Raw genomic sequence first — 57,259 nt, 5'->3', positions numbered from 1 at the left:
CTACACCACCGTGGCGGTCGACACCCTCGCGCGCTGGCACCGCCAGGCGGGCGACGACACCTGGATGCTGACGGGCACCGACGAGCACGGCCAGAAGATGATGCGCGCCGCGTCGGCGAACAACGTGACGCCCCAGGAGTGGGTCGACAAGCTCGTCACCGAGGCGTGGTTCCCCCTGCTGAAGACGCTGGACGTCGCCAACGACGACTTCATCCGCACGACGCAGCAGCGTCACGAGGAGCGCGTGCAGCAGTTCGTGCAGGCGATCTACGACCGCGGCTACATCTACGCCGGCGAGTACGAGGCGCTGTACTGCGTGGGCTGCGAGGAGTTCAAGCCCGAGTCCGAGATCGTCGACGGCACCGGCGCGTTCGAGGGCCTCAAGGTCTGCGCCATACACTCCAAGCCCCTCGAGCTGCTGCAGGAGAAGAACTACTTCTTCAAGCTCAGCGAGTTCCAGGACAAGCTGCTCGAGCTCTACTCGACTGTCCCGGACTTCGTGCGCCCCGAATCAGCGCGCAACGAGGTCGTGTCGTTCGTGAAGAACGGGCTCAAGGACCTGTCGATCTCGCGCTCGGCCTTCGACTGGGGCATCCCGCTCCCGTGGGACGAGTCGCACGTCATCTACGTGTGGGTCGACGCGCTGCTCAACTACGCCACGGCGATCGGCTACGGCGAGGACCCCGAGGAGTTCGCCCGCCGCTGGCCGGCGTACCACATCGTCGGCAAGGACATCCTGCGCTTCCACGCCGTCATCTGGCCGGCGATGCTGATGGCTGCGGGCCTCGAGGTGCCGCGCGGCGTCTTCGCCCACGGCTGGCTGCTCGTCGGCGGCGAGAAGATGTCGAAGTCGAAGCTCACCGGCATCGCGCCGACCGAGATCACCGACGTCTTCGGCTCGGACGCCTACCGCTTCTACTTCCTGTCGGCGATCGCGTTCGGCCAGGACGGCTCGTTCTCGTGGGAGGACCTCTCCGCCCGCTACCAGGCCGAGCTCGCCAACGGCTTCGGCAACCTCGCGTCGCGCACGACCGCGATGATCGAGCGGTACTTCGAGGGTGTCGTGCCGCCGGCGGGCGCCTACACCGACGCCGACCTGCACATCCAGAAGACGGTGGCGGATGCTGCCGCCCACGCCGACGCCGCGATCGAGCGGTTCCGCATCGATGAGGCGATCCACGCGATCTGGACGATCGTCGACGCGCTCAACCTGTACATCACCGAGAACGAGCCGTGGGCGCTCGCCAAGGACGACGCCGAGCGCGAGCGCCTCGGCACGGTGCTCTACACCGCGGCCGAGGGCCTGCGCGCCCTCGCCGTCCTGCTGTCGCCGGTCATGCCCGTCTCGACGGAGAAGCTCTGGATCGCGCTCGGCGCGGCCGAGTCCATCGGGCGTCTGCAGGACCAGCCCATCCGGGATGCGGGCGCGTGGGGCGTTCTGAAGCCGGGCTCCAGCGTGAACGGCCTCGCACCGCTGTTCCCGCGCGTCGAGCAGTCGGTCTGATGGCGACACCGCCGGTCCCGTATCCCGACGCGGGGTCAGACCCGTCGCAGTACGTGCGCACCCGCGAGAAGGGATCGCGTGACGTCACGTACCCGGCGTCGCCCGAGCCCCTCGCGATTCCGGTGTACGACAACCACGCGCATCTCGAGATCGAGGACGGCGTCGGCCTGTCGCTCGACGAGCAGCTCGAGCGGGCGGGCGAGGTCGGCGTGGTCGGCGTGGTGCAGGCGGGGGGCGACATCGACTCGAGCCGCTGGTCGGCGTGGGCGGCGGCATCCCACCCCCGCGTGCTCGCGGCGGTCGCCATCCACCCGAACGAAGCACCCGCGTACCACGCCGCCGGGCGTCTGAGCGAGGCGATCGCGGTGATCGACGAGCTCGCCGCGAAGCCGCGCGTGCGGGCGATCGGCGAGACCGGGCTCGACTTCTTCCGCACCGACGAGGACGGCCGGCCCGCGCAGTTCGAGAGCTTCGAGGCGCACATCGCGCTCGCGAAGAAGCACCGGATCGCGATGCAGATCCACGATCGCGACGCGCATGACGCCGTGCTGTCCACGCTCGAGCGCGTCGGCGCCCCCGAGCGCACGGTCTTCCACTGCTTCTCGGGCGACGCCGACATGGCGCGCATCGCGGGCGAACGCGGCTACTGGCTCTCGTTCGCCGGCAACGTCACCTTCAACAATGCGCAGAACCTCCGCGACGCGCTCGCGGTGATCCCGCGCGAGCGGATCCTGGTCGAGACGGATGCCCCGTTCCTCACGCCGACCCCGCATCGCGGCCGCCCGAACGCGCCGTACCTGATCCCGGTGACGGTGCGCTTCATGGCCGCCGAGCTCGGCGTCGACCTCGACGAGCTGTGCGCGCAGATCGCGGCGAACACGCTCGAGGTCTACGGAGCGTTCGAGGACTGACCGGAACCGGGGGACATCGTGGACGACGAGCTGTGGGACCTGACGGATGCGGCCGGCGCACCGATCGGCCGGACCCACCGCCGCGGCGATCCCGCGTTCCCCGAAGGGCTGTTCCACATCGTGGCGTCGGTGTGCGTGGTGCGCGGCGACGGGCTCGTGCTGCTCACCCGGCGTGCCCAGGGCAAGGACTGGGGCCTCACGTGGGAGTTCCCGGCAGGGAGCGCGCTGACGGGGGAGACCAGCGAGCAGGCTGCCGTGCGCGAACTGCACGAGGAGACCGGCGTGCAGGTCCGGGCCGCGGACCTGCGGCTCGTCGGCCGCCTCACCGAGCGGACCGCGTTGTTCGATTTCTACGTCGCGCACGTGGCCGGCGACCCGGTCCTGGCGCTCGACCCGGACGAGGTGTGCGAGAGCTTCTGGGCCCCGCTCGCGGAGGCGATGCGCCGTGGCACGGCCGGCGAGATGGCGGGGCCGTGGACTCGCCGACTCGCCCACTTCGGAGACCGTCTGGCTGAGCTCGTGACCGCTCCGCGCGGCTAGGGCGGGCGCTGCTCAGTCGATCAGCGGCATCCCGCCGGCGCCGGGTTCGTCCTCGCCGGCGACCTCCTCTGCGTCATCCGCATCGAGCACCGGCTTCGCGGCCGCGATGTGCGAGATCGAGCGCCATACGAGCAGCAGCGTGATGAGCGAGCCGCCGAAGGCGAACCACCACGGCGCGGTGAGTCCCCACACCTGGGCCAGGATGCCACCGATGAACTGCCCGATCACGAGGCCGCCGAAGACGCCGACCATGTTCACCGAGGCGATGCGGCCCTGCAGCTGCATCGGCACGAGGCGCTGGCGGACGGTCGTCGAGATGGTGCCCCACACGAACGCATACAGGCCGAAGCCGAACATGATGGCGAAGGCCACAGCGGGCGAGGTGGTGAGGGCGAACGAGAGGTGCATGAGCACCTCGAGCGACAGGCAGATCCGCATGAGCGTCGCGAACGACACGTGCTTCTCGAGCCAGCCGAAGCTGAAGATCGCGATGATGCCGCCGAGGGCGGCCGCAGTCGTGAGGGCGCCGTACCCGACCGGTCCCATTCCCAGGTGCTCCGTGGCGTAGAGCACGAGCACACCCCAGGGGGCGGCCCAGGTGACGTTGAACACCAGGATGATGATGACGAGCGTGCGCACCGGTGCGTTGTGGCGCAGCCACTGCAGTCCCTCGCGGATGGCGTGCGCCTTGGTCCCGCGCTCCGAGTCCGGGTGTTCGGGCACCGGCGTGCGCGCGATCCGGGCGATGAGCAGCACCGCGAGCGCCACGCACAGCACCTGCAGCACGAACGGCCAGAACGAGCCCACGGCGAAGAGGAAGGCCCCGAGCGGAGGCCCGGCGAGCTGGTTCGCGACGAGGTAGCCGGCCTGCATGCGGGCATTCCCGATGCCGAGGTCGGCCGGCTTCACGAGCATCGGCAGCAGCGTGCTGCCGGCGGAATCGGCGAAGACCTCGGCGGTGCCGTAGAGGAACGCCACGGCCAGCACCAGCCACACGGTGGCCTGTCCGCTGACGAGGAACGCCACGAGCACAGCCACGATCACCGCGCGCAGCCCGTTCGCCAGCATCACGAGCCGGCGCCGGTCGTGGTGGTCGGCGACGGCGCCCGCGAGGAGGCCGAAGAGGAGCCACGGCAGGAACTGCATCATGGCGCCGGCCGCCACGAGGACCGGCGACGACGTGAGCGACGCGATCAGCAGCGGCGCGGCCGCGAGCGCGATGCCGTCGCCGAGGTTGCTGGTCCACGACGACGCGAGCAGCCACCGGAAGTCCGTTCCGAGGCGCCGCGGTGCGATCAGTTCCCCGAGCGAAGGCATCCCGCCATCCTATGAGGGGCCGCGGACGCCCGAGGTACGCGCGGCGCTCGGCATCCGACCCGCGTCTCGCGCGCGGTCAGGTCGTGCTCGCGGCGCCCTTGTGCGTGAACAACGTCTCGGTCTGCTCGATGTCCATGCCCTTGGTCTCGGGCACGCGCCACGCCACGTACACGAAGGACAGCGCTGCGAACAGTGCGTACATGCCGTACGTGAGCGGCAGCGACCACGACGACATCGCGGGGAACGAGATGGTGATGAGGAAGTTCGCGATCCACTGGGCGCCGGCCGCGACGCCCAGCGCCTTGCCGCGGATGCGACTCGGGAAGATCTCGCCGAGCAGCACCCACACCAGCGGTCCCCACGAGGCGCCGAAGCCGACGACGAAGACGTTCGCGGCGACGAGGGCGATCGGCCCCCACGGCGCGGGGAGCGTGACGGCGCCCTCGGCGTCGGTCGTCGAGAACACGAACGACAGCGCCATGAGGCCCAGCGAGACTGTCATCATCACGGAGCCCGTGAGCAGGATCGGGCGCCTGCCCACGCGGTCGACGAGGAAGATGGCGATGAGTGTGACGAGCACGTTCGTGATCGACGTGACGACGCTGATCGTGAACGAATCGCTCTCGTCGAAGCCCACGGACTGCCACAGGCTCGTCGAGTAGTAGAAGATCACGTTGATGCCCACGAACTGCTGGAACACCGAGAGGATGATGCCGACCCAGACGATCCGCTGAAGCCCGAGCACCGGGCCGCGGATCGAGACGCCGGCGTTCTTGCGGTCGGTCTCGATCGCCTTCTGGAGCTCCCGGATCGACTGGTCGAGATCGGCCGGCGGGATGAGCCGCGAGAAGATCTCGCGGGCTTCGTCGGTGCGGCCCTTGGAGATGAGGTAACGGGGCGACTCGGGAACGGTGAACGACAGGATGCCGTAGACCGCAGAGGGGATCACACCGACCAGGAACATCCACCGCCACGCCTCGAGCCCGAACCACAGCACGCTGTCTGCGCCGCCCGCCGCATTCGCCAGCAGCGCGTCCGAGAGGAGCGCCGCGAAGATGCCGATCGTGATCGCCAGCTGCTGCAGCGACGCCAGACCACCGCGGACCTGACGCGGCGCGATCTCGGCGATGTACGCGGGGGCGACGACGGACGCGATGCCGATGCCCAGACCGCCGATCACGCGCCAGAACGCGAGGTCCCATGCGGAGAACGCCAGGCCGGCGCCGATCGAGCTCGCGAAGAACATGATCGCGCCGATGAACATCACCCGGAGTCGCCCCCACCGGTCCGACAGGTTGCCGGCGATGATCGCACCGACCGCGCAGCCGAGCAGCGCGATCGCGACGACGAACCCCGTGATGACGTCGTTGAGCCCGAAATCCTTCGAGATGGAGTCGACGGCGCCGTTGATCACCGACGAGTCGAAGCCGAAGAGGAATCCGCCGACGGCGGCCGCGACCGACAGGCCGATCGCCCGCCGCCCGTAGGGACTGCGGAGTGAGAACGCGTCTGCGGGGATCGATCCGGTCGAGTTCATGCTGGTCACGCTAGCGTTCGGGTCGCCCCGGCGGCAGAGGGCACGCGGTGCACAGGATCGGAGGTCTCGCCCGACACGCCGGTCTGCAGCATCCCGAACCGGTGTGTCGCCCGGAGCCTCCGACGCTGTGCGTCCCCGCACCGGACCGGAAGGCGACGTCACCGTGGGTACAGTGAACGCATGCCCGTGACTCTCCTCGGTGCGGCCGAGATCCGCGCGCTGGCCGCCGAACTCGACGTGACGCCGACCAAGAAACTCGGGCAGAACTTCGTCGTCGACGCCAACACCGTCCGCAAGATCGTGCACGTCGCCGAGGTCCGGCCGGGCGATCGCGTCGTCGAGGTGGGGCCGGGTCTCGGCTCGCTGACCCTCGCCATCCTCGAGGCCGGGGCATCCGTCACCGCCGTCGAGATCGACCACCGGCTGGCCGAGCGGCTGCCTGCCACCGCGGCCGCCCACGGGGTCGCCGACGGTGCGCTCACCGTCGTCGACGCCGACGCGCTGCGCGTCACCGAGCTGCCGGGCGACCCGACCGTGCTCGTGGCGAATCTGCCGTACAACGTCAGCGTGCCGGTGCTGCTGCACTTCCTCGAGCACTTCCCGGCGCTCGACCGCGGCGTCGTGATGGTCCAGGCCGAGGTGGGGGAGCGACTCGCCGCCCCGCCCGGGTCGAAGGTGTACGGGGCGCCGAGCGTCAAGGCGGCCTGGTACGGGCCGTGGCGTCTTGCCGGCACTGTGTCTCGTCAGGTCTTCTGGCCCGTCCCCAACGTCGACAGCGTGCTCGTCGGCTTCCATCGCGCCGTCGAGCCGCGCGGCGACGAGGAGCTGCGCAGGCGCACCTTCGCGATCGTGGATGCCGCGTTCCAGCAGCGGCGCAAGATGCTCCGGCAGGCGACGGCCGGCGTGCTCGGGGGATCGGCGGCTGCGGCATCCGTGATCCTGGAGAGCGCGGGGGTCGCGCCCACCGCCCGCGGCGAGGACCTCTCGATCGACGACTACGTGCGCATCGCGCGAGCCTCGGGAACCATGACGGAAAGCTGAAATTCAGCAGATCTTCACCGTGCCGTCGGCCGTCGTGCGAAACATGCCGGTAACATTCCAGAGTCCGCCGTCCGGTTCCACGGCACCTCGCCTCACGGCGGACCGGAGTGACCCGACATGCGCACCGCCGAGTATCCGGACCCTGAACGCGTTCTGCTGCACCTGAGCGACACGCACCTGCGCGCGCCCTCGACGCCGCGCCTCTTCGATTCCGTCGACGGCGCGAGGCGGCTCGCGCAGACCATCGGAGCGATCGATGCCAGCGGCATCCGTCCCGACGCGATCATCGTCACCGGCGACCTCGCGGACCTCGGCGAACCGGGCGCGTATGCCGCGCTGCGCGCGCTCGTCGAGCCGTTCGCCGAGCGTATCGGCGCACGGGTGCTGTGGGTCATGGGCAACCACGACGAGCGCGGGGCGTTCCGGGCGGGCCTGTACGGCGAGGCATCCGATGCGCGCCCCGTCGATCGGGTGGACGAGCTGGACGGCCTCCGCGTGATCACGCTCGACACGAGCGTGCCCGGGCACCACCACGGCGAGCTGCGCGAGGAGCAGCTCGCCTGGCTCGCCGACGTGCTGGCCACCCCCGCGCCCCTCGGCACGATCCTCGCGATGCACCACCCGCCGGTGCCGAGCGTGCTGCCGCTCGCGGCGAGCGTCGAGCTGCACGACCAGCGCCGGCTCGCGGCCGTGTTGCGCGGCACCGACGTGCGGGCCATCATCGCCGGTCACCTGCACTACTCGACGTTCGCGACGTTCGCCGGTATCCCGGTGTCGGTGGCGTCTTCGACCTGCTATTCGCAGGACCTCACGGTGCCCGTCGGCGGCACGCGTCCTCAAGACGGCGCGCAGGCGTTGAACCTCGTGCACGTGTACGACGACACCGTGGTGCATTCGGTCGTCCCGGTGGAGGCGCCGCGCGCCCTCGAGCACATCGACGCGGACGAGGCACGCCGCCGGCTCCGGGAAGCGGGGGTCGTGCCTCTCAGCGCCGCGCGGAAGGATGCGCCGACCGAGCCGATCGCCGTGCTGCGCTGACCTCGTCCCGCTCCCATGGTGCTCGCACCGGGAACATGCGCTCCAGGGCGCTGCGGATCGCTCGCACGCGGACCTCTTCGGCGACCTCGACCTCGCCGCCGTCGTTGAGGCAGAACATGTCGACGTCGCAGCGTTCCTCGAGTCGCTCCATGCGCCGAAGTCCCGCGGCGACCGTCGTCTGCACGTACCGCACGCGGGGGAGACGAGTGGCGACCGCCCGTCCTGTGAGCAGGGCGTAGTAGTGGTACAGGCTGTTCGTCACCGAGATGTCCGTCGCCGAGCGGAAACGGGATGCCGCGGTCCGGGCGAACTCCTCGGGAAACGCCTGCTCGAGCTCGGCCATGACGCTGCGCCGCAGCGGAGCCGCACAATGCTCGAGGTCGCGGACGATCGTGCGTCCGAACCGCTCCTGCAGCAGCGCGCGGTTCACCCGGAGTCCGTTGTCGTGGCCGCTGCGGTGGAGAGCGGGCTCGCCCGCGCCGATGCGCACCCCGCACTCGACGAACTTGGTGACACCGCCCGGGGTGAAGAACATCTCGGGCTCGACGGCGCGCCCGAAGAACATGTCGTCGTTCGAGTAGAGGAAGTGCTCCGCGATGCCGGGGATGCGGTGCAGCTGCGCCTCGACGGCGTGCGAGTTGTGTGTGGGCAGCACGGACGGGTCGGCGAAGAACTCCTCGCTGCGCACGATCGTGACCTTCGGGTGATCGAGGAGCCAGGCGGGCGCGGGGGAGTCCGTCGCGATGAAGATGCGACGGATCCATGGCGCGTACATGTGGACGCTGCGCAACGCGTAGCGGAGTTCGTCGACGTGGCGGTAGCGAGCCGGTCCGTCGTCCCCCTCGCCCACCACGTATTCGGAGAGCTGGGCCGCGCGCTGACGCCGGAACTCGCTCGACGACCCGTCCACCCACGAGAAGACGATGTCGATGTCTTCCGTCACCTCGAGTGGCTGGGGGTCGAACATCCCGGAGATCGTGCGCCAGGCGCGCCCGTGACGTTCGACGAGCTCGTATGCGACGTCCTCGGTCGCGGTGCGGCGACGCAGCACGGCGTTGTCGCGGGGTGCCTCGATCACGTCGTCCTCGAAGCGCCAGAACTCCAGGTGGACGCCCGACGACGGTCCGTAGCGCAGCGAGCCGGTGCGGCTGAGCCGCGGTCGATAGACCCGCACCGCCGTGGGCGCGTCGGGCACGTCCGCGGCATCGCATGCGAGCAGGGGCGCGCGCCCCTTGGCCTTGACGTACAGCGGCTCCCGCGTGCAGACGGCGGCGAGCGCCGCCTGCACAGCCTCGCGGTCGCGGACGTCGACGACCAGCGCGGGCACGGTGTGGTCGTGACGCACCAGGAGGGTCTCGATGCCGGCGTCGGCGAGGGCGTCCGCAACGAGCAGCAGATCGGCCTCGCGGGCTCCGTGCGGGGAGACGTCGTCGTGGACGAGGTGGAGGATGCCGCGGTCGGCGACCACGTCGCCTCGCTCTGTGAGCACGCTCCACGGGTCCGTCGCGCGCGGCAATGCGGACAGCAGGGTCATGCGGTCCTCCTTTCGTGGGTCGGCAGACGCGCTCGAATGCGAGCGTTCCCCCGTGTCGCCACGATAGGGAGCGTCCGTTACGACCACGTTTCGGACGTAGACCCTTGACACGGGGCACGTCCGTGTGCCGCGTCGCGCCACCTGCGCGCGTGCGCCGACCTCGCTAGCCTGGACCGGTGACCGAAGACGCGCGCTACCTGTCCCGTGGAGGAGACCTCCACCGCCCTTACGCCGCCGACGCCGACCGCTATGCCGGCGCGGACTACCGCCGCGTCGGCACCTCCGGGCTCACGCTGCCGCCCGTGTCGCTCGGGCTCTGGTGGAACTTCGGCGACAACATCCCGTTCGACGACCAGCGGGCGCTGCTGCGTCACGCGTTCGACCGCGGCATCACCCACTTCGACCTGGCGAACAACTACGGCCCGCCCTACGGCACCGCCGAGACGAACTTCGGGCGCATGATGCGCGAGGACTTCGCCCCTTACCGCGACGAGCTCATCATCTCGTCGAAGGCCGGCTACGACATGTGGCACGGCCCGTACGGCAACGGCGGCTCGCGCAAGTACCTCCTCTCCAGCGCCGAGCAGTCTCTGAAGCGCATGAGCATCGACTACGTCGACATCTTCTACTCGCACCGCGTCGATCCCGATGTCCCGGTGGAGGAGACCGTGGGCGCGCTCGACACGCTGGTGCGCCAGGGCAAGGCTCTCTACGTGGGGATCTCGTCCTACAGCGCCGAGCGGACGGCGGTCGCGGCATCCGTCGCCCGCTCGCTCGGCACCCCGCTCGTCATCCACCAGCCGGCGTACTCGATCCTGAACCGCTGGGTCGAGGACGGCCTCACGGGGGTGCTCAAGCAGGAGGGCATGGGGGCGATCGCGTTCACGCCGCTCGCGCAGGGACTGCTCACCGACAAGTATCTCGGCGACGGCTCGGCCGAGCGCGCGCAGCAGCGCGGGTCGCTGCCGAACGGCTCGCTGAGCGAGAAGGGGCTGTCGACGCTGCGGTCGCTCGACGTCATCGCGAAGGAGCGCGGGCAGACGCTCGCGCAGATGTCGATCCAGTGGGTGCTGCGTGACCCGGTCGTCGCGTCCGCGCTCATCGGCGCCTCGCGTCCCGCGCAGCTCGACGAGAACCTCAAGGCGCTCGAGGGTCCGTCCTTCACGGTGGAGGAGCAGGAGCGCATCGACGCCCTGTCGGACGGCATCGACGTGGACCTCTGGGCGGAATCGGCGAACCGGTGAGTCAGGCTCTCGAAGCCTCCGGCGTCCGGGTGCGGGCGCCGGGAAAGATCAACCTCTTCTTCGAGGTCGGAGGCGCGCAGGACGACGGGTACCACGACGTCGCATCGGCGTACCAGGCGGTGTCGCTGTACGAGGACGTCTGGGCATCGCCCTCCGACGAGTTCACCGTGTCGATATCGGGCACCGTCGATGTGACCGGTGTTCCCGCCGACGACCGCAACCTGGCCGTCCGCGCCGCACGGCTCGTCGCGCAGCGCATCGGCCACGCGGGCGGCGTGCACCTCGACATCGTGAAGCACGTGCCGGTCGCGGGCGGCATGGGAGGAGGGTCGGCGGATGCTGCTGCCGCCCTCGTCGCGTGCGATGCGCTGTGGGAGGCCGAGCTCGGGACCGCCGAGCTGCACAAGCTCGCCGCCCGCCTCGGCGCCGACGTGCCCTTCGCCCTGATGGGCGGGACGGCGGTCGGCACCGGGCGCGGCGACCAGCTGAGCCCCGCGCTGGCGAAGGGCCGCTTCGACTGGGTCGTGGTGCCGTCCGGCGCCGGGCTCTCCACTCCCGACGTGTACCGGCACCTCGACGAGCTTCGTGCGAGGCCCGACATCAACGCGGGCGCTCGCGTGCCGGCGGTGGCGCCCGGTGTGCTCCACGCGCTGCGGGCCGCAGACCCCATCGCGCTCGCCGAGCACACGCGCAACGATCTGCAGATCGCGGCGCTGTCCTTGCGTCCCGAGCTTCGCGAGGTGCTGGAGCTCGGAGAGGAGTCCGGCGCCCTGGCGGGAATGGTGTCGGGGTCGGGCCCTACGCTGGCATTCCTGACCGTCGACCCGGAGTCGGCGCTCGAACTGCAGATCACCTTGTCGGCCGCGGGCTACGAGGCGCTCCACGTGCACGGGCCGGTCGCCGGCGCGCGCGTGGTCACCTGAGTCGGTCCGTCACCGGTCGCGTACGCACCTGAGCCCGCCCGCGGGCGTGGAGAGGAAGATCCCATGAGCACGTCCCGAGCCGCATACGGCCGCGTCGGCGAGACCGAACGCGCCGCCTTCCGCGCGGGTCCGGTCGACGAGGAGTCGGCGAGCCGGCTCGCCACGAACGGGCTGGACTACCGACGCATCGCCGTCGACAGCGACGAGTACGCCGGCTGGCTGCAGTCCGTCGCGCGCGGCTTCCAGGACGGCGAGCGCACTGCCGAGCAGATCGCCGCCGCGCGCGAGCGCAGCGGCTACCGGCGGCTCACCGGCGTCTTCGACCCGCAGTCGCCGATGGACGCACCCGTCGCGACCATCGCGTCGTGGCTCGGAGAGCTCACGGTGCCCGGCGAGGCGATGATCCCCTCGTGCGCGATCTCGGCGGTCACGGTCGCCCCGACGCACCGGCGCAAGGGCGTCGCGCGCGCGATGCTCGAGGGGGAGCTGCGAGCGGCCCAGGCGGCCGGCATCCCGATGGCGATGCTCACGGTGAGCGAGTCGCCGTTGTACGGCCGCTACGGGTTCGCGCCCGCCGGAGCCGGAGCCTCCTGGCGGATCGAGACGAAGCGCGCCGGCTGGATCGGCCCGCAGCCCGCCGGGCGGATCGACTTCATCAGCCGCGAGCGTGTGCGCGAGCTCCTGCCGGTCCTGCACGAGCGGGTGCGGCACCGCCGCCCGGGCGAGATCGAAGTGCCGGGCAGCCACTGGGACGGGTTCGCCGGCACCAACCCCGCCGCCGAGAAGACCGCCGACAAGCGTGCCGTGCAATACTCCGACGCCGCCGGCGACGTGCGCGGGGTCGCGGTGTACGCGGTCCGCGAGAACCACGACGACTTCACGAAAGCGACCGTCTCGGTCCACTACCTGCTGGCGGAGACCGACGACGCATACGCCGCGCTGTGGCGGTTCCTGCTCGAGCTCGACCTCGTGGCCGAGGTGCACGCGGCCGAGCTGTCGGTCGACGAGCCGCTGCTGTGGATGATCGCCGACCAGCGCGCGGCGAACGTCAGCGTGCGCGACCACCAGTACGTGCGGATCATCGACGTCGTCGCCGCGCTCGAGACCCGCCGCTACGGCGGCCCCGGCGTACTGGTGCTCGACGTCTCCGACTCGCTCGGGATCGCCGCCGGCCGCTACCTTCTCGAAGCCGACGAGGCCGGCGCCGCCCGCGTGCGGAGCCTGGGCGAGGGCGAGACGATCGACGCGGTCACGGTCACGCTCGGGGTGACGGAGCTTTCGGCCACGTACCTCGGCGGTGTGTCGCTCGCGACCCTGGCGGCGGCAGGACGCGTGACGGTGACGGGCGCGGGGGATGCAGCATCCGATGCGCTGGCGAAGGCTGCGCGCGTGCTCTCGTGGCACACGGCGCCGCGCCTGAGCATCTGGTACTGAGCCCTCCGGAGCACGAGGCGAACGGAACCGGACGAAACTCGCCGATCAGTTGCTTTAGGCTTGCCTTACCTGTCTGTACTCGAGGGGTTCCCCATGCCTTCACGCCTCCCGTCTTCCGCGCGCCTGCGCCGATTCCTCGTCGTGCCGGTCGTGCTCGCCGGCCTCGCCCTGGGCGGCTGCGCCGGCGGAGCGGCAGGAGATGACGCCGCCGATCCGGACGCGCTCGTCGTATACAACGCGCAGCACGAGCAGCTCACCGAGGAGTGGGCCGACGCGTTCACCGCCGAGACAGGGATCGAGGTCGTGCTCCGCAACGGCGACGACAGCGAACTGGCCAATCAGCTCGTCCAGGAGGGGAAGGCATCCAAGGCCGACGTGTTCCTCACGGAGAACTCGCCCGCGATGTCGCTGGTCGAAGATGCAGACCTCTTCGCTCCCGTGGACGAATCCACGCTGGCGCTCGTTCCCGAGCAGTTCCGCCCGGCCTCCGGCCTCTGGACCGGGATCGCGGCCCGCTCGACGGTGCTGGTGTACAACCCTGAGCTGATCTCGGAGAGCGAGCTGCCGGCATCCCTTCTCGATCTCGCCGACCCGGAATGGAAAGGCAAGTGGGGTGCCGCGCCCGCGAAGGCCGACTTCCAGGCCATCGTGTCGGCCGTGCTCGCGACCCAGGGTGAGGACGGTGCGCGCGACTGGCTGGACGGCATGGCCGAGAACGCGGTCGAGTACCGCAACAACATCGTCACCATGAAGGCGGTCAACGCCGGCGAGGTGCCGATGGGCATCATCTACCACTACTACTGGTTCCGCGATCAGGACGCTGCAGCCGAAGACAGTGCCGACACGAAGCTGCACTACTTCGGCAACCAGGATCCGGGTGCCTTCGTCAGCATCTCCGGCGGCGGCGTGCTGAAGAATGCGCCCCACGCCGACGAGGCGCAGCAGTTCCTCGCGTTCATCGCGGGGGAGCAGGGGCAGAAGATCCTCGGCGAGGGCTACAGCTTCGAGTATCCCGTCGCCTCCGACGTCGCGGCCAAGCCCGAGCTGCCCCCGCTCTCCGAGCTCGACGCACCCGTGATCGACCCGTCCACGCTCAACGGGCCCGCGGTCGTCGAACTCATGACGGAAGCCGGACTCCTCTGACCCAGCTCCAGGCGCGAACACCCGCGCGCGGCACGACCGAGAAGCGTCCGCCCGCCGGGCTGGTCGTCGTCGTCGCGGTGCTGGCCCTCGGCGCGCTGGTCCCGATCGGATACGTCGTCCAGGCGGCGTTCGCGATGGGGTGGGACCAGCTGTCGGCCCTCGTCTTCAGGCCGAAGGTCGGCGAGCTGCTCGTCAACACGGTGCTGCTGGTGGCGATCGGCGTGCCGGCGACCGTCGTCCTCGGCGTGGGCGGCGCCTGGCTCGTCGAACGCACGACGCTGCCGGGTCGCGGGGTCTTCAAGGTCGCTCTGGCCGCCCCGCTGGCGATCCCCGCGTTCGTCGCGAGCTACGGCTGGGCCAGCGCGCTCCCGTCGATGAACGGACTGTGGGCAGCGGTGCTGGTCGCGACGCTGGCTTACTTCCCGCTGGTGTACCTGCCCGCCCTGGCGGCGATCCGGGGTCTCGATCCTGCGCTCGAGGAATCGGCGCGCTCCCTCGGCATGGGGTCGTGGGCCGTGTTCTTCCGTGTCGTCGCCCCGCAGCTGCGGCTGGCGGTGCTCGGCGGGGCCCTCGTGGTCGCCCTTCACCTCCTGGCCGAGTACGGCGCGTTCGCGTTCCTGCGCTTCGACACGTTCACCACGGCCATCGTCGTCGCGTACGAGAGCATGTTCGCCGGCCCCAACGCGGCCGCCCTCGGGCTGGTGCTCGCGCTCCTGTGCCTGATCCTCCTCGGCGCCGAGTCGGCCGCCCGCGGCCGCGCCCACTACGCCCGTGTCGGCGGCGGCTCTCCGCACCCGGCCGAGACCCTGGGGCTCGGCCCACTGACGCTGCCGGCGCTCGCCGCAGTGGCCGCGGTGCTCGCGGGCGCACTCGTGGTGCCACTGACGAGCGTGGTCCGGTGGCTCCTGAGGGCGGATGCCGCGGCCTTCGGCGATGTCGGCGTCGCGGCGCTGCAGACGCTGGGCCTCGCGCTCGCCGGCGCGCTGTGCACGATCGCCGTCGCCCTGCCGTTCGCGTGGCTGGCGGTGCGCTATCCGGGACGGCTGGCGCGGCTGCTCGAGGGCGCCGCCTACCTCGCCAGCAGCCTCCCCGCGATCATCGTGGCGCTCTCGTTCGTGGCGGTCACCCTCGCCTTCGTGCCGTCGCTTTACCAGACCGCGTTCACCGTGGTCGCGGCCTATGTCGTGATCTTCCTGCCGCGGGCGCTCGTGCCGCTGCGCGCCGGACTCTCGCAGGTGCCGGAATCGCTCGAGGAGGCCGCGCGCGCCCTGGCGGTGCCTCCTGCCGCCGCCCGGCTGCGGGTCACCGTGCCGCTGCTGCTCCCGGCGATCGGTGCGGGCGCCGCCCTCGTGGCGCTCGGCGCGGCCAACGAGCTCACCGCGACGCTTCTGCTCGCCCCGACCGGCACGAGCACGGTGGCCACGAGCTTCTGGTCGGCGGCGTCCGCCCTCGACTACCCGACTGCCGCACCCTACGCGGTGCTCCTGGTGCTCCTGTCGGTGCCCGCGGTCGCCCTCATGTTCACGCACGCGACGGGGAGGACCCTCAGATGACTCTTCGGCTGGAGGGCGTGTCGAAGGCGTACGGCGGCACCGAGGTGCTGCGCGACGTCTCGCTCGACGTTCCCCGCGGTACGCGTCTCGCGCTCGTCGGCGCCTCGGGAAGCGGCAAGACCACGCTGCTGCGCCTGGTCGCGGGATTCGTCGACCCCGACGACGGCGTGATCAGCCTGGGCGGCCGCGAGCTGTCGGGGCACGGCAGGACGGTGCCCACCCACCGGCGCGGCATCGGCTATGTCGCGCAGGACGGCGCGCTGTTCCCGCACCTCTCGGTGGCGCGCAACATCGCCTTCGGGCTCCCGCGCGGACCTGGTCGCCCAGGCCGCGTGCGCGAACTGCTCGAGCTGGCGTCGCTGCACCCGGACCTCGCCGCGCGGATGCCGCACGAGCTGTCCGGCGGCCAGCAGCAGCGGGTGGCCCTGGCGCGCGCGCTCGCCCAGAATCCCGGGGTGATCCTGCTCGACGAGCCGTTCAGCGCGCTCGACACGGGCCTGCGGTCGGCGACGCGCGACGCCGTCGTCGACGTGCTGGAGCGCAGCGGCGTCACCGCCGTGCTGGTGACGCACGATCAGCACGAGGCCCTGTCGTTCGGGCACCAGGTCGGTGTTCTCGTCGGAGGTCGCCTCGTGCAGTCGGGTGACCCGATGGCGGTGTACGACGCGCCGATCGACGCGAGCGTGGCGCTGTTCCTCGGCGATGCGCTCGTGGTTCCTGCGCGCTCGGACGCGGACGGTGTCGAGTGCGGGTTCGGCCGGCTGGCCGTGCGGCACGACCTGTCGGGCGGTGCCTCGCGCGTGCGCGCGATGGTGCGCCCCGCACAGCTGCGCGTGGCCGCGGCGGCACACGGGGCGGCAGCCACGCTGGCCCCGGTGGCCAACGGCACCGTCGTCGCGGTGCGTCCCGCCGGGTCGACCGCGGACCTGCGGCTGCGCGTCGGCACCGGTGAGTTCGAGGCGGAGCTGATGTACCGCGTGCCACAGCACCGCGCGGCCGCGTTCGCGCCCGGCACAGCTGTGCGTGTGATCGTCGAAGGCGGCGTCGTGCTCTACGCCGCGGCGGGTGAGACCACCGCGACGGGAAGCGTCGTCACGCGCGGCGCATCCGCAGGCTGAGCGGCGTCGTCGCGCGGCGCAGCCGCGCCCACCCGGTTGCGGCGCCCGCGCCGGCGCTGACGTACAGGCGGTAGGCGATCACGCCGACGACGAACGACAGCAGCGTGCCGAGCCACGGTGCGCTCTGCTCGAACGGCGGATACACCTGCCAGTGCGTGAGGTAGACGAACAGGGATGCGCCGGCCACCGTGACGACGAGGGGCACCGCCAGGCGGGGGAGCGGGATGGCCCTCACCCAGACGAGGACGAGGATCCCGCCCGCCACGATCGCTTCGCGCCACGGCTCGCCGAAGAAGCCGAAGGTCGCCGCGACAGCGACGACGGAGACGAGGATCCGCCGGGCGGTCGTGTCCGCGCGCGCCACGAGCCATCCGAGCGCGACGAGCCACAGGACGACCGGGGCGGAGTACCGCTGCACGTACTCCGCGGTGGGGCCGGCGATCGCGAAGCGGGCGGCGAGCGCGACCGCGAGCGCGACGAGGGCGAACGCGAACGGCGCCCGGCGCTCGAGCCGATCGATGCGGCGCACCGCGAACAGCGCCGCGGCGCCCGCGAACGACCAGAGCATCGCCTCGAGGAACCAGAACTGCCACTGCTCGTTCCACCGGCCGTCGTCCGGGACGAAGTTGTTCACGAGCGCAACGGTCGTCGGCGCGTATCGGCCGGTGACGAGCGCCACCGCGCCGATCCACAGCACCGCGGGGACCGCGAGCTGGGCGGCGCTGCGCGCGAGGCGCCGCAGGCGCGCGGTTCCGGCAACGGGCGCCAGCTGGAATCTCGCGAGGTTGTAGCCGGCCACGGCGAGGAGAAGGTGCGCGCCGCCCTTGAGGGCGAAGAGATCGGCGTGGGTCGCGACGATGAGGAAGATCGCCGCCGCCCGCAGCACGACCGGCGTCTCGAGGCGCGTCCACGCGAGGCGGCGGCGCCAGGGGCGCACGGCGGTCGCCGTCGCAGCACCTGTGTGCGCGGCATCCGTCTCCACGTTCGCGACGGGGGTCGGCGAGGGCGATGCCGCCAGTTCGCGCGGGGAGCGCGTCGGCCAGTCGCGGGGGAGCGCGCCGAGCATGTCCTCGAGGCGCAGGGAGACTTCGACGTAGCTCAGGGAGTCGCCGCCGAGTCCGGCGAACGAGTCGTCGAGACCGGCGCCGGGCTCGCCGAGGAGCGACGCGTACAGGTCGCGCACGGCCTCGGGCGTGACGGCGGCCGGGGTCACTGGCGCCGCGGCGGCCGTGGTGCGGTCGTGCGGGCCGGCGAAGCGCACCAGCGCAGAATAGTCGCGCTTGCCGTTGGACGTCCGCGGGAACTCGGTCACCGCGTACGCGCCGATCACCCGCGCCGGGACGCCCGTGAGGGCGGCGGCGCGCTCGCGTGCCCGGCAGGCCGCGCGCTCGGAGGTCGCGAACAGCAGGAGCCGTTCGTCGGCGCTCGCCGCGCGGGCCTCGATCCCCTCGTCGGCGAGGAGGTTCTCCACGCGATCGAGGTCGAGGCGCAGGCCGAAGACCTTCACGAAGCGGTTCATGCGGCCGACGATCTCGTACAGCCCATCCGTGCGCAGCCGCGCGACGTCGCCGGTGCGGAGCTCGGTCACGGTGCGCCCGAGGGCGAAGTCCTCGGGTCCGTGGGCGTACCCCATCATGACGTTCGGGCCCTCGTACACGAGCTCGCCGGACTCGGCACCGTCGACGGCGTCGATGCGGAAGGCGCCGCCGGGGATGGGGCGTCCGATGGCGCCGGCGTGCGTCATCGCGAGGCCGGGCGGGAGGTACGCCATGCGGGCGGTGGCCTCGGTCTGCCCGTACATCACGAAGAGCTCGAACCCGCGCTCCCGGCCGAGCTGTGCGAATCGCCGCACGGCGTCGGGTGCCATCCGTCCGCCGGCCTGCGTGAGGTAGCGCAGCGACGGGAGGTCGCCACCGTCGAAGCCTCGCGCTTCGAGTAGCTCGAACGTGTACGGGACGCCCGCGAACGAGGTGACGGCGTGCGCGCGCGCCCGGACCCAGAACTCGTCGTCGGCGACGGAGCGCTCGGTGAGCAGCAGGCTCGCCCCGGTCAGCAGGTGGCTGTTGATCACCGACAGTCCGTAGCAGTACTGCAGCGGCAGCGTCGTCGCCGCCCGATCGCTCGGTGTCAGCCGAAGGTACTCGGCGATCGCCGCCGCGTTGCTGCGGACGTTCTCGGCCGACAGCCGCACGAGCTTCGGCGAGCCGGTGGAGCCCGACGTGCTCGAGAGGACGGCGAGATCGGGGTGGAACTCGTGGCGGCTGCCGGCCCGCCGCTCGTCGAGCGTCCAGCCCGAGGCCCCGTCGTGGGCGACGACGTCCGGATCGAACCGTGCGATCAGCGACGCGCGGTGTGCCCGCGCGGCCTCGTCGTCGTCGCCGGAGACCAGGAGCACCGGGTGTCCGCCTTCGAGCGCGGCGAGATAGGTGACGATCGGCTCGACGGCGTTGCCCGCGGCGATCATCACGAGCCGCCGCACGTCGCCGAGCTCGTCACGGCGTCGCGTCACCCGATCGCGCAGCTCCGCGTAGTCGAGCCGCGTGCCGTTGGCGATCAGCGCGGTGTGGTCGGGATCCCCTCCGAGGAGGGACAGGCCGAGGGCGGGCGCAGTCGCGGTCATAGAGGGAGTGGCTTTCTCCTGACGCGCCGCCGGGGGAGAGTCGCCGACGCAAGTCCAAGGTATGCCTAGCCTAATCTGTCCGGTTGACGATGCCCGAACTGTGACTCCGATGGCGCCCGCTCAGTGGCCTCGCAGCGCCGCGAAGAAGCCGCGCCGCGGCGCGGGCTCGTGTCCCTGGCACCGCTGAGTCTGCGGCACGCCGGCGAGCGCCTGCTCGACGTGCTGGCCGCAACCGGCCCAGGTGGCCTTGCCGCACGTGGTGCACGTGATCCTGCTGCACATGGATGTCGTTCCTTTCGATTCGGATGATCCCGCGACCGGCGTCAGGCCAGGGCGAGGAAGAGCTTCTCGAGCTCGTCGGCCGTGAGGCCTTCGCCCCCCGCAGCGCCTTCGGGGTCGGCGACGCAGTCGCGCATCGCCGCCGACACGATGGCGAAGCCCGCGCGATCCAGCGCGCTGGTGACGGCCGCGAGCTGCGTGACGACGTCGCGGCACGAGGCATCCGATTCCACCGCCGCGATGACGCCGGCCAGCTGGCCGTACGCGCGCTTCAGGCGATTGGCGATGCGCTTGCGGGTGGCGGCCTGCTCTTCGGGGGTGCCGGTGATCATCATGCGGGGGCTCCTTCGCGGGTGAGGATCCGATCGATGCGGGCACCGTACCAGTGCTCGAGCGTCTGGATGCCGCCCGACAGCGATGCCGAGTCGAACCCGCTGTTCGCGAGCACGCGGTGGGCGATGTTCGAGCGGACGCCCGCTGCGCACAGCACGCGCACCGGCCGGCCGTCGGCCGCGTCCCGCACCTCGTCGAGCCGTTCGCGCAGCTGGGTGTGCGGGATGTTCAGCGAATCCGGGATGTGTCCGGTTGCGAACTCCACCGCCGACCGGACATCCAGCACGAGCGACTCGGTGCGGACGTCGTCGAGTTCGGCGGCGTGCCAGAGCCGCAGGCGTCCGGCGAGCACGTTCTCGGCGACCATGCCGACGAGGTTCACGGCGTCCTTGGCCTGCCCGTAGGGGGGTGCGTAGCTGAGGTCGAGATCGATGAGATCGGATGCCGCGAACCCGGCGCGCATCGCGGTGGCGATGACGTCGATCCGCTTGTCGACACCCTCCGCGCCGACGGCCTGTGCGCCCAGGAGTCGTCCGTCCTCGGCGCCGATGTGGACGACGAGGTGCAGCGCGGTGGCTCCCGGGAAGTAGCCGGCGTGCTGGTTCGGGTGCAGGTGGAGCGTGCGGTAGGCGATGCCGGCGGCGTCGAGGGACGCGCGGTTCGCTCCCGTGAGCCCGGCGGTGAGGCCGCCCACGCGCACGATCGCGGTGCCGAACGAGGCAGGGATCCGGCGCGCATCCGCGATGCCGAAGATGTCGTCGGCGACGAGGCGGCCGGCCCGGTTCGCCGGGCCGGCGAGCGCGGCCGGCGCGACTGCGCCGGTCACGGCCCTGGGGCTCGCGGTGGCATCGCCCGCCGCCCACACCCCGGGGGCGGAGGTGCGACCGCGCTCGTCGACGAGGATGGCGCCGCGTGCCGTCTCGAGGCCGGCGTCGCGCGCGAACCCCGTGTCGGGGGCGACGCCCACCGACAGCACGACGAGGTCGGCATCGATCACCGTGCCGTCGTCGAGATGCACGGTGTCCGCGTCGGCGCTGGCCTCGATACGTGCGGCGGCCACGGCGTCGTGGACTCGGATGCCGAGCCCGGCCAGTTCGCCGCGCACCAGGGTCGCGAGCTCCTGCTCGAGCGGCGGCAGCACATGGTCGGCGCGTTCGATGAGGTCGACCTCCAGGCCGGCCGCGCGAAGCGCCTCGGCCGCCTCCAGGCCGATGAATCCCGCGCCCAGCACCACGGCGCGGCGATCGCCGCCGGTCACGCGCTCGCGCAGGGCGACGGCATCCGACACGGTGCGCAGCGTGTGCACTCGAGGCGAGTCGATGCCGGGGATCGGCGGGCGCACGGCCGCGGCGCCCGGGGCGAGCACGAGCGCGTCGTACGACAGTGTCACCAGGCCGCGCGGTGACTGCGCGGTGACGGTGCGCGCGTCCACGTCGAGTGAGAGCACCTCGTGGCGCGTGCGAACGTCGAGGTTGAGTGCCGCCCGCAGAGACGCCGGGGTGTGGAGGAGGAGCGAGGACGCCTTCTCGATCTCGCCGCTGACGTGGTACGGCAAGCCGCAGTTGGCGAACGACACCTCTTCGCCGCGTTCGAGCACGACGATCTCCGCCGATTCGTCGTGACGGCGCGCGCGTGCCGCCGCGCTCATTCCCGCGGCGACTCCACCGACGATCACAATCCGCATGACATCTCCTCCCTCGATACCCCCAGGGGTATGTTCTCGAGAGATCTACGATACCCCAGGGGGTATCAAGCGCGAAATCGTCGGGAGCGGTCCTTGCCGGTCGCCTAGCCTTGAGGGGACATGGCACATCTTCTGGGGGCCGAGGCCCTTCACCTGGAATTCCCGACCAAGGTCGTCTTCGACCGGGTGTCGCTCGGCATCGACGAGGGCGACCGCATCGGCGTCGTCGGCCGCAACGGCGACGGCAAGTCGAGCCTGCTGGCGATGCTCGCGGGGCGGCTCGAGCCCGACGGAGGCCGCGTCACGGTCCGCGGCGGCGTGCGCGTCGGCGTGCTCGATCAGGCCGACACCCTCGACGACGCCCTCACGATCCGGGAAGCAGTCGTCGGCGCGCGCCCCGATCACGAGTGGGCCGGCGACGCGCGCACGCGCGACGTCATCGCGGGCCTGCTCGGCGACCTGGCGTGGGACGGTCCGGTCACGGGCCTGTCGGGCGGTCAGCGGCGACGCGTGTCGCTCGCGGCGCTGCTCGTGGGCGACTACGACGTCATCTTCCTCGACGAGCCGACGAACCACCTCGACGTCGAGGCGATCGCGTGGCTCGCCGAGCACATCAAGCGCCGTTGGCCGGCGAACCAGGGCGGCCTCCTGGTCGTGACGCACGACCGCTGGTTCCTCGACGAGGTGTGCAACACCACATGGGAGGTGCACGACCGCATCGTCGAGCCGTTCGAAGGCGGCTACGCGGCCTACATCCTGCAGCGCGTCGAGCGCGACCGCCAGGCGGCCGTCATCGAGCAGCGCCGCCAGAACCTCGCCCGCAAGGAGCTCGCATGGCTCCGCCGCGGCGCGCCGGCGCGCACGTCGAAACCGAAGTTCCGCATCGACGCCGCCAATGTGCTCATCGCCGACGTGCCCGAGATCCGCGACGTCACCGAGCTGCGCTCGCTCGCCGTCTCACGGCTCGGCAAGGACGTCGTCGACCTGCTCGACGCCGCGGTCTCGTATGGCGACCGAGAGGTGCTGCATCCCGTCGAGTGGCGCATCGCTCCCGGGGAGCGCACCGGCATCCTCGGCGTCAACGGCGCGGGCAAGTCGACGCTGCTCGGCCTCGTCTCCGGTGACGTGGAGCCGACCGCCGGCCGCGTGAAGCGCGGCAAGACGGTGAAGGTCGCGACGCTCACGCAGCGCCTCGACGAACTCGAGGAGCACCTCGACGACCCGGTGCGCGTCGTCATCTCGCGCTTGCGCACCACATACACCTTCGGCAGCGGCTCGAAGGCGCAGGAGCTCACTCCGGGCCAGCTGCTCGAGAGCATGGGATTCCAGAGCGCCCAGCTCTCGACCCCCGTCAAAGACCTGTCCGGTGGGCAGAAGCGCCGCCTGCAGCTGCTGCTGATCCTCCTCGAGCAGCCGAACGTGCTCATCCTCGACGAGCCCACCAACGACCTCGACACAGACATGCTCGCCGCCATCGAGGACCTCCTCGACTCCTGGCCCGGCACGCTCCTGGTGGTCTCGCACGACAGGTACTTCATCGAGCGCGTCACCGACCAGCAGTACGCGATCCTCGGCGGCCACCTCCGCCACCTCCCCGGTGGCGTCGACGAATATCTTCGCCTGCGCGAGCGTGAGCGCTCGGCCGGCCCGACGACATCGAAGGCGACGGATGCTGCAGCCGCAGCATCCGCGTCATCCACCACGCCGTCGTTGTCGGGGCAGGAGCTGCGCGCCGCACAGAAGGAGGTCGCGTCGCTGGAGCGGCGCCTCGAGAAGCTCGAGACGCAGATCGCCACCGCGAAGACGGCGCTCGCCGACCACGACCAGTCGGACTACGTCGGGCTCGGCGCCGAGATGGCCCGCATCGGCGAGCTCGAGAAGGAGCGCGACGGCGTTGAGGAGCGCTGGTTCGAGCTCACCGAGCAGCTCGGCTGAGCGCGGGTCAGTCCGCGGCGTCGAATCCCAGGCTGAGCTTGCGAAGCAGGGCGGCGAGCCGGTCGCGGTCGCCCCGTGACAGGGCGTCGAGCAGGAGCGCTTCGGCGTCGACGAGACGCGTGATCGCAGCATCCACCCGGATCTTCCCCTCGTCGGTGAGCGTGACCAGGATGCTGCGGCCGTCATCGGGGTCTGATTCGCGGCGCACCAGCCGGCGCCCGACGAGTCGGTCGATGCGGTTGGTCATCGTTCCGCTGGAGACCAGCGTCTGCTGCAGCAGCTGCTTCGGGCTGAGCTGGAACGGCTCGCCCGCGCGCCGCAGCGCCGACAGCACGTCCCATTCCCAGGGCTCGAGCTCGCTGCGCTTGAACGCGTCGCGGCGCGCGCGGTCGAGGTGCCGGGACAGCCGGTCCACGCGGGACAGCACACCGAGGGGCGAGAAGTCGAGGTCGGGACGCTGCGTGGTCCACGCCTCGACGATGCGGTCCACCTCGTCGCTCTGCGCCGTCATGCCCCCATTATCCCGAGCGCGGCGCTTCGACGGGCTCAGCGGCGGGTGTGCGGTCTGGCAGACTTGACAGGCGGCGCCCGGCACCCGGGAGCGCCGCGGTCCGCCGTGGTGTAATGGCAGCACGACAGCCTTTGGAGCTGTGAGGTCTAGGTTCGAGTCCTGGCGGCGGAGCATGACCGACACGACCCGCGACAACGCACTGGCCGTCATCGTCCTGGCCGCAGGGCAAGGCACCCGCATGAAGTCCGCGGTGCCCAAGGTGCTGCACCGCATCGGCGGGCGTCCGCTCGTCGGGCACGTGCTCGACACCGCGATCGCCCTCGAGCCCGAGCGCGTCGTCGTCGTCGTGCGCCACGAGCGCGACCTCGTCGCCGAGGCGGTCGTGAAGGCCGTTCCGGGCGTGGTCGTGGTCGACCAGGACGAGATCCCCGGCACGGGCCGCGCGGTCGAGGTGGCGCTGGACGCCCTCGGCGACTTCACGGGCGACGTGCTCGTCCTGAGCGGCGATGTGCCGCTCCTCGAGGCCGACACGTTGGAGGCGCTCGTGCGCACCCATCGCGACCGCGCTGTGGCCGCAACCGTGCTCAGCGCCTCGCTCGACGACGCGACCGGCTACGGTCGGGTGATCCGCGACGCCGATGGTGCCGTGTCGCGCATCGTCGAGCAGAAGGACGCGACGGCGGACGAGGCATCGGTCACCGAGATCAACGCCGGGGTGTACGTCTTCCAGATGCAGGCGCTGCGCACCGAGCTGGCTCTCGTGGGCACCGCGAACGCGCAGGGCGAGAAGTATCTGACGGACGTCGTGGCGCTGCTGCGGGGTGACGGTCTCCTCGTCGCGGCCCAGGCCGCTCCGGATGCCGCGGCCGCACTGGGCGTCAACGACCGCGTGCAGCTGGCCGAGGCCGCTCGCGTGCTGAACGCGCGCACCGTGCGGCGCTGGCAGCTCGAGGGGGTGACGATCCTGGACCCCGCGACGACGTGGATCGACGTGGACGCGAAGCTGGCACCCGACGTGACGGTGCTGCCGAACACCCACATCCTGCGGGCGACCGTCATCGCGTCGGGTGCCCTCGTCGGCCCCGACACGAGCCTCGTCGACTGCGAGGTGGGAGAGGACGCCACCGTCACCCGCACCGACGCGACGCTCGCCGTGATCGGCGCGAAGGCCACCGTCGGCCCCTTCGCCTACCTGCGCCCCGGCACGTACCTCGGCGACAAGGGCAAGATCGGCACGTTCGTCGAGACCAAGAACTCGACGATCGGCGAGGGCAGCAAGGTGCCGCACCTGTCGTACATCGGCGACACGACGATCGGCAAGCACGTCAACCTCGGTGCCGGCGCGATCACCGCGAACTACGACGACCTGGCGAAGCACCGCACCGAGATCGGCGACGAGGTCCACTCCGGCTCGCACAACGTCTTCGTGGCGCCCGTTAGGATCGGAGACGGCGCGAAGACCGGGGCCGGGGCGGTCATCCGCAAGGATGTACCCGCCGGTGCCCTCGCTCTCAGCGTCGCCCCTCAACGCAACGTCGAGGGGTGGGTCGAGAAGAACAGACCGGGTACCGGAGCGGCGGATGTCGCCGCCAGGGCCCGCAGCGCACAGAAGGCGGACGATGGCGCGCAAGAAGAAGACCGTTGAACTCGACCGGGCGAATGACATCGCCCCGGGACTCGTAGCCAAGACGAAGAAGCGTCTCGTCATCGCGCGAGGCAGTTCACACCCCGAGCTCGCGGCCGAGGTCGCCGCGCAGCTGAGTACGGAGCTGGTGCCGACCGAGTACCGCACCTTCGCGTCCGGCGAGATCCTGACCCGCTTCGAGGTCTCGATCCGCGGGTGCGACCTGTTCCTCATCCAGAGCTTCGGCCCGCCGGTCAACGAGTGGATGATGGAGACCCTCATCATGCTCGACGCCGCCAAGCGCGCGTCGGCGAAGCGCATCACCGTTGTCGCGCCGTACTTCCCGTACTCGCGTCAGGACAAGAAGGGCCGCGGCCGCGAGCCGATCAGCGCCCGCCTCGTCGCCGACCTCTTCAAGACGGCGGGTGCCGACCGCGTCATGAGCGTCGACCTGCACGCCGCGCAGATCCAGGGCTTCTTCGACGGGCCCGTCGACCACCTGTTCGCGAAGCCCGTGCTTCTCGAGTACTTCGAGAACACGCTGAGCGCTCAGGACCGTGAGCGCCTGACGGTGGTCTCGCCCGACACCGGGCGCGTGCGCGTCGCGGACCAGTGGTCCGACAGCCTCGGTGCGCCGCTCGCGATCATCCACAAGCGCCGCGACCCGAACGTCGCCAACCAGGTGACGGTCAACGAGATCGTCGGCGCCGTCGACGGTCGGGTCTGCCTCCTCGTGGATGACATGATCGACACCGGCGGCACCATCGTGAAGGCCGCCGAGGCGCTCAAGGCGAACGGCGCGGTCAAGGTGATCGTCGCCGCCACGCACGCGATCTTCAGCGACCCGGCCGCTCAGCGCCTGCAGAGCCCCGCGGTCGATGAGGTCGTGGTGACCGACACGGTTCCGATCCCCGCGGAGAAGCGCTTCTCGACGCTTACGATTCTGCCTATCGCACCGCTGCTCGCACGTGCGATCCACGAAGTGTTCGAGGACGGCTCCGTCACCAGCATGTTCGACGGGGCCGCCTGACGCCGGCGCCGAGTCGAGACCCCGGCTCCGCGGCGGCGACGGAAGGACGATCCAGAAATGTCGCAGCCGCTCGAGTCCAGACCGCTGACGGAGGCCCGGCTGACCGTCGCGCGCCCGTGGGCCGTCCCCGCAGACGATGTGCTGGAGCATCTCGAAGCGGACGCCGGGGGTCTCAGCACCGCTGACGCCGCGGAACGGCTCGAGGTGGCGGGGCCGAATCGCCTGCCCGAGCCCGCGCGGAAGCCGGGGTGGCTGCGCTTCCTCGCGCACTTCAACGACACCCTGATCTACATCCTGCTGGGTGCCGCGGTGATCAAGGCGCTCATGGGCGACTGGCTCGACTTCTGGGTGATCATGGTGGTCGCGATCATCAACGCGGTCATCGGGTATGTCCAGGAGGGCCGCGCCGAGAAGGCGCTCGCGGGCATCCGAGGCATGCTGTCGGCCGACGCCAGCGCGCGGCGCGACGGCGGCTGGGTCACCGTTGCGGCGGCCGATCTCGTACCCGGCGACGTGGTGCGACTGATGCCGGGCGACAAGGTGCCTGCGGACCTCCGGCTGCTGCAGGCGAACCAGCTGCGCATCGACGAGGCCGCGCTCACGGGCGAGTCGGTGCCGTCGTCCAAGGCGACCGATCCGGTCGCGGGTGACGCGGGCGTGGGCGACCGCGGGTCGATGGCGTTCTCGGGCACGATCGTGAGCGCCGGGCAGGGCCGGGGCGTCGTGACCGCGACCGGCCCGACCACCGAGCTCGGCCGCATCCAGAGCCTCGCCGACGAGGCTGACGCCCTGGCCACCCCGCTGACCCGTCAGCTCGACAGCTTCGGTCGCGTGCTCACCGTGGTGATCCTCGGTATGGCGGCGGTCATGATGATGATCGGGCGGTTCCTCCACGGGATGCCGTATGACGAGCTGATCTCGGCGGCCATCGGCTTCGCCGTCGCCGCGATCCCCGAGGGCCTTCCCGCGCTCGTCACGATCACGCTCGCCATCGGCGTGCAGCAGATGGCCCGCCACAACGCCATCACGCGCAAGCTGCCCGCGGTCGAGGCCCTCGGCTCGGTCACCACGGTCTGCTCCGACAAGACGGGCACGCTCACCCGGAACGAGATGACGGTGCGCCACATCGTCACCCCCCTTGCGGACTACGACGTCACCGGCCTCGGCTACGCGCCCGAAGGCGAGATCGTGGCGGCGAACGCAGAGCCGGTTGCCGGGGGCGGGGGCGATCTCGCCGCGATCCTCGCGATCGCGACCCTGTGCAACGACGCGCACATCGTTCGAGCCGACGACGGCTCGTGGAGCCTCGTGGGCGAGCCCACCGAGGGTGCCCTCAAGGCCGTCGCGATCAAGGGCGGCGTCGGAAGCACCGGAGGGCGCAGGGTCGCCGTCATCCCGTTCGACTCCGCCAACAAGCTCATGGCGACGCTGAACGAGGGCGCGCGTTCGGGAGGCGAGGCGGGTGAGGTGTCACGTGCCATCCTCGTGAAGGGCGCGCCCGACCGCCTGCTCGAGCGCTCGCTCACGCAGCGCGGCGTGAACGGCTCCGAGCCGCTCGATCTCGCGCGCTGGGACGACGCGGTCGCCAGACTCAGCGGCCAGGGCCTGCGCGTCCTGGCGGCCGCACGCAAACCGGTGCGTCCCACGACGGACGAGTTCGCGCTCGACGACCTGGTCGACCTCGAGTTCATCGGCCTGTGGGGCATCGTCGACCCTCCCCGGCCCGAGGCCGTCGAGGCGATCGCGGACTGCCACACCGCCGGCATCCGGGTCAAGATGATCACCGGCGACCACGCCGGGACCGCCCTCGCGATCGCGCACGAGATGGGCCTGGCAGGCGCGGACGCGGAGGTGCTCACCGGCGCGGAGCTCGAAGCGCTCAGCCAGGAGCAGCTGCGCGAGGTGGTGCAGGGCGTCGACGTGTTCGCGCGCACCAGTCCGGAGCACAAGATCCGCATCGTGCGCGCGCTGCAGTCGCACGGCGAGGTCGTGGCGATGACCGGCGACGGTGTCAACGACGCCCCCGCCCTGACGCGCGCCGACGTGGGCATCGCGATGGGCATCAAGGGCACGGAGGCGACGAAGGAAGCGGCCGAGTTCGTGCTCGCCGACGACAACTTCGCGACGATCCGCAGCGCCATCGCCGAGGGCCGTCGCATCTACGACAACCTGCGCAAGTCGATCGTCTTCCTCCTGCCGACGAACGGGGCGCAGTCGCTGGTCATCCTGGTCGCTGTCGTGTTCGGCCTCGCGCTGCCGCTCACCAGCGTGCAGGTGCTCTGGGTGAACATGGTCACCGCCGTCACGCTCTCGCTGGCCCTCGCGTACGAGCCCGCCGAGCGCGGCATCATGCGCCGTCCGCCCCGCGCGAGCGGCGGTCCGATCATCAACCGCGGTGAGCTCGGATTCATCCTCATCGTGTCGCTGCTCATCGGCGGCGCGGCGATGGGCGTGTTCTACGGGGTGTCGGCGGCCGGAGCCGACCTCGAGGTGGCACGCACGGAGGCCGTCCTGATGCTCGCGTTCGGGCAGCTCGCGTTCCTGTTCAACTGCCGGTTCCTCACCCGTTCGAGCCTCACCCTCGATGTGCTGCGCGGCAACAGGGTGGTGTGGTGGTCGGCGCTGGCGCTGGTGGGGCTGCAGCTCGTCTACACGTACGTGCCGTTCATGAACGTGCTGTTCGAGTCGCGGCCCCTGCCCGCGGCATCCTGGATCCTCCCGATCGGCGTGTCGATCGGGATCTTCCTCGCGGTGGAGGTGCTGAAGGCGGTGCTGCGGGCTCGGCGAGGCTCATCGCGCACTGCCGCATCTCTCAAAGGCGGCTCATAGGCGGGCTTGAAAGGATCCAATCCGACGCGGATATCGCGTCGACGCCACGAGCCCGACCCGAGCCAGGAGGACCATCATGATCCGCACCGCACTCGCTTCCCGCCCCGTCCGCGCCGGCGCGGCCCTCACCGCCGTCGCCGGCATCGCCCTCCTGTCGGGCTGCGCGGCGACAGCTTCCGAGGCCGAGGAACGCACGACGACCGACAGCGGGGCGTCGTCGACGGACTCCGGCTCGACGGACTCCGGCACGGCCTCTGGCTCTTACGCCGACGGCACGTACTCGGCGGACGGCTCGTACGCGACGCCCGAGTCGGTCGAGACGATCAACGTCACGGTGACCCTCGAGAACGACGTCATCACCGCCGTCGAGGTGACCGGCGACCCGCAGAAGCGGGAGTCCGAGCAGTACCAGGGCCAGTTCATCGGGGGCATCGCCGACGTGGTCGTGGGGGAGGACATCGACGACATCCAGGTCAGCCGCGTCGCCGGATCGTCCCTCACCAGCAGCGGCTTCAACGAGGCGATCGAGACGATCAAGTCCGAAGCGGCGAGCTAGCCCATGAGCGCGGTGCCGGCGTCATGGCGCTTCGACGCCATCGGCACGACGTGGGAGATCGTCACCGAGCGCCCGCTGCCCGAGGAGGTGCGGCGCGAGGTGACGACGCGGATCGACGCGTTCGACCGGGCGTGGTCGCGTTTCCGCGACGACTCCGACGTCAGTGCGCTGGCCGGCGGTGCGGCATCTCTTCCCTCGCCCGAGGACGCGGCGCCCATGCTCGATGCCCTCGCTGCCGTGTCGGAGGCCACCGGGGGAGCCGTGAACCCGCTCGTCGGGGACTCGCTCGACGCGCTCGGCTATGACGCGCAGTACTCGTTCGACGACGCGGGGCCGCTCGCCGCGCCGTTCGACTGGCGCGAGCGTCTGACCTGGCAGGATGGCCGGCTCGCCCTCACCGAGCCGGCGACCGTCGACGTCGGCGCGCTCGGCAAGGGACGCCTCGTCGATCTCGTGCTCGGGATCCTCATTCTCACCGAGTCCGGAGACCTCACCGTGGACGCCGGCGGCGACCTCGTCGTACGGGGGCGTCCGCAGCGCATCGGGCTGGAGCATCCGTTCGATCCTCGTCGCGCGATCGGCGTCTGGGAGGTGACGGATGCCGCACTGTGCGCGTCGGCGATCAACCGGCGCGCGTGGCCGTCCGCGAGGGGCTCGACCCTGCACCACGTGCTCGACGCGCGCACCGGACAGCCGGTCCGGGCGATCGCGGCGACCTGGGCGGTGGCGGCCGACGCGATGACCGCCGACGCGATCGCGACGTCGCTGTTCTTCGACGGCGGCCCGCGCCTGGCACATGAGTGGGGCGTGGAGTGGGTGCGCATGACCACCGACGGCCGCGTCGAGTGGTCGCCCGGCTGCCGCGCCGAGCTGTTCGTGCGCCCGGATGTCGGACCCGTGACCGCGCCGGTTTCGCGACCGAATAGCCTGGGAAGGTGACCGAGCCTCCCTCCGGACACGTCGTCGCGGTCTCGCGCGACGACGCGCATCGCTTCAGCAAGCCGACACGCGAGAGCATCACCCTGATAGCCGGGATCGGCGTCGAGGGGGACTCCCACGCCGGCATCACCGTGCAGCATCTCTCCCGCATCAGGCGGGACCCGACGACGCCCAACCTGCGGCAGGTGCACCTCATCCACGCCGAGCTGTTCGATGACATGGCCGAACGCGGCCACGAGGTGGCTCCGGGTGCTCTCGGCGAGAACATCACGACGGCCGGCGTCGACCTGCTCGGGCTGTCGCGCGGCACGCGGCTCGAGCTGGGTGAGGGCGCGGTGATCGAGATCACCGGCCTACGCAACCCCTGCGCGCAGATCAACGGACTCTCGGAAGGGCTCATGAAAGAACTGGTCTCCATCGACGACAGCGGCGCCACCGTGCGTCTGGCGGGCGTCATGTCGGTCGTGCTCGCAGGCGGCGTCGTGCGCCCGGGCGACAGCATCCGTGTCATCCCGCCCGCGGGTCGCTTCGAGCCCCTGCAGCCGGTGTGACGCGGATGGGATCGCTGACCGCTCTCTGGAACCGCGTCTTCGCGGTGCTCGGCCGCATGTCGATGTACCGCCTCGTCTACTTCGCGCTCGCAGCCCTCGCCGCCGTCGCGCTGCTGCTGTCGTTCTTCGACCTGGTCGGTCCCGACCCGCTGCAGCTGGTCGCGACGCTCGCCGTGCTCTCGGCCGTGTGCGTGGGGGTGGATGCCGCGGCCCAGCGCGTGCTGAACCTCCCGTGGCGCCTCGAATCGTCGCTCATCACGGCGCACATCCTGCTGTTCGTGCTGCGTCCGACGTACGAGTTCGTCCCGCTGGTCGGCATCGCGATCGCCGCCGCGGTCGCGTCGCTGTCGAAGTACGTCCTCGCCTGGCGCGGCCGGCATGTCTTCAACCCCGCGGCGGTCGGCGCGACCGTGCTCACCCTGCTGAGCTTGGCGTGGCCCGACCTTGGCGCGTCTTCGTGGTGGGTGGGCACGCCCGCGCTCGCCGCACCCGTGATCCTGCTGGGCCTCGCCGTGCTCGTGCGCACGGAGAAGGTGCGCGTCATCCTCGTGTTCCTCGTGACCGCCGTGGCCGTCGGCGTCATCCGGACCTCGGTGCAGTACCAGGACGCCGGCCTCGAGATCGACGTGCTCGATCTGCTGTGGCCGGTGCTGTGGTCGTCGCCGTTCCTCTTCCTCGGCGCGTTCATGCTGTCGGAGCCGCTGACGCTCCCGCCCCGGCGGTGGCAGCAGTTCGTCGTCGCCGGTGTCGTCGGCGTGCTCGCCGGGTGGCCGATCGCGATCGGCGACATCACCCTCGGCCAGGAGCGCGCACTCCTCGTCGGCAACCTGGTGGCCTTCGCGTTCGCCGTCCGCACGGCCGTGCGGCTCACACTGGTCGCGCGCGCCGAACCCACGCCGACCGTCCAGGAGCTCACGTTCCGGGTGCACGACCGGCTCGCGTTCCTGCCGGGCCAGTACCTGGAGCTCGAGGTGCCGCACCGGCACCCCGACGCGCGCGGCACCCGCCGCGAGTTCAGCATCGCGTCGGCGCCCGCCGACCTGCCGTTCGTGAAGGTCGCCTTCAAGGAGGGCAAGACCACGAAGCCGCTGAGCTCGTACAAGAAGGCGCTCGCGCTGGTGGAGCCGGGCGACGAGCTCGCCATCACAGGCGTCTGGGGCGACTTCCTGCTCCCCAAGCGCGATGCGGCACCGATCCTGATGGTGGCGGCCGGCATCGGTGTCACGCCGTTCGTGTCGCAGCTCACCCAGGGCAAGGCGAACGGGGTCGATCGCGATGTGGTCCTTGTCTACGTCGCGTCGGATTCGTCGGAGCTCGCGTACCGCGACGAGATCGAGGCATCCGGAGCCCGCGTCGTGGTGTTCACGCGCGACCGGCCGGCCGACCTCCCCGCCCACTGGGTGTGGGCGCAGGGGGTCCGCCTCGACGCCGAAGGCCTCGTGCGCGTCGTCCCCGACATCGCCGCGCGCCACGCGTACATCTCCGGGCCGGCGGGGCTGATCGCCGAGCTCGCCCCCGCGCTCGAGAAGGCCCGCTCGATCACGACCGACGCCTTCAGCGGCTACTGACTCGCGCCCTCGCGGGTCAGTTCGCCACGGGGTCGGCGGGGCGGGCCGGCAGTCGGACCTCGAAGGTCGTGTCGCCGGGCTTGCTCGCGACACGGATGCTGCCGCCATGGGCATCCACGATGGCCCGGGCGATCGAGAGGCCGAGGCCGGTGCCGCCGGTCTGACGGGCACGAGAGCGGTCGGCGCGCGAGAAGCGTTCGAACAGCTCGTCCTCGAGGGACGGATCGATGCCGGGGCCGTCGTCGTGCACGCGGAGGATCGCGTCCTTGCCGTTGCGGGAGACGCTCACGGTGACCGTCGTGCCGGCCGGCGTATGCGTGCGGGCGTTGGCGAGCAGGTTCGCGGCGACCTGATGCAGCCGCCCGGCGTCACCGGCGATGAGCACCGGCTCGTCGCCCACCTCGAGCACCCACTCGTGGTCGGGTCCGGTCGGGGTGACGTCCCCGACGGCGTCGATCGCGAGCCGCGTCAGGTCGACGGTGCCGTACACGAGCTCCTGGCCCTCGTCGAGCCGCGCGAGCAGCAGCAGGTCCTCGACGAGCGACGTCATGCGCAGCGACTGCGCCTGGATGCGCTCCAGCGACGCCTCGGTCGTCTCGAGGGCCGTGGCCTGGCCGCGGCTGAGTGCGGTGAGCGACAGCTCGGAGTAGCCGCGGATCGACGCCAGAGGCGTGCGCAGCTCGTGGCTGGCGTCGGCGACGAAGCTGCGCATGCGCTCCTCGTTGCGCTGGCGGGCGGTCAGGGACTCGTCCACATGGTCGAGCAGGGTGTTGAGCGCGGCGCCCACGCGGCCGACCTCGGTGCGCGGATCGGCCTGCCGCACCGGCACGCGCTCGGCGATCGACACCTCGCCCTGGTCGAGCTGCAGCGCCGACACGCGTGCCGCGGTGTCGGCGACGGCGCGCAGGGGCGCGAGGCCCCGGCGGATCGTCCACGCGGTCGCGACGGCGAGAAGCAGCAGGCCGCCCGCGGTGAGCAGGCCGATCGTGATCAGCATGCGCGTGAGAGTCTCGGTGATTCCGGCGCGGGACAGGCCGACGATGATGGTGGTGCCGCCGAACGACACGCCTTCGATGCGGTAGGTGCCGAGGTCGTCGATGGTCACAACGAGCTGGCCCCGTTGCCCCTGAACGCTTCCGCTGATCTCGGCGATCTGGTCATCGGTCAGGGCGACCACCTCGCCGTTCTGGTCGACGACGGCAGCGCTGGCGTCTCCCGGCAGTGACTGCACTGCGAGGAAGTATCCCGGCTGCCGGGGCTGCTCCTCCAGGATCTGCTCCGCGGTGAGGCCATTGGCAAGGAGCGGCCTCATGTAATTGACGCTCTGCTGCTCCGCCTTCACTTCGGCGTCGAGCTGCTGTTCCAGCACCTGTCCGAGGATCGCGCTCGTCGCGACGGCCACGAGCACCATGATGAACGACGTGATTCCGACGACCGTGACGATCAGCTTGCGCTGGAGGGTCCACGGCGCTCGCCGGGGGAGCGCGTCTTCGGTGTCCTCCACGGGTGCAGCAGATGCCTCGGCCTGCGCGCGTGCGCCGGTCGAGGCATCCGTCGCCCCCATCGTCGTGGGTTCGGGAGTCCTCTCGTCCGTCACTGCGGCGCCTTGATCATGTAGCCGACGCCGCGCACGGTGTGGATCAGAGGTTCGAGTCCCGCGTCGATCTTCTTGCGGAGGTAGGAGATGTAGAGCTCCACCACGCTGGAGCGACCGCCGAAGTCGTAGTTCCAGACGCGGTCGAGGATCTGCGCCTTCGACACGACGCGGCGCTGGTTGCGCATGAGGTACCGGAGCAGCTCGAACTCGGTCGCCGTGAGCTCGATCTCGGTGCCGGCGCGCTCGACCTCGTGGCTGTCCTCGTTGAGGGTGAGGTCGCCGACGCGGAGGATCGGCTCGGCGCCTGCGGCGTGCGCGGTGCCGGCGCGGCGCATGAGCCCGCGCAGGCGTGCCACGACCTCCTCGAGGCTGAACGGCTTCGTGACGTAGTCGTCGCCGCCGGCGGTGAGCCCGGCGACGCGGTCGCTCACGGCGTCCTTCGCGGTGAGGAAGAGCACCGGAACGTCGTCGCCCGCCTGACGCAGCCGCTGCAGCACGGCCATGCCGTCGAGGTCGGGCATCATGATGTCGAGCACCATCGCGTCGGGCTCGAAGTCGCGGGCCGACTGCAGGGCTTCGAAGCCGGAGCCCGCTGTGCGCACCTCCCATCCCTCCATGCGCAGCGCCATCGACAGCAGGTCGGTGAGCATCTGCTCGTCGTCGACCACGAGCACGCGGAGGTTCGAGCCGTCGGGACGCAGCAGGGCGGGTGCGGGGTTGGTCATGCGTCCATTGTGCGGGCCTTCCTATGCGATTCCTATGGAGCCCGCTATGCGCCGGCTGTGAGTGCAGCGGTCGACGGCGACCCGCGGTGGTTCCGTGCCGGACCCTCGCGGTCGCAGGAACTGCCGGGTCCCTTCAGCCGCCGGTACCGGGCTGATACCGGCATGTGGCACAACGGCGATCGCACACCTACCAGCGCAAGCTCGAAGACAGAGGAGATGACAATGAGGTCGAAGGCTTCGAACGCGGCGTGGCTCCTCGTGCCGGTGCTCGTGACATCGTCGATCAGCGGGCTCGCCGGACCGGCCGCCGCCGACCCCGGATCCGAGGCGACCAGTTCCCCGGATTCATCCATCGCATACTGGGACGCCGTCGGCACGCAGGCGTTCACGGCCGCCGGGCTGTCGCCGGCGGAGGGGCACACGATCTTCGCGTACGTGGCCATCGCGGTCTACGACGCGGTGATGGCCGTGGAAGGCGGCTACGAGGCGTTCGCGGTCGACATGGACGCCCCCGGTGGCGCCTCGGCGGAGGCGGCCGTGGCCGCCGCCGCGCGCGGCATCTTGCTGCACTACCTGCCGGGGCAGGCCGCCTCCATCGTCGAACCGGCCTACACGGCCGCACTCGTGGCGGTTCCCGACGGGCAGGCCGAGACCGACGGGGTGGCGACCGGTGCGGAGGTGGCGAGCGAGCTCATCGCCCAGCGCGCCGACGACGGGTTCCGGGTTGCGGTGACCTACGCCCCGCCGGATCCACCCGTTCCGGGTGTGTGGCTCCCCACCGCGCCGACGCCGCCCATCGGCGCGTACCTCGGCCTGATGAAGCCCTTCGGACTCGAGTCCGCTGACCAGTTCCGCCCTGGCGGACCGCCCGACCTCGACAGTCGGAAATGGGCTCCCGACTACGAGGAGGCGAAGGCGGTCGGATCGAGCACCAGCACCACACGGACGCCCGATCAGACACTCGCCGCCCGGTTCTGGGGAGAGCCGCCGGTCCAGCAGGCCCGCGGCGCGTTCCGCGCCTTCGTCCTCGACCACCAGCTCGGCGTGGTGGACGCCGCACGATTCATGGCGATGGTCTCGGTGACGTACGCGGATGCCCTGATCGCCTGCTTCGACGCCAAGTACCACTACGCGTTCTGGCGTCCGATCACCGCGATCCGCGCAGGCGACACCGACGGGAACCAGCGGACCGTCGGCGATCCGTCGTGGTCACCGCTGCTGCCTGCGACGCCCAATCACCCGGAGTATCCGAGCGCGCATTCGTGCATCACGCCAGCGGGCGGGCAGGTGGTCGCGAAGTTCCTCCGAACGCAGCGGATCGACTTCACCGTCCCCAGCCTGACCGGACTCGGCGATCGCACGTTCGAACGCCCGCGCGATCTGACCGAAGAGGTCGGCAATGCTCGCGTCTGGGGCGGCATTCATTTCCGCTCAGCGGTGGACGACGGCGTCCAGATCAGCAAGCGCGTGTCGTCCTGGGAGCTCGCCCACCACTTCCAGCGTTCGCGCGACTAGCCGTGTGAGACCCCGTCGCGGGACGAGACCCTGGGAGAACCCGGGGTCTCGTCCCGCGACTGTCGTCTCACCGTTCATAAGGGGTGCATAGGTCGCGCTGAGGGTGCGCATCACGCCGCTTCGTAGCGTCACGTCGATGGCCGGCATTCCGCCCGCCAGGAGGAGACCCATGTACGTGACCTATCTGCGGCGGGAGCTGGCCGGCCGCAAGAAGCAGACGATCATCGTGGCCGCCGGCCTCGCGATCGCGATCGCCCTCGTGATGATCGTGAACTCCCTCGCCGCCGGGGTGAGCGCGGCCCAGGCGCAGGCCCTCGAGTCGGTGTACGGGGTCGGCACCGACCTCACCGTGACCGGCGCCCAGGCGGAGCCCGGCGAGGGTGGCGGCGCACGGTTCGACTTCGGCCAGGACGGCGGCTCGACCACCGACGACGGCACCACGGAGCTCAGCCAGTCCCGGCTCGTGACCGAGCCCATGCGTTCGACGCTCGACGCCTCGACCCTCGACACCGTGACCGGCGTCGAGGGCGTGTCCGCAGCATCCGCAGCACTCAGCCTCACCAACATGACGTTCTCGGGGGAGCTGCCGCAGCGGCCCGATGACGCGACGGACTCGGGCACGGGCACGCAGGGCCAGCCGCCGCAGCAGGGCGACGGCGGCGGCGGCTTCGGCGGCGGCTCGTTCGGCGTCGACTCGTTCACCGTGCTCGGCATCGACCCGTCGGCGGACGCGGTCGGTCCGCTCTCGGCGGTCGAGGTCTCGGACGGCCGGGGTCTCGAGTCGTCCGACGAGGGGGAGTACGTCGCCGTGCTCGATGCGGCCTACGCGTCGACGGCCGGCCTGGCCGTGGGCGAGACGATCGATGTCGGCGGCCAGGACTTCGAGATCGTGGGAATCGTCGCTTCGACCTCGGACGAGGCCGACACCGCGTCCGACGTCTACATCCCGCTGGGCGTTGCGCAGGAGCTCGCCGGCGCCGGCGACGTCGTGTCCACCGTGTACGTGCAGGCCGAGTCCTCCGACGCGATCGCGTCGGTGCAGACGGCTCTCCAGGAGGAGCTCCCGGACGCCACGGTGAGCTCGCAGGCGGACCTCGCCTCGACGGTGTCGGGATCGCTCTCGAGCGCCTCGGCCCTCATCACGAACCTGGGCACCTGGCTGTCGCTGATCGTGCTCGCCGTCGCGCTGGTGCTCGCCGTGCTCTTCACGATCTCGGGCGTTTCGCGCCGCACGCGCGAGTTCGGCACGCTCAAGGCCATCGGCTGGTCGAACGGCCGCGTCGTCGGCCAGGTCGCAGGGGAGTCCGTCGTCCAGGGTGCGATCGGCGGTGTGATCGGCCTCGTCATCGGCTTCGCCGGCATCGCCCTGATCAACCTCATCTCGCCGACGATCTCCACGGCCCCCGCGGCGCAGAGCTTCGGCCCTGACGGCGGTCAGACAGGCCCGATGGGCGGTGGCGGCGGTGCGTTCGGCAACGCCATGCAGGCCGCGGGCACCGACATCGTGCTGTCGGCGCCGATCACCCTGTGGGTCGTCGTCGCGGCGGTCGGCATCGCGGTCCTCGGCGGACTGGTCGCCGGCGCGTTCGGCGGCTGGCGCGCGGCCAGGCTCAGCCCCGCCGAAGCCCTGCGATCGGTGGGCTGAGGCATCCCATGTCGGACTCCATCCCCATCCAACCCGAACCCACCTCACCGACGGGAGAGCACGTCATGACCATGATCGACACCGAGCCGGCAGCGGCTGCGGATGCTGCGCCCCAGGCGCTATACCGCCTCGAAGGCGTCACCCGCACCTACACGCAGAAGGGCCGCGTCGTGACGGCGCTCGCGGGCGTCGACCTCACGATCGACGCGGGCGACTTCGTCACGATCCAGGGCCCGACCGGCGGCGGCAAGTCGACCCTGCTGCAGCTGCTCGGCGCGCTCGATCGCCCGACCGCCGGCTCGGTGCACCTGGGCGAGATCGACATCGCGACCGCGAACAACCGCGAGCTCGGCCGCATCCGCGCGCACGAGATCGGCTTCGTGTTCCAGGGGTTCAACCTCATCCCCACACTCACTGCTCACGAGAACGTCGACATGGCGCTGGAGCCGCTGGGGCTGTCGAAGGACGAGCGCAGCGCCCGGGTCACCGAGGCGCTCGCGCACGTCGGCCTCGCCGAGCGCGCCGACCACCGCCCCGGCGAGCTGTCCGGCGGTCAGCAGCAGCGCGTCGCGATCGCACGGGCGATCGTCAAGCGGCCGCGCGTGCTCCTTGCTGACGAGCCGACGGGCAACCTCGACGAGAGCATGCGCGACGAGATCCTCACGGTGCTCCAGGCGCTGGGCGACGAGGGGCTCACCCTCATCGTCGTGACCCACGACTCGGCCGTCGCGCGTCGAGCCCGGCGACGCCTGCGCCTCGACAAGGGCACGGTGCGCGACATCACACGCTGATCAGGACCCGATCGGCGCTCAGCCGGCCGAGCGGACGAAGGCCGCGATGCGATCGAAGAGCGCATCGCGGCCTTCGTCGATCTGCTGCGCGTCGGGGGTCGCGTCGTAGTAGGCGAGGATGCGCCGCGCACCCTCGTCGAAGGTGATCGTGGTGCGGAACTCGGGGACGAGCTGCTGCACCTTCGACACGTCGAAGACCATCGAATGCGCCTTGTCGCCGATGAGCGTGGGCCCGAGTTCGGGCTCGAACGCGGCGATCGTGTCGGAGGCGACATGCACGAGGTCGGGGGACGCCACGCCCGCCGCATCGGCCAGCCACCCGTAGATCTGGTTCCAGCTGGGCGCGTGCGTGCCGGTGATCGTGAACGCCTCGCCGATCGCGGCGGGGTTGCCGAGCAGGCCCGTGAACGCGACCGCGAAGTCGTCGCTGTGCGTGATGGTCCACAGGCTCGTGCCGTCGCCGTGCACGATGACCGGGCGCCCCTCGCGCATACGGGCGATGTCGGTCCAATGGCCGAGGGTCGGCAGCAGCCGCTCGTCGTAGGTGTGGGACGGACGGATGATCGTGACGGGCAGGCCGCGCTCGCGGTGGGCGGCGACCAGCACGTCCTCGCACGCGATCTTGTCGCGCGAGTACTGCCAGTACGGGTTGCGCAGGGGCGTCGACTCGGTCACCGGAAGCCGGCGCGGCGGCTTCTCGTACGCGGAGGCCGAGCTGATGAACACGTACTGCCCGGTGCGCCCCTCGAACAGGTCGAGGTCGGTCGCGATGTGCTCGGGCGAGAACGCCAGGAACTCGGCGACCACGTCGAATCGCCGATCGCCGATCGCGGCGCGGACGGCCGCGGCGTCGCGGATGTCGGCCCCGATGAGTTCGACCTCCGGCGGGAGGGGCCGCCGGGCTCCGCCGCGGTTCAGGACCGCGACGTCGTGCCCGAGGGTGACGGAGCGGCGGACGCACGCCGCGCTGATGGTTCCGGTGCCGCCGATGTAGAGGATGCTCGTCACCCTCGCGAGCCTACGCCGGTCCGACCACGCGCCACGGCCCCGGGGACTCAGCCGGCTGAACACTGGTCGATGTCGGCGCCGACCCCTAGCCTGGCCGTCATGAGCAACGACGACCTCAGCGCCGGCTCCGTCGGCACCGTCATCCGTCCGGGCGATTCCGAATGGGAATCCGCCCGCCGCTTCCACTCCGGCATCGGCTCACCCGCCGCCGTCATCCGCGCCGCCACCGTCGACGACGTGCGCGGCGCGCTCCGCTACGCCACAGCAGAGCGGCTCGACATCATGATCCGCGGCGGCGGTCACAGCGCCTGGGGCGGGGTGCCGGGTGGCCTCACCCTCGACATCTCCGCGCTCGACGACATCGAGGTCGAGGGCACCCGCGTCCGCGTCGGCGGGGGAGCGCAGTGGGGCTCCGTCGCACACGCGCTCGCCGAGCGCGGGCTGGGCATCAGTTCGGGCGACACCGCATCGGTCGGGGTCGGCGGCCTCACCCTCGGAGGCGGCATCGGCTGGATGGTGCGCGCCTGGGGCCTGGCGTCCGACCAGCTCGTGGGCGCGCAGCTGGTCACCGCGCGCGGCGACGTGGTCGAGGCGACGGACTCCTCCCACCCCGAGCTGCTGTGGGCACTCCGCGGCGGTGGGGGCAACTTCGGTGTCGTCACCCGGTTCGACTTCGAGGCGCACCCTCTCGACGGGGTGGTGCACGCGGTCTACGGCATCGAGGGCGATGCCCGCCCGATCATCCGCGTGCTGCGCGACCTGATGGCCGATGCCCCGCGCGGCCTCACCGTCACCTACATGGATGTGCCCGCGATGGACCCGAGCGCACCCGCGGGCGCCTCGATCACCGCGGTGTGGATCGGTACCGACGAAGAGGCGGCGCGTCGCGCGCTCGCGCCCTTGGCGGGGGCGCCCGGAGTGACCGAGCGCGAGTTCGGGGTGCAGGAGTATCCCGACGTGCTGCTCGAGGCCCCCGAGTTCGACCCCGAGCAGCCGATGCCCGGCTTCGTCGGCGGCAACACCCTGGTGCCGGTGCTCGACGACGAGGCGATCGAGAGGCTCGTGTCCTTCCGCGAGCAGCACCCGGCGTCCGTCGCGTTCCTCCGCTCGCTGGGCGGTGCGTACGGCGACGTGGCGCAGGACGACTCGGCGTTCCCCGCCCGCGACGCGACGTGGTTCGCGATGGCCGGCGCCTTCGACGTGCCGGGCATGCTCGACGACGCGACCCGCGCGCAGGTCATCGCGGAGTGGGATGCGATCGAGGCGAAAGGCTCGGGCGTGTACGGCAACTTCACCGTCTCGACCGACGCCGCGTTCGCCGAGCGGATGTACCCGCCGGCGACCATGGCCCGACTCGCCGCGGTCAAGCGCGAATGGGACCCGGGCAACGTGTTCTGCCGCAACCACAACGTCAAGCCCGGCCCGAACGGTCACGCCGGCTGACCGGTTAGTGCGCCCAGCGAACCGTCGCGGGCTGAGACGCCGAGGGCGGATCCCCTGCAGGGGATCCGCCCTCGGACGCGCGCTCGAGGCGTCAGTCAGTGGGTGTCTTCGGCTTCGATCTCGGTGCGGTCGCCCGACCACAGGGTGTGGAAGGTGCCGTCCTTGTCGATGCGCTTGTAGGTGTGGGCGCCGAAGAAGTCGCGCTGACCCTGGATGAGAGCGGCGGGCAGGCGCTCGGCGCGCAGGCCGTCGTAGTACGACAGCGACGACGAGAACGCGGGGGCCGGGATGCCGGCGCCTGCGGCGGCCGATACGATCCGCCGCCACGCGCCCTGCGCGCGGCCGAGCGCCTCGACGAAGTACGGCGCGGTGAGCAGCACGGGCAGCTCGGGCTCGGCGGCGTAGGCGTCGGCGATGCGGTTGAGGAACTGGGCGCGGATGATGCAGCCGGCGCGCCAGATCTTCGACACGGCGCCCAGGTCGATGGTCCAGTCGTATTCGGCGGCGCCGGCGCGGATCTCGTCGAAGCCCTGCGAGTAGGCCACGATCTTCGACGCGTACAGGGCGAGGCGCACGTCCTCGATGAACGCGTCGGCGTCGTCGACCTTCAGGCCCTCCTCGGGGCCGGGCAGGTCGCGGGAGACCTCGCGCTGCTCCGGGTGGGAGGAGAGCGAGCGGGCGAAGGTGGCCTCGGCGATGCCCGAGACGGGGACGCCCAGCGACAGCGCGGTCTGCACGGTCCAGGCGCCGGTGCCCTTCGCGCCGGCCTGGTCGAGGATGACGTCCACCAGCGGCTGGCCGGTGGCGGCGTCTGTCTGGCGGAGCACCTCGGCGGTGATCTCGATGAGGTAGGACTCGAGCTCGCCCTGGTTCCACTCGGCGAAGACGTCCGCGATCTCGGCGGGGCTCTTGCCGGTGCCGCGGCGGATCAGGTCGTACGCCTCGGCGATGAGCTGCATGTCGGCGTACTCGATGCCGTTGTGGACCATCTTCACGAAATGGCCGGCGCCGTCGTGGCCGACGTGCGTGACGCACGGCTCGCCCTCGGCGACCGCGGCGATGGACTTCAGGATCGGGCCGAGGGTGACCCACGACTCGTCCGAGCCGCCGGGCATGATCGACGGACCGTTGAGCGCGCCCTCCTCGCCGCCGGAGATGCCGGCGCCGACGAAGTTGATGCCGGTCTCGCGGACCGCCTTCTCGCGGCGGATGGTGTCGGTGAACAGGGCGTTGCCGCCGTCGACGATGATGTCGCCGGGCTCGAACACCTCGACCAGAGAGTCGATGACCGCGTCGGTGGGGCGGCCGGCCTTGACCATGATGATCGCGGCGCGCGGCTTCTGCAGCGACGCGGCGAACTCCTCGTACGAGAAGGCGGGGACGAACTCGGCCTCGGGGTGCGCCGCGGTCAGCTCGTCGGTCTTCGACCGGCTGCGGTTGTAGACCGCGACCGTGTTGCCCTCGCGGCTGGCGAGGTTGCGGGCGAGGTTCGACCCCATCACCGCAAGACCCACCACACCGATGTTCGCTGCATTCTCGGACACTCTCGAGCTCCTGTCTTCGTTGCTATTCAGCCTAAAGTCTGACCTGTTCGTGTTACACGACATGGCCGGCTGCTCACGCCGCGAGGCGGCCGGTTGTGAGCGTGGGGGTTCGGGGCGGGGCGGCTCGCGGCTGACGTGACGAGCCTAGCCCGGGAGCGTCGTCGGTCTCCGCCGGAGCGTCATGAACCTTCGAGCCGCAGCGCCGACGCGACGAGCGCTGCCTGGTCCTCGGGCGGCAACGCGATGTCGACGTCCATCGCCTGCTCGTCGGGCCCAGGCGCCTCGAGCGTCGCGAACTGGGAGTCCAGCAGCGCCGGCGGCATGAAGTGCCCCTGTCGCCGCATCATGCGGTCGCGCACGACCGCCACGTCTCCGGTGAAGTTCACGAACGTGACGTTGTCACGGCGCAGGATGTCGCGATAGCTGCGCTTGAGCGCCGAGCAGGTGACGATCCCGGGCTCGCCCGCCGCGCGGCGCTCGTCGATCCACGCTGCGACGAGCTCGAGCCACGGGATCCGGTCCGCGTCCGTCAGCGCGTGACCGCGCCGCATCTTCTCGACGTTCGCGGCCGGATGCAGGTCGTCGCCCTCCTGGAACGCCCACCCCAGCCTGCCGGACAGCATGGCGCCCACGGTCGACTTGCCGGTGCCCGACGGGCCCATCAGGACGAGGATCGGCGGGGTCGACAGCATCCGGGTTCTCCCTTCGGCGCTCATACGAACACGCTGACGGCGAGGACGCCGACAAGTCCGACGACCGAGATGAGGCACTCGAGAACCGTCCAGCTCTTGAGCGTCTGCGTGATGCTGAGACCGAAGTACTCCTTGATGAGCCAGAAGCCTGCGTCGTTGACGTGCGAGAGGAAGACCGATCCCGAGCCGATCGCGAGCACCAGCAGTGCCGACATCGCCGGGTCGAGGCCCACGGTGAGCGGCTGGAGGATGCCGGCCGCGGTGATCGTGGCGACTGTGGCGGATCCGGTGGCGACGCGGATGACGGCTGCCACGAGCCACGCGAGGAAGAGGATCGAGAGACCCGACTCGGCGATGAGGTTCGCGATGACGTCGCCGATGCCGGTGTCGACGAGCACCTGCTTGAAACCGCCGCCGGCGCCGACGATGAGCAGGATGCCGGCGATCGGGCCGAGCGACGAGCCCACCGACTTCGCGATCTCGGCGCGGCCGAATCCGGCTCCGCCGCCGAGCACGAAGAAGCCGACGATGACGGCGATGAGGAGCGCGACGGCGGGCGTGCCGAGGAAGTCGATGACGGCCTTGGCGGGGGCGGTCGAGCCCGGCGCGACGATGTCCGCGATCGCGCGGGCGAGCATGAGCACGACGGGAAGGAGGATGCTGGCGAGCGTGGCGGCGAACGAGGGGCGCCGCGTCTGCTGCTCGCCCTCGTCCTCCGCGGTGACGAACAGATCGGGCACGGGGACGCGTACCCACCGCGCGGCGAGGCCCGAGAACAAGGGGCCTGCCACGATCACCGCGGGGATGGCGATCAGCACGCCGAGGGCGAGGGTGAGGCCGAGGTTGGCGCCGAGGATGTCGATGGCGGCGAGCGGGCCGGGATGCGGCGGCACGAGGCCGTGCATCGCGGACAGGCCCGCGAGCGCCGGGATCGCGATCTTCATCAGCGGCAGGCCCGAACGACGCGCGACCAGGATGATGACCGGCACGAGAAGGACGAGGCCGACCTCGAAGAACATCGGCAGGCCGATGATGGCACCGATGAAGCCCATGATCCAGGGGAGGCTGCGGGGCGTGGCGCGGGCGACGAGGGTGTCGACGATGCGGTCGGCGCCGCCGGAGTCGGCCAGGAGCTTGCCGTAGATGGCGCCCAGGGCGATCAGGATGCCGACGCCGCCCATCGTCGCGCCGAAGCCCGTCGTGAAGCTGGCGATCGTCTTGCCTGGTTCGAATCCGGCGATGATTCCCGTGGCGATGGCGCCCATCATCAGGGCGAGGAAGGGGTGCACCTTCAGCCACGTGATCAGCACAACGATGATCGCGATGCCGATCACGGCGGCGGTGAGCAGCTGCCACGGCGGGCCGACGGGCGTCACTTCGGCCGCGGCGGCGGTGAGGGAGAGAAGTCCGGAGAGATCCATGAGCGTCCTTGATCGAAACGGGGTCGGTCTTTGACCCGGGCTGCTGTTTAGTCTGACGTGATCGTCCGTGGCTGTCAATATGTACGACATAAAAAGTGCACGACGCTCGAATGTCGGACGAAACGAGCGTGGTGCGGCACAATCGGACCATGGCCGACACACCTCACGGCAGTCCCGTTCACGACGCCCTCGTCGAGCGGCTCGGCGCCGCGATCGTGCACGGCGAGCATCCCGCCGGATCGCGCCTGCTGACCACTGAGCTGGCGGAGTCCTCGGGCGCCTCCCGATCGGCGGCGCGCGAGGCGGTCAGGGTCCTCGAATCCCTCGGTCTCGTCCAGGTGCGTCGCAAGGCGGGCATCGAGGTGCTGCCGGTGGAGCAGTGGAACGTCTACGCCCCCGAGATCATCTCGTGGCGTCTCGACGGGCCCGGGCGCGCGCGTCAGCTGCGCGAACTGGGCGAACTCCGCGGCGCGGTCGAACCAGTCGCGGCGCGGCTTGCGGCCGCCAACGCGACCGATGCGCAGCGCCAGGAACTCGTGGCGGCGGCGCTGGCCATGGCGCGTCATGACCAGCAGGCCGCGGAGGCCGAGTACCTCGACGCCGACGTGCAGTTCCACCGCACGCTGCTCAGCGCATCCGGAAACCCGATGCTCGGGGTGCTCGGGGGAGTGGTGCAGGCGGTTCTCGAAGGCCGAACGCGTCACGCGCTGATGCCGCACGAGGCGAACCCCGATGCGGTGCGCTGGCATCGCGACGTCGCGTTCGCGGTCGCGAGCGGCGAGGCGGATGCGGCATTCGAGGCGATGTCGCGGATCGTCAGCGAATCCGATGCCGCGATGGACGAAGCCGTCGCGGGCGAGCTCGCCGGAGTGCCCGAGGAGCGCGAGCGCTCAGGACCCGGGCGGCGAGGTCAGTCCTTGCGGTAGCCCTGGCGGCCGAGGCTCCAGAACGCGAGCACCGTGCCGAGAGCGCCCACGGCGGCCATGGCGCCGATGAGCCAGAGAAGAGCGTGGCTTGCGAAGCCGTAGTCCATGGGGTCCTCCGTGTGAGCGGGAAGCAGGTGCGTTCCTCATCGTAGCGGGGGCGCTGGTAGACTCATGTCCGAACTTCGGCGAGGGATGCCTCGCGCCTGTCGATCGCGGCGGGCTGCGGCATCCGTGATCGACGCGGTGATGCCGGCCCCCGGGCTTTCCTCACGCGCGTGCGTTCGAGTCGAAGACATCCCCAATACCCGGGCCCGCCACCGCGCAGGCCGATTCGGAACGGCCACGTGCCGACTCAGAACAGGGCACCGCGCCCGCCAAGGAGAATCCCATGTCGAACGAGCCCGACACCAAGGTCCACGCCGAGTTCCGCGAGAGCTTCGGCAAGGGCTTCGCCCGCCGCCTCCGCGCCGCCGGCAAGATCCCTGCCGTCATCTACGGTCACGGCAGCGACCCCGTTCACGTCGCTCTTCCGGGCCACCAGGTCTCGCTGCTCATCCGCCGCGCGAACGCGGTGCTCGAGCTCGACCTCGACGGCAAGTCGCAGCTCACGCTGGTCAAGGACGTCCAGAAGGACCCCGTGCACCAGATCATCGAGCACATCGACCTCCTCGTCGTGAAGAAGGGCGAGAAGGTCGAGATCGAGGTGCCGATCGTGGTCGTGGGCGAGTCCGCCCCCGGCACCATCGCGAACCTCGACAACACGACCGTCACCGTGCAGGCCGAGGCGACGCACATCCCCGAGCACATCGAGGTCGACGTCGAAGGCCTCGAGGACGGCACGCACATCACCGCGGCCGACCTGAAGCTGCCGAAGGGCTCGGTCCTCATCGCCGACGCCGAGCTGCTCATCGTCGCCATCTCGGTCCCCGCGGCTGCGCTCGCGGCCGAGGAGGAGATCGCCGAGGCCGACGCCGAGCTCGCCGCCGAGCAGTCGGAGGCGTCGGAGGGGGCCGCGGAGGCCGCCGCCGAGTAATCGGACGCCGAGCGATCGGATCGTTTCCGGCGAGGGGGTGCGGCGGGTGCCGCACCCCCTCGCTGCTTTTGCCGAGGGGTCCGCGCCGACGACGCGGCGCGGGCTCGGGCAGGATGGATGACATGGCAGACACGTGGCTGATCGTGGGGCTCGGCAACCCCGGCCCCCGCTACGAGCTCACGCGGCACAACGTGGGGCAGCTGGTCGTCGACGAGCTCGCCGGCCGGCGCAGCGAATCGTTCAAAGCTCACAAGGCGAACGCCCGCGTCGTCGAGACGTGGCTGCGCCCCGGCGGACCCAAGCTCATCCTCGCCAAGCCCAACACCTTCATGAACGTCTCGGGTGGACCCGTGGCGGGGCTCGCGAAGTTCTACGGCATCGACGCCGACCACGTCGTGGTCGTGCACGACGAGCTCGACATCCCGTTCGACACGATCAAGCTGAAGGTCGGCGGCGGCCACGGCGGTCACAACGGCGTGCGCGACGTGGCGAAGGCCCTCGACACACCGGAGTTCCCGCGCGTGCGCGTCGGCATCGGCCGGCCTCCCGGACGCCAGGACGCCGCCGACTGGGTACTGGACCCGTTCGGCGCCACCGAGCGGAAGAACCTTCCGATCCTGGTCGGCGACGCCGCCGACGCGGTCGAGCAGCTGGTGGCCGAGGGCCTGCTCGCCACCCAGCAGAAGCACCACGCCCCCCGCGTCTGACCCCGCGCGGCGCGCACCGCCGCCCGAGGAGCCTCAGGTCTTTCCCTCCTCAGTTGAGGGCGAGTGCCGAGATGAGGGCCGACCCAGGGGTTTCGCTCCGCATTTCGGCTCGCGTCCTCAAATGAGGAGCAGGACGCGAGCGGATGCTGTCGCTCCGGGTATCGAGCCGCGTCAGCCGCCGATGCCGGTCCCGGCGGCGAGGCCCGCGGTGAGGAAGCCCTGCACGACGGCGCCGAAGGCGATCGGGCCGAGGGCGGCGATGACGACCGCCGCGATGCCGGCGCCGCGGCCGCGTCCCTTCACGACCGCGATGATCCCCTGTACGAGAGCCCACACACCGATCGCGGTGCCGACCCAGAACGAGACCTCGCCCATCAGCACCCAGTCGCGCACGGGCGTCAGGACCGACCAGTCGAAGTCGCCGGTGAACGGCCGTGACGAGATCTCGCGGCCGGCGCCGAGCCCGATGTTGAAGCTTGCGATCGCGGCCAGCAGGCTCGCGCCGATCGTGGCGACGAGTGCGAGCGCGAGCGCGACGATCCCGAGTGCGCCGCTGCGCTTGACGGGAGCGGGAGCACCGTACGCGATGACGGATGCTGCGGCCGGCGGCACCGGATAGCCCGCGGGGGGCGCGTATCCGGGAGGCGGTGCGTACGCGCCCGCCGGGGGAGTCGCCCATCCCTGCGGGGTCGCCGCCGCGGCACCCGGATACCCCGGGGCGGGGGCTTCGCCGGTCGGCGTCCCGAACGGCGCGGCCGACGGCGGCGCCCACTCCGCGGGCTGAGCAGGCGGGTTCTGGGGTGTGTCGGGCTGGCTCACAGCCTCATCCTAGGAGCGGGCCCGGTCCACGGCGGATCCCCGTGTCCGTGGCGGGTCGTAGACTCGTCCGGTGACAGTTCCCGGGATCGTGCGCGCCCTCGAACAGGCTGAGCCTTTCCGGGACGCGCTGGCCGCGGCATCCGTCGATGCCGACTTCTCGCTCGTCGAAGGACTCGACGCTCCCCTCCTCGCGGCTCTGCTCGAGCGTCGCCGTGCCGCGGGCAAGCCGCCGATCGTGCTGCTCGTCGCACCGACGGGGCGACGAGCCGAGTCGCTCGGTCCCGCGCTGGGCGCGCTGCTGCCCGGTGCCGAGGTGGTGCATTTCCCCGCGTGGGAGACACTGCCGCATGAGCGCCTCAGCCCGAGTGCCGAGACGGTCGGTGCGCGCCTCGACATCCTCACGCGCATCGCGCGCTGGGATGCCGCGACGCCGCTGGTCATCACGGCGTCGGTGCGCGGCGCGATCCAGCCCCTTGCCGCGGGCCTGACCTCGGTGGATCCGATCGAACTCGTCGTGGGGGGCCGTGGCCACGACCTCGGCGACGTGTCGACGCGCCTCGTCGAGCTCGCCTATCACCGCGTCGATATGGTGTCGCGGCGTGGCGAGTTCGCCGTGCGCGGCGGCATCCTCGACGTCTTCCCGCCGACCGCGCCGCATCCGTACCGCGTCGAGTTCTTCGGCGACGAGGTCGACGAGATGAGGGCGTTCTCGGTTGCGGACCAGCGGTCGCTCCCCGGCGAGGTGCGCGAGGTCACCCTCCTGCCCAGTCGCGAGCTGCTGCTGACAGAGGCCGTCCGCGGCCGCGCCCGTCAGCTCAAGGACGAGTTCCCCGGCCTCAAGGGCATGCTCGAGAAGATGTCGGAGGGCATCCCCGTCGAGGGCATGGAGTCGCTGCTGCCTGCCGTCGTCGACCGCCTCGTGACCCTCGTCGACTATCTGCCCGAGGGCTCCGCGGTCGCCCTGGTCGACCCCGAGCGCGCGGTGACGCGTGCGATCACCCTCGGCGAGACCAACCGCGAGTTCCTCGATGCGGCGTGGAGCGCCGCGACCGCCGGTGCGAGCACCCCGATCGACCTGGGTGCCGGGGACTTCCTGACCCTGCCCGAGCTCCGCGAGGCGGCCCGCGATCGCAGCGGCGTCTGGTGGACGCTCAGCGCGTTCGACTCCGGACACGCGGATGCCGCCGCGGAAGGTCTCATCGACGACGACATCGACGTCGCGCTCGAGGCCGCCGCCGCCATTCGGGTTGCCGGTGCGGCCGTGCCCTCGTTCCAGGGCAACGTCGAAGGCGCCACCGACCACGTGGGCGCACTGCTCGCGGACGGCTGGCGGGTCGTCGTGGCAGCATCCGGAGCCGGACTCGTGGAGCGCGCCCGCGATGTGCTCGCCGAGCGCGGCATCGCGGCGCGCAAGGTCGACGAGGTGATGCACGCGCCCGAGCCCGGCGTCGCGCATGTGGTGCTCAGCGCACTGGAGCGCGGGTTCGAGTCCGCCGACGCGAAGCTCGCCGTGCTCACCGAGTCCGAGTTCTACGGGCGCACGATCGGCGGCGACTCGCGCGTCGTGAAGAAGCTCGCATCGCGGCGCAAGGCCGTCGTCGATCCGCTGCAGCTGAAGGCCGGCGACTACGTCGTGCACGCGACGCACGGCATCGGCAAGTTCGTCGAGCTCACCCAGCGCGAGGTGTCCAGCGGCGGCCGCAACGCGGTGAAGAGCGTGCGCGAGTACCTCGTGCTCGAGTACGCGCCCTCCAAACGCGGATACCCCGGCGACAAGCTCTTCGTGCCGACCGACCAGCTCGATCTGCTGTCGCGCTACGTCGGCGGCGAAGCGCCGAGCCTCTCCAAGATGGGCGGCAGCGACTGGGCCCAGGCCAAGAGCAAGGCGCGCCGCGCAGTACGCGACATCGCGGTCGAGCTCGTCAAGCTCTACTCGGCGCGCATGGCCTCGAAGGGGCACGCCTTCGGACCTGACACGCCCTGGCAGCGCGAGCTCGAAGAGGCGTTCCCGTTCGCGGAGACGCCCGACCAGCTGCAGACGATCGACGAGATCAAGGCCGACATGGAGAAGCCGATCCCGATGGACCGGCTCCTGTCTGGCGACGTCGGCTTCGGCAAGACCGAGGTCGCCGTGCGCGCCGCGTTCAAGGCGATCCAGGACGGCAAGCAGGTCGCGATGCTCGTGCCGACGACACTGCTCGTCAAGCAGCACCTCGAGACTTTCACCGAGCGCTTCGCCGGCTTCCCCGTCAAGGTCAAGGCGCTCTCGCGGTTCCAGACCGACAAGCAGGCGCGCGAAGTGCTCGCCGGGCTCACCGACGGCACCGTCGACATGGTCATCGGCACGCACCGCATCCTCACGGAGAAGGTGATCTTCAAGGACCTCGGCCTCATGATCATCGACGAGGAGCAGCGGTTCGGCGTCGAGCACAAGGATCAGCTGAAGAAGCTCAAGACCAACGTCGACATCCTCGCCATGAGCGCGACGCCGATCCCGCGCACCCTCGAGATGGCGGTCACCGGCATCCGCGAGATGTCGACCCTGCAGACGCCACCAGAGGATCGGCATCCGATCCTGTCGTACGTCGGCCCCCGCAACGACAAGCAGATCGCCGCCGCCATCCGCCGCGAGCTGCTGCGCGAAGGCCAGGTGTTCTACGTGCACAATCGCGTGCAGTCGATCCAGCGGGTCGCCGCCGAGCTCGCCGAGCTCGTGCCCGAGGCGCGCATCGCGGTGGCTCACGGCCAGATGGGGGAGCACGCGCTCGAGGAGGTCGTCGACGCGTTCTGGGAGCGTCGCTCCGACGTCCTGGTCTGCACGACGATCGTCGAGACCGGTCTCGACATCTCGAACGCGAACACGATCATCATCGATCGCGCCGACAAGTACGGCCTCAGCCAGCTGCACCAGCTGCGCGGCCGGGTGGGCCGCGCGCGCGAGCGCGCGTACGCGTACTTCCTGTACGACGACATGAAGCCGCTGTCGGAGACGGCGGCCGACCGCCTCGAGACGATCGCCGTCAACAACGACCTCGGGTCCGGCATGCAGGTGGCGCTGAAGGACCTCGAGATCCGGGGCGCCGGAAACCTTCTCGGTGCCGAGCAGGCCGGCCACATCGCCGGGGTCGGCTTCGACCTGTACCTGCGTATGATCGGCGAGGCCGTTGCGACGTTCCGCGGCGAGGAGACCGAGGGCCCGACCGAGCTCCGGCTCGAGCTGCCGGTGCAGGCGCGCATCCCCGAGTCGTACATCGACAGCGAGCGGCTGCGTCTCGAGGCCTATCAGAAGCTCTCGGCCGCGGCATCCGTCACCGCGGCGCCCGAGGCGATCGGCCTCGTCATCGAGGAGCTCACCGACCGTTACGGCGAGCCGCCGTCGGAGGTCGAGGGGCTGCTCGCGGTCGCGCGCCTGCGGCGCAGGGCGGGGCAGGCCGGGCTGGCGGATGTCGTCGCGATGGGCCCGAACCTGCGCATCGCACCCGCGAACCTTCCCGACTCGATGCGCGTGCGCCTGCAGCGCCTGCACCCCAAGGCGAAGGTCGTCGCCGGGGGAGAGGCGATGGTCGTGCCGCTGCCGTCGGCGGGCGGCGAACCGCTGGGCGACGACGAGCTCATCGCGTGGGTGGCGCAGCTGATCGAGCAGCTGTGGCCCGAGAAGAAGACCGAGGCGGATGCCGCTGCCGCCGCCGCAGGCTGAGCCGGGCTCTCCTCGAGATCAGGAGATCCGGCGGGGGCAGGACGATTCGTGTGCGATCGTCCCGCCGTGCGCAGATCTCCTGATCTCGGAGCGCATGCGGAGGGTCAGATGACGCCTTGTGCGAGCATCGCGTGCGCGACGCGCTCGAACCCCGCGGAGTTCGCGCCGACGACGTAGTCGCCGGGGCGGCCGTAGCGCTCGGCGGCCTGGAAGGCTGCGGCGTGCACGTCGGCCATGATCGCGCGGAGCTTGGCCTCGCTGTCGTCGAAGCTCCAGCGCTGACGCGCGGCGTTCTGGCTCATCTCGAGCGCCGAGGTGGCGACGCCGCCGGCATTCGCCGCCTTGCCCGGACCGAACAGCACGCCGGCAGACTGGAACAGCTCGATCGCCTCGGGGGTCGTCGGCATGTTCGCGCCCTCGGCGACCGCGCGCAGGCCGTTCGCGATGAGGGCACGGGCGTCGTCGGCGTCGAGCTCGTTCTGGGTCGCGGAGGGGATCGCGACGTCGACGGGCACCTCCCACGGGCGCGCGCCCTCGACGTAGCGGGCGCCGGGTCGACGGGCGGCGTACTCGGAGATGCGGGCGCGCTCGACCTCCTTGATCTGGCGGAGGAGGTCGACGTCGATGCCGGCGTCGTCGACGACGTAGCCGGACGAGTCGGATGCCGTGACCGCCGTCGCGCCGAGCTGGCGCGCCTTGTCGATGGCGTAGATCGCGACGTTGCCCGATCCCGAGATGCCCACGCGCTTGTTTCGCAGCGTCTCGCCGTGGACGCCGAGCATCTCCTCGACGAAGAACACGGCGCCGTAGCCGGTCGCCTCGGTGCGCACCTCGGCGCCGCCCCACTGCACGCCCTTGCCGGTGAACATGCCGGACTCGTGGCGGTTGGTGACCTTGCGGTACTGGCCGAACAGGTACCCGATCTCGCGGGCTCCCACGCCGATGTCGCCGGCGGGCACGTCGGTGTGCTCGCCGAGGTGGCGGTAGAGCTCGTTCATGAACGACTGGCAGAACCGCATGATCTCGGCGTTCGAGCGGCCGTGCGGGTCGAAGTCGCTGCCGCCCTTGGCGCCGCCGATGCCCTGGCCGGTGAGCGCGTTCTTGAAGATCTGCTCGAAGCCGAGGAACTTGATGATCGAGAGGTTCACCGACGGGTGGAAGCGGAGGCCGCCCTTGTACGGGCCGAGCACCGACGAGAACTGCACGCGGAAGCCGCGGTTGACCTGCAGGCGTCCGGCGTCGTCGACCCACGGCACGCGGAACAGGATCTGGCGCTCGGGCTCGACGAGCCGTTCCAGGATGCCGCCGTCGACGAACTGCGGGTGCGCCTCGAGCACCGGCGAGATCGACTCCAGCACCTCGTGCACGGCCTGCAGGAACTCGGGTTCGTTCGGATTGCGGGCCTCGACGGTGTCGAGGACGAGCCGGATGGATTCCGCCGAGGTGAGGGATCCGGTGGCGGACGCGGTCGAGGGCGCAGAGGGCATGGTGGAGCTTTCGGGGTGGAGCGGTGCGCGGGGGTGGCGCTCCTTCACCCTATCCACGGTCGGGGCGTCGATCGGACGTGTGACGGCGGGCTACGCTGGGCCCCATCCACGAAGGCGGGAGACAGGAACGATGCGGTTCGAGCACCTCGGGGCACAGCCCCGCATCCATCCCGACGCGGTCGTGGCGGCGACCGCGGTGATCAGCGGCGATGTCGAGATCGGCGCCGACTGCCAGATCCTGCACGGCGCGGTGATCACGGCCGAGGGCGGCGCCATCACCCTCGGCGCGAACGTCATCGTGATGGAGAACGCGCTCGTGCGTGCCACCGCGACCAACGCGGTGCACATCGCCGACCATGTGCTGGTCGGCCCGATGGCGAGCATCTCGGGCGCCGTCGTCGAGGAGGAGGTCTTCCTGGCGACCGGCACGCGCGTGTTCAACGGCGCGCACATCGGTGCCCGCAGCGAAGTGCGCATCAACGCCGTCGTGCACCTGCGCACGACGCTCCCCGCCGAGTCGACGGTGCCGATCGGCTGGGTGGCCGTCGGCGACCCGGTGCAGATCCTGCCGCCCGACCGCCACGAGGAGATCTGGGCCGCACAGCGCGAGCTCGACTTCCCCGGCTACGTGTTCGGCCTCGACCGCGAGACCCCCGACCTCATGGTGCAGCTCACCGAACGCTACGGCCGCAGCCTCGCGCGCCACGCCGACGACCGCCGGCTCGACTGACCCGCCCGCCCGGACGACGAGGATCACGGATGCCGCGGGCCGCAGCATCCGTGGATCTTCGACGTCAGTCCCAGGCGAGGCCGCAGTCGCGGCAGCGGAACTCGAGGTGGTCGACCGAGCCGTCGTCGAGGTGGCCTCGACGTTCCCACTCGATCCGGAACCACCGTGGTTCGCTCGCCCGCACATCGAGCGACCCGCACCAGGGGCAGACTTCGGCGACGACGATCCGTGCCATGCGCGCCACGGTACGCCGGGGTCTCGGCGATCCCGGTTGCGACGCGCGGCGGCGTCCGGGTCAGCCGGTGTTCTGCAGTCCGGCCGCGACACCCGAGACCGAGAGCAGCAGCAGGCGCTGCAGTTCGGGATCGACCGGAGCGCCCTCCGGAGCCTCCCGCAGCGCCCGCAGCGCCCGCAGCTGCAGCAGCGAGAGCGCGTCGACGTACGGGCTTCGCATCTTGACGGCGCGCTGCAGCACCGGCTTGTTGCCCAGCAGCTCGGTGCCGCCGGTGATGCGGATCACCCAGTCGCGCGTGAGGTGCATCTCGTCGCGCACGAGCGCCGCGAGGTCGTCGCGGTCGCCGAGCTCGAGGTAGTGCAGCGCGATGCGGTCGTCGGTCTTGGCGAGGCTCATGGCGACGTTGTCGATGAGCGTGCGAAACAGCGGCCATTCCTGGTACGCCCGCTGCAGCAGCGGCTCGTCACCGACGGCCTGCAGCGCCGTTCCCAGGCCGAACCAGCCGGCCAGGTTGATGCGCGCCTGCGTCCACGCGAACACCCACGGGATGGCGCGGAGGTCCTCGAGGGACTCGACCGACAGACCGCGGCGGGCCGGTCGCGAGCCGAGGGCGAGCAGGCCGATCTCCTCCATCGGCGTCACCCGGGCGAACCACGGCGCGAAGCCGGGCGCCTTCACGAGCGAGAAGAAGCGCTCGCGGGAGGCTGCATCCATCGTCGCGGCCACGTCGGCGTACCTCGCCGCCGCGGCGCGATTGCGCTCTTCGTTGGACGGCGACGATGCGAGCAGGATCGCCGCGGCGACCTGGTCGATGTGGCGCATGGCGATGGCGGGGTCGCCGTAGCGGGCGAAGATGACCTCGCCCTGCTCGGTGAGCTTGAACCGGCCGTCGACGGAGTGCGGCGGCTGCGCCATGATCGCGGAGTTCGCGGGGCCGCCGCCGCGCCCGAGGGCGCCGCCGCGGCCGTGGAAGAGGGTGAGCTCGATGCCGTTCTCGTCAGCCCACGCGGCGATCTTCGCCTGCGCCTCGTACAGCGCGAGGTTGGCGGCGACGGGGCCGACGTCCTTGGAGGAGTCCGAGTAGCCGAGCATGACCTCCAGGCGACGGCCGGTGGCCTCCAGGCGCGCGGCGAACTCGGGGTGCTCGACGATCTCGGCGAGGATGCGGGGCGCGGCCTGCAGGTCGGCGAACGTCTCGAACAGCGGGATGACGTCGAGCACGGGCGGCGTGCCGTCGGGGCCGACCGCGTAGGCGGCGAGCTTGTGCACGTTGGCGAGGTCTTCAGCGGACTGCGTGAACGACACGATGTAGCGACCGGCGGCGCGCGGGCCGTAGCGCTCCTGCAGGAACCCGACGGTGCGGATGACGTCGAGCACCTCTTCGGCGAGCTCGCTGCGCGGCGCGCCCGACTCGAGTTCGGCGAGCACCTTGGCGTGCACGGCCGAGTGCTGGCGCACCTCCAGCTCGGTGAGGTGGAAGCCGTAGGTCTCGACCTGCCACAGCAGCTGCTGCAGGTGGCCGTATGCCTGACGCGGGGCCCCGGCCTGCACGAGCGATTCCTGCACCACGCGCAGGTCGGCCAGCAGGTGCTCGGGGTCGCGGTACGCGAGGTCGGCGTTGCGCGCGCGGGTCGCCTCGATCTTGCGGGCGATCAGCAGCAGGATGCGCCGGTGCGGCTCGTCGGGGGAGCGCTTGGCGATGTCCTTCGCGGCGTCCTCGTCGGCCGCCTTGAGGCGCCGCCACAGCGCGAGGAGGGCATCGCTCGGCGGCGTGGTCGAGGCGTCGAGCGTCATCGTGCGCCCGATACGGCTGGTGGTGCGCGCCAGGCCGATGAGCACGTGCTCGCTCGCGATCGCGGAGGCCTTGCGGGTGACGGACGCCGTGACGAACGGGTTTCCGTCACGGTCGCCGCCGACCCACGAGCCGACGCGCACGAACGGGCGCACG

The 57,259-nt window shown here is 71.0% G+C and carries 47 protein-coding genes and 1 tRNA gene (2 of these 48 cut by a window edge); 29 read left to right on the top strand and 19 right to left on the bottom strand.

Translation table 11 applies throughout. From position 1 onward, the window contains the following. The 3 genes in view from metG to RS82_RS12415 are tightly spaced (at most 18 nt apart) and all read left to right on the top strand, a layout consistent with a single transcriptional unit that may run on beyond the window. On the top strand, positions 1-1,504 hold the 3' portion of the coding sequence (metG, locus tag RS82_RS12425) for a methionine--tRNA ligase (RefSeq protein ID WP_045299868.1). Its footprint begins 77 nt before the window's first position; the window shows 1,504 of its 1,581 coding nt (coding positions 78-1,581); its start codon lies beyond the left edge, outside the window; its stop codon occupies positions 1,502-1,504. Continuing rightward, a complete protein-coding gene (locus RS82_RS12420; protein ID WP_045299866.1) occupies positions 1,504-2,415 on the top strand; it encodes a TatD family hydrolase in 912 nt (303 codons plus the stop codon). The genes metG and RS82_RS12420 overlap by 1 nt, the downstream gene beginning before the upstream one ends. Positions 2,416-2,433: 18 nt before the next feature. Then, entirely contained in the window at positions 2,434-2,955 is a 522-nt protein-coding gene (locus tag RS82_RS12415) for an NUDIX hydrolase (RefSeq protein ID WP_052676821.1), read from the top strand. A gap of 12 nt (positions 2,956-2,967) precedes the next feature. Here RS82_RS12415 and RS82_RS12410 read toward each other — a convergent pair whose 3' ends face one another. Both RS82_RS12410 and RS82_RS12405 read right to left on the bottom strand, forming a co-directional pair. After that, a complete protein-coding gene (locus RS82_RS12410; protein ID WP_045299864.1) occupies positions 2,968-4,272 on the bottom strand; it encodes an MFS transporter in 1,305 nt (434 codons plus the stop codon). Between the two features lie 76 nt (positions 4,273-4,348). Next, positions 4,349-5,809 carry a sugar porter family MFS transporter gene (locus tag RS82_RS12405; protein WP_045299862.1) on the bottom strand — a complete coding sequence of 487 codons (1,461 nt, stop codon included), beginning with the start codon at positions 5,807-5,809 and terminating at the stop codon, positions 4,349-4,351. Positions 5,810-5,989: 180 nt separating this feature from the next. On the opposite strand from RS82_RS12405, the gene rsmA reads away from it, so the two are divergent. After that, positions 5,990-6,850, top strand: coding sequence for a 16S rRNA (adenine(1518)-N(6)/adenine(1519)-N(6))-dimethyltransferase RsmA (rsmA, locus tag RS82_RS12400; RefSeq protein ID WP_045299861.1), 861 nt, complete (start codon positions 5,990-5,992; stop codon positions 6,848-6,850). Between the two features lie 117 nt (positions 6,851-6,967). After that, positions 6,968-7,888 carry a phosphodiesterase gene (locus tag RS82_RS12395; RefSeq protein WP_045299859.1) on the top strand — a complete coding sequence of 307 codons (921 nt, stop codon included), beginning with the start codon at positions 6,968-6,970 and terminating at the stop codon, positions 7,886-7,888. Here RS82_RS12395 and RS82_RS12390 read toward each other — a convergent pair. Beyond that, on the bottom strand, positions 7,836-9,422 hold the full coding sequence (locus RS82_RS12390; RefSeq protein WP_045299856.1) for a stealth conserved region 3 domain-containing protein: 1,587 nt from the start codon (positions 9,420-9,422) through the stop codon (positions 7,836-7,838). The genes RS82_RS12395 and RS82_RS12390 overlap by 53 nt on opposite strands. Positions 9,423-9,598: 176 nt before the next feature. Between RS82_RS12390 and RS82_RS12385 the strand changes: the two genes are divergently transcribed. The 6 genes from RS82_RS12385 to RS82_RS12360 all read left to right on the top strand — a co-directional run bounded on the left by RS82_RS12385 (position 9,599) and on the right by RS82_RS12360 (position 16,837). After that, complete coding sequence (locus tag RS82_RS12385) at positions 9,599-10,666, top strand: aldo/keto reductase (protein WP_045299854.1); 1,068 nt, start codon at positions 9,599-9,601, stop codon at positions 10,664-10,666. Next, positions 10,663-11,589 (top strand): 4-(cytidine 5'-diphospho)-2-C-methyl-D-erythritol kinase, encoded by a 927-nt coding sequence (locus RS82_RS12380; protein ID WP_045299852.1) that lies wholly within the window; start codon positions 10,663-10,665, stop codon positions 11,587-11,589. The genes RS82_RS12385 and RS82_RS12380 overlap by 4 nt, the downstream gene beginning before the upstream one ends. Positions 11,590-11,652: 63 nt before the next feature. Further along, complete coding sequence (locus RS82_RS12375) at positions 11,653-13,023, top strand: GNAT family N-acetyltransferase (RefSeq protein WP_045299850.1); 1,371 nt, start codon at positions 11,653-11,655, stop codon at positions 13,021-13,023. A gap of 93 nt (positions 13,024-13,116) precedes the next feature. Then, on the top strand, positions 13,117-14,166 hold the full coding sequence (locus tag RS82_RS12370) for an iron ABC transporter substrate-binding protein (protein ID WP_045299848.1): 1,050 nt from the start codon (positions 13,117-13,119) through the stop codon (positions 14,164-14,166). Between the two features lie 77 nt (positions 14,167-14,243). Further along, positions 14,244-15,719 carry an ABC transporter permease gene (locus tag RS82_RS12365; RefSeq protein ID WP_245619600.1) on the top strand — a complete coding sequence of 492 codons (1,476 nt, stop codon included), beginning with the start codon at positions 14,244-14,246 and terminating at the stop codon, positions 15,717-15,719. Continuing rightward, on the top strand, positions 15,716-16,837 hold the full coding sequence (locus RS82_RS12360; protein WP_045299845.1) for an ABC transporter ATP-binding protein: 1,122 nt from the start codon (positions 15,716-15,718) through the stop codon (positions 16,835-16,837). The genes RS82_RS12365 and RS82_RS12360 overlap by 4 nt, the downstream gene beginning before the upstream one ends. Here RS82_RS12360 and RS82_RS12355 read toward each other — a convergent pair. The 4 genes from RS82_RS12355 to RS82_RS12345 all read right to left on the bottom strand — a co-directional run bounded on the left by RS82_RS12355 (position 16,812) and on the right by RS82_RS12345 (position 21,753). Continuing rightward, complete coding sequence (locus RS82_RS12355; protein ID WP_045299843.1) at positions 16,812-19,457, bottom strand: AMP-binding protein; 2,646 nt, start codon at positions 19,455-19,457, stop codon at positions 16,812-16,814. The two genes, RS82_RS12360 and RS82_RS12355, sit on opposite strands and share 26 nt — an antisense overlap. 120 nt (positions 19,458-19,577) lie before the next feature. Continuing rightward, positions 19,578-19,739, bottom strand: coding sequence for a hypothetical protein (locus RS82_RS21540; RefSeq protein ID WP_169748700.1), 162 nt, complete (start codon positions 19,737-19,739; stop codon positions 19,578-19,580). Positions 19,740-19,780: 41 nt separating this feature from the next. Next, positions 19,781-20,071 (bottom strand): metal-sensitive transcriptional regulator, encoded by a 291-nt coding sequence (locus RS82_RS12350; RefSeq protein ID WP_157005555.1) that lies wholly within the window; start codon positions 20,069-20,071, stop codon positions 19,781-19,783. Continuing rightward, positions 20,068-21,753 (bottom strand): FAD-dependent oxidoreductase, encoded by a 1,686-nt coding sequence (locus tag RS82_RS12345; protein WP_045299841.1) that lies wholly within the window; start codon positions 21,751-21,753, stop codon positions 20,068-20,070. Before RS82_RS12345 ends, RS82_RS12350 begins: the two co-directional genes overlap by 4 nt. A 120-nt stretch (positions 21,754-21,873) precedes the next feature. On the opposite strand from RS82_RS12345, the gene RS82_RS12340 reads away from it, so the two are divergent. Beyond that, complete coding sequence (locus tag RS82_RS12340; protein ID WP_045299839.1) at positions 21,874-23,688, top strand: ABC-F family ATP-binding cassette domain-containing protein; 1,815 nt, start codon at positions 21,874-21,876, stop codon at positions 23,686-23,688. Between the two features lie 7 nt (positions 23,689-23,695). On the opposite strand, the gene RS82_RS12335 is transcribed toward RS82_RS12340, so the two are convergent. Beyond that, positions 23,696-24,199: a MarR family winged helix-turn-helix transcriptional regulator gene (locus RS82_RS12335; protein ID WP_045299837.1), complete on the bottom strand. Its 504-nt coding sequence runs from the start codon at positions 24,197-24,199 to the stop codon at positions 23,696-23,698. A 99-nt stretch (positions 24,200-24,298) separates the two neighbouring features. Between RS82_RS12335 and RS82_RS12330 the strand changes: the two genes are divergently transcribed. The 8 genes from RS82_RS12330 to RS82_RS12295 all read left to right on the top strand — a co-directional run bounded on the left by RS82_RS12330 (position 24,299) and on the right by RS82_RS12295 (position 33,296). Then, positions 24,299-24,370: transfer RNA gene (locus tag RS82_RS12330), tRNA-Gln, on the top strand. A gap of 1 nt (position 24,371) precedes the next feature. Further along, the gene (gene glmU / locus RS82_RS12325) at positions 24,372-25,844 is read left to right on the top strand and encodes a bifunctional UDP-N-acetylglucosamine diphosphorylase/glucosamine-1-phosphate N-acetyltransferase GlmU (protein ID WP_045299835.1); all 1,473 of its coding nucleotides are present in this window, start codon (positions 24,372-24,374) and stop codon (positions 25,842-25,844) included. Further along, the gene (locus tag RS82_RS12320) at positions 25,819-26,853 is read left to right on the top strand and encodes a ribose-phosphate diphosphokinase (RefSeq protein ID WP_045299833.1); all 1,035 of its coding nucleotides are present in this window, start codon (positions 25,819-25,821) and stop codon (positions 26,851-26,853) included. The genes glmU and RS82_RS12320 overlap by 26 nt, the downstream gene beginning before the upstream one ends. Before the next feature lie 57 nt (positions 26,854-26,910). Then, complete coding sequence (locus RS82_RS12315) at positions 26,911-29,682, top strand: cation-translocating P-type ATPase (protein ID WP_045299830.1); 2,772 nt, start codon at positions 26,911-26,913, stop codon at positions 29,680-29,682. 76 nt (positions 29,683-29,758) lie between these two features. After that, the gene (locus RS82_RS12310) at positions 29,759-30,238 is read left to right on the top strand and encodes an FMN-binding protein (protein WP_045299828.1); all 480 of its coding nucleotides are present in this window, start codon (positions 29,759-29,761) and stop codon (positions 30,236-30,238) included. Positions 30,239-30,241: 3 nt separating this feature from the next. Then, positions 30,242-31,177 (top strand): FAD:protein FMN transferase, encoded by a 936-nt coding sequence (locus RS82_RS12305; RefSeq protein ID WP_045299826.1) that lies wholly within the window; start codon positions 30,242-30,244, stop codon positions 31,175-31,177. Beyond that, positions 31,174-31,728: an MOSC domain-containing protein gene (locus RS82_RS12300; RefSeq protein WP_045299824.1), complete on the top strand. Its 555-nt coding sequence runs from the start codon at positions 31,174-31,176 to the stop codon at positions 31,726-31,728. Before RS82_RS12305 ends, RS82_RS12300 begins: the two co-directional genes overlap by 4 nt. Before the next feature lie 5 nt (positions 31,729-31,733). After that, a complete protein-coding gene (locus RS82_RS12295; protein WP_045299822.1) occupies positions 31,734-33,296 on the top strand; it encodes an FAD-dependent oxidoreductase in 1,563 nt (520 codons plus the stop codon). Between the two features lie 16 nt (positions 33,297-33,312). Here RS82_RS12295 and RS82_RS12290 read toward each other — a convergent pair whose 3' ends face one another. Continuing rightward, the gene (locus RS82_RS12290; RefSeq protein WP_245619606.1) at positions 33,313-34,707 is read right to left on the bottom strand and encodes a sensor histidine kinase; all 1,395 of its coding nucleotides are present in this window, start codon (positions 34,705-34,707) and stop codon (positions 33,313-33,315) included. A 182-nt stretch (positions 34,708-34,889) separates the two neighbouring features. Beyond that, a complete protein-coding gene (locus tag RS82_RS12285) occupies positions 34,890-35,618 on the bottom strand; it encodes a response regulator transcription factor (protein ID WP_045299819.1) in 729 nt (242 codons plus the stop codon). Positions 35,619-35,840: 222 nt separating this feature from the next. On the opposite strand from RS82_RS12285, the gene RS82_RS12280 reads away from it, so the two are divergent. The 3 genes from RS82_RS12280 to RS82_RS12270 all read left to right on the top strand — a co-directional run bounded on the left by RS82_RS12280 (position 35,841) and on the right by RS82_RS12270 (position 39,569). Next, positions 35,841-37,133 (top strand): vanadium-dependent haloperoxidase, encoded by a 1,293-nt coding sequence (locus RS82_RS12280; protein WP_045299817.1) that lies wholly within the window; start codon positions 35,841-35,843, stop codon positions 37,131-37,133. 169 nt (positions 37,134-37,302) lie between these two features. Continuing rightward, complete coding sequence (locus RS82_RS12275) at positions 37,303-38,778, top strand: ABC transporter permease (RefSeq protein ID WP_045299815.1); 1,476 nt, start codon at positions 37,303-37,305, stop codon at positions 38,776-38,778. A gap of 65 nt (positions 38,779-38,843) precedes the next feature. Further along, the gene (locus RS82_RS12270) at positions 38,844-39,569 is read left to right on the top strand and encodes an ABC transporter ATP-binding protein (protein WP_045299813.1); all 726 of its coding nucleotides are present in this window, start codon (positions 38,844-38,846) and stop codon (positions 39,567-39,569) included. Positions 39,570-39,587: 18 nt separating this feature from the next. Here the strand turns inward: RS82_RS12270 and RS82_RS12265 are convergent, their stop codons facing one another. Continuing rightward, positions 39,588-40,577, bottom strand: a complete 990-nt coding sequence (locus tag RS82_RS12265) for an SDR family oxidoreductase (RefSeq protein WP_045299811.1) — start codon at positions 40,575-40,577, stop codon at positions 39,588-39,590. A 99-nt stretch (positions 40,578-40,676) separates the two neighbouring features. On the opposite strand from RS82_RS12265, the gene RS82_RS12260 reads away from it, so the two are divergent. Next, positions 40,677-42,020 (top strand): FAD-binding oxidoreductase, encoded by a 1,344-nt coding sequence (locus RS82_RS12260; protein WP_045299809.1) that lies wholly within the window; start codon positions 40,677-40,679, stop codon positions 42,018-42,020. A gap of 95 nt (positions 42,021-42,115) precedes the next feature. On the opposite strand, the gene gndA is transcribed toward RS82_RS12260, so the two are convergent. From gndA to RS82_RS12245, 3 genes are all read right to left on the bottom strand, one after another. After that, on the bottom strand, positions 42,116-43,564 hold the full coding sequence (gene gndA, locus RS82_RS12255; RefSeq protein WP_157005553.1) for an NADP-dependent phosphogluconate dehydrogenase: 1,449 nt from the start codon (positions 43,562-43,564) through the stop codon (positions 42,116-42,118). A 179-nt stretch (positions 43,565-43,743) separates the two neighbouring features. Next, positions 43,744-44,280 (bottom strand): gluconokinase, encoded by a 537-nt coding sequence (locus RS82_RS12250; protein WP_245619599.1) that lies wholly within the window; start codon positions 44,278-44,280, stop codon positions 43,744-43,746. Then, on the bottom strand, positions 44,277-45,677 hold the full coding sequence (locus RS82_RS12245) for a GntP family permease (protein WP_084695620.1): 1,401 nt from the start codon (positions 45,675-45,677) through the stop codon (positions 44,277-44,279). Before RS82_RS12245 ends, RS82_RS12250 begins: the two co-directional genes overlap by 4 nt. A 149-nt stretch (positions 45,678-45,826) precedes the next feature. On the opposite strand from RS82_RS12245, the gene RS82_RS12240 reads away from it, so the two are divergent. Further along, positions 45,827-46,603 (top strand): FadR/GntR family transcriptional regulator, encoded by a 777-nt coding sequence (locus RS82_RS12240; RefSeq protein ID WP_045299805.1) that lies wholly within the window; start codon positions 45,827-45,829, stop codon positions 46,601-46,603. Here RS82_RS12240 and RS82_RS21950 read toward each other — a convergent pair. Continuing rightward, positions 46,588-46,710, bottom strand: coding sequence for a hypothetical protein (locus tag RS82_RS21950; RefSeq protein WP_262927523.1), 123 nt, complete (start codon positions 46,708-46,710; stop codon positions 46,588-46,590). The two genes, RS82_RS12240 and RS82_RS21950, sit on opposite strands and share 16 nt — an antisense overlap. Before the next feature lie 281 nt (positions 46,711-46,991). Here RS82_RS21950 and RS82_RS12235 point away from each other — a divergent pair, with 281 nt between their 5' ends. Both RS82_RS12235 and pth read left to right on the top strand, forming a co-directional pair. Next, positions 46,992-47,636, top strand: a complete 645-nt coding sequence (locus RS82_RS12235) for a 50S ribosomal protein L25/general stress protein Ctc (protein ID WP_045299803.1) — start codon at positions 46,992-46,994, stop codon at positions 47,634-47,636. 122 nt (positions 47,637-47,758) lie between these two features. Then, complete coding sequence (pth, locus tag RS82_RS12230; RefSeq protein WP_045299801.1) at positions 47,759-48,343, top strand: aminoacyl-tRNA hydrolase; 585 nt, start codon at positions 47,759-47,761, stop codon at positions 48,341-48,343. A gap of 171 nt (positions 48,344-48,514) precedes the next feature. Here pth and RS82_RS12225 read toward each other — a convergent pair whose 3' ends face one another. Further along, positions 48,515-49,162, bottom strand: a complete 648-nt coding sequence (locus RS82_RS12225; RefSeq protein WP_045299799.1) for a hypothetical protein — start codon at positions 49,160-49,162, stop codon at positions 48,515-48,517. Positions 49,163-49,232: 70 nt separating this feature from the next. On the opposite strand from RS82_RS12225, the gene mfd reads away from it, so the two are divergent. Beyond that, entirely contained in the window at positions 49,233-52,859 is a 3,627-nt protein-coding gene (gene mfd / locus RS82_RS12220) for a transcription-repair coupling factor (protein WP_169748699.1), read from the top strand. 104 nt (positions 52,860-52,963) lie between these two features. Here the strand turns inward: mfd and gdhA are convergent, their stop codons facing one another. Then, on the bottom strand, positions 52,964-54,346 hold the full coding sequence (gene gdhA / locus RS82_RS12215) for an NADP-specific glutamate dehydrogenase (protein WP_045299797.1): 1,383 nt from the start codon (positions 54,344-54,346) through the stop codon (positions 52,964-52,966). A 130-nt stretch (positions 54,347-54,476) separates the two neighbouring features. Here gdhA and RS82_RS12210 point away from each other — a divergent pair, with 130 nt between their 5' ends. Next, the gene (locus RS82_RS12210) at positions 54,477-55,076 is read left to right on the top strand and encodes a gamma carbonic anhydrase family protein (RefSeq protein WP_045299795.1); all 600 of its coding nucleotides are present in this window, start codon (positions 54,477-54,479) and stop codon (positions 55,074-55,076) included. A gap of 64 nt (positions 55,077-55,140) precedes the next feature. Here RS82_RS12210 and RS82_RS21370 read toward each other — a convergent pair whose 3' ends face one another. Continuing rightward, complete coding sequence (locus RS82_RS21370; protein WP_157005551.1) at positions 55,141-55,311, bottom strand: hypothetical protein; 171 nt, start codon at positions 55,309-55,311, stop codon at positions 55,141-55,143. A 60-nt stretch (positions 55,312-55,371) separates the two neighbouring features. Next, positions 55,372-57,259, bottom strand: partial view of a phosphoenolpyruvate carboxylase gene (locus tag RS82_RS12205; RefSeq protein WP_045299793.1) — the 3' portion only. Its footprint extends 785 nt past the window's final position; 1,888 of the gene's 2,673 nt are visible here — the last part of the coding sequence; its start codon lies off the right edge, out of view — the gene reads right to left on this strand; it ends in the stop codon at positions 55,372-55,374.

This window comes from Microbacterium trichothecenolyticum (genome assembly GCF_000956465.1).
GTDB lineage: Bacteria > Actinomycetota > Actinomycetes > Actinomycetales > Microbacteriaceae > Microbacterium > Microbacterium trichothecenolyticum.
Note: the sequence above shows the minus strand (reverse complement) of the source record. Positions and strands in the feature narration are given on the sequence as shown.

What these genes read in the sequence shown, in the direction of transcription:
- RS82_RS12420 (WP_045299866.1), top strand. Translation starts at nt 1,504, where the DNA reads ATGGCGACACCGCCGGTCCCGTATCCCGACGCGGGGTCAGACCCGTCG.
- RS82_RS12410 (WP_045299864.1), bottom strand. Translation starts at nt 4,272, where the DNA reads ATGCCTTCGCTCGGGGAACTGATCGCACCGCGGCGCCTCGGAACGGAC.
- RS82_RS12405 (WP_045299862.1), bottom strand. Translation starts at nt 5,809, where the DNA reads ATGAACTCGACCGGATCGATCCCCGCAGACGCGTTCTCACTCCGCAGT.
- rsmA (WP_045299861.1), top strand. Translation starts at nt 5,990, where the DNA reads ATGCCCGTGACTCTCCTCGGTGCGGCCGAGATCCGCGCGCTGGCCGCC.
- RS82_RS12395 (WP_045299859.1), top strand. Translation starts at nt 6,968, where the DNA reads ATGCGCACCGCCGAGTATCCGGACCCTGAACGCGTTCTGCTGCACCTG.
- RS82_RS12390 (WP_045299856.1), bottom strand. Translation starts at nt 9,422, where the DNA reads ATGACCCTGCTGTCCGCATTGCCGCGCGCGACGGACCCGTGGAGCGTG.
- RS82_RS12375 (WP_045299850.1), top strand. Translation starts at nt 11,653, where the DNA reads ATGAGCACGTCCCGAGCCGCATACGGCCGCGTCGGCGAGACCGAACGC.
- RS82_RS12370 (WP_045299848.1), top strand. Translation starts at nt 13,117, where the DNA reads ATGCCTTCACGCCTCCCGTCTTCCGCGCGCCTGCGCCGATTCCTCGTC.
- RS82_RS12360 (WP_045299845.1), top strand. Translation starts at nt 15,716, where the DNA reads ATGACTCTTCGGCTGGAGGGCGTGTCGAAGGCGTACGGCGGCACCGAG.
- RS82_RS12355 (WP_045299843.1), bottom strand. Translation starts at nt 19,457, where the DNA reads ATGACCGCGACTGCGCCCGCCCTCGGCCTGTCCCTCCTCGGAGGGGAT.
- RS82_RS21540 (WP_169748700.1), bottom strand. Translation starts at nt 19,739, where the DNA reads ATGTGCAGCAGGATCACGTGCACCACGTGCGGCAAGGCCACCTGGGCC.
- RS82_RS12350 (WP_157005555.1), bottom strand. Translation starts at nt 20,071, where the DNA reads ATGATGATCACCGGCACCCCCGAAGAGCAGGCCGCCACCCGCAAGCGC.
- RS82_RS12345 (WP_045299841.1), bottom strand. Translation starts at nt 21,753, where the DNA reads ATGCGGATTGTGATCGTCGGTGGAGTCGCCGCGGGAATGAGCGCGGCG.
- RS82_RS12340 (WP_045299839.1), top strand. Translation starts at nt 21,874, where the DNA reads ATGGCACATCTTCTGGGGGCCGAGGCCCTTCACCTGGAATTCCCGACC.
- RS82_RS12335 (WP_045299837.1), bottom strand. Translation starts at nt 24,199, where the DNA reads ATGACGGCGCAGAGCGACGAGGTGGACCGCATCGTCGAGGCGTGGACC.
- glmU (WP_045299835.1), top strand. Translation starts at nt 24,372, where the DNA reads ATGACCGACACGACCCGCGACAACGCACTGGCCGTCATCGTCCTGGCC.
- RS82_RS12320 (WP_045299833.1), top strand. Translation starts at nt 25,819, where the DNA reads ATGGCGCGCAAGAAGAAGACCGTTGAACTCGACCGGGCGAATGACATC.
- RS82_RS12315 (WP_045299830.1), top strand. Translation starts at nt 26,911, where the DNA reads ATGTCGCAGCCGCTCGAGTCCAGACCGCTGACGGAGGCCCGGCTGACC.
- RS82_RS12310 (WP_045299828.1), top strand. Translation starts at nt 29,759, where the DNA reads ATGATCCGCACCGCACTCGCTTCCCGCCCCGTCCGCGCCGGCGCGGCC.
- RS82_RS12305 (WP_045299826.1), top strand. Translation starts at nt 30,242, where the DNA reads ATGAGCGCGGTGCCGGCGTCATGGCGCTTCGACGCCATCGGCACGACG.
- RS82_RS12295 (WP_045299822.1), top strand. Translation starts at nt 31,734, where the DNA reads ATGGGATCGCTGACCGCTCTCTGGAACCGCGTCTTCGCGGTGCTCGGC.
- RS82_RS12290 (WP_245619606.1), bottom strand. Translation starts at nt 34,707, where the DNA reads ATGGTGCTCGTGGCCGTCGCGACGAGCGCGATCCTCGGACAGGTGCTG.
- RS82_RS12285 (WP_045299819.1), bottom strand. Translation starts at nt 35,618, where the DNA reads ATGACCAACCCCGCACCCGCCCTGCTGCGTCCCGACGGCTCGAACCTC.
- RS82_RS12280 (WP_045299817.1), top strand. Translation starts at nt 35,841, where the DNA reads ATGAGGTCGAAGGCTTCGAACGCGGCGTGGCTCCTCGTGCCGGTGCTC.
- RS82_RS12275 (WP_045299815.1), top strand. Translation starts at nt 37,303, where the DNA reads ATGTACGTGACCTATCTGCGGCGGGAGCTGGCCGGCCGCAAGAAGCAG.
- RS82_RS12270 (WP_045299813.1), top strand. Translation starts at nt 38,844, where the DNA reads ATGACCATGATCGACACCGAGCCGGCAGCGGCTGCGGATGCTGCGCCC.
- RS82_RS12260 (WP_045299809.1), top strand. Translation starts at nt 40,677, where the DNA reads ATGAGCAACGACGACCTCAGCGCCGGCTCCGTCGGCACCGTCATCCGT.
- RS82_RS12250 (WP_245619599.1), bottom strand. Translation starts at nt 44,280, where the DNA reads ATGAGCGCCGAAGGGAGAACCCGGATGCTGTCGACCCCGCCGATCCTC.
- RS82_RS12245 (WP_084695620.1), bottom strand. Translation starts at nt 45,677, where the DNA reads ATGGATCTCTCCGGACTTCTCTCCCTCACCGCCGCCGCGGCCGAAGTG.
- RS82_RS12240 (WP_045299805.1), top strand. Translation starts at nt 45,827, where the DNA reads ATGGCCGACACACCTCACGGCAGTCCCGTTCACGACGCCCTCGTCGAG.
- RS82_RS21950 (WP_262927523.1), bottom strand. Translation starts at nt 46,710, where the DNA reads ATGGACTACGGCTTCGCAAGCCACGCTCTTCTCTGGCTCATCGGCGCC.
- RS82_RS12235 (WP_045299803.1), top strand. Translation starts at nt 46,992, where the DNA reads ATGTCGAACGAGCCCGACACCAAGGTCCACGCCGAGTTCCGCGAGAGC.
- pth (WP_045299801.1), top strand. Translation starts at nt 47,759, where the DNA reads ATGGCAGACACGTGGCTGATCGTGGGGCTCGGCAACCCCGGCCCCCGC.
- gdhA (WP_045299797.1), bottom strand. Translation starts at nt 54,346, where the DNA reads ATGCCCTCTGCGCCCTCGACCGCGTCCGCCACCGGATCCCTCACCTCG.
- RS82_RS12210 (WP_045299795.1), top strand. Translation starts at nt 54,477, where the DNA reads ATGCGGTTCGAGCACCTCGGGGCACAGCCCCGCATCCATCCCGACGCG.
- RS82_RS21370 (WP_157005551.1), bottom strand. Translation starts at nt 55,311, where the DNA reads ATGGCACGGATCGTCGTCGCCGAAGTCTGCCCCTGGTGCGGGTCGCTC.